We start from the raw sequence: 57,671 nt of genomic DNA on the forward strand, positions 1-57,671 counted from the left end.
TTTTGCAATCATTTTTCTAGAATAGGGTTCACTCATGTTTACAAAACGAGGACCAAAACGTTCGTCATTTTTACCTCGTAAAGGATGCTCTGGTGTCATATTAATGTGATCTGTAATCATCACAATAGATCCCACTTTATAACTCGGGTTCACTCCTCCTGAAGCATTAGATACAATAAGTTTATCCACACCTAAGAACTTCATTACTCGCACCGGGAAAGTAACTTCGGTCATAGAATAACCTTCATAAAAGTGAAAACGACCTTGCATGGCAACTACTTTTTTATTGGCAATAGTCCCAAAAACAAGTGCTCCTTTATGACCTTGAACTGTTGAAACTGGAAAATTTGGAATTTCATGATAAGGTAATGTAAAATGAACCTGCATGTCATTTGTAAAACTTCCTAAGCCTGAACCTAAAATAACTCCATACTCTGGAGTGAAATTAATTTTTTCTTGAATGAAACTAACTGTCTCTTGTACTTGTTCCCACATAATCTAAAATTGTTTTATTGAAATTTTCACCCCCTGTTATAAATGAACTTTGTATAGCTAAATAAAAAAGCTGTTCTCTTGGAAAATATTCTTTTAAACGAACATAATCTTTTTCGGTAGTGATGATTTTATTATTTTGAGCTATTTTTTTAATTCCTAAAACTTCATTATCTGTAAAGTCATGATGATCCGGATAGGAAAGACAAATATCTCCCTCCTCTTTTACGGAGTTAAAAAATGATTCTGGCTTTGCAATACCAGCTATCAAAACTTTTTTCACACCCTTTAACGTATCTCTATCAATCTTACAATTATGACCCAAAAAATAAGAATCATAATTTATATAGGCAAAAAATAATTCTTGATGACCCGCAACTTTAAGCCTAGTTCGTATCCTGTTTTGTTCCTCCACACCTATACTTTCAGGACATTTTGTAACAATAACAATGGAAGCCCTTTGTGCTCCAGCTGATTGTTCCCTCAAATTTCCTGTGGGTAACATACAATCATCTATGTATAAATCTCCGTAGGCAGTAAGCAATATATAAAGTCCTGCTTTTACCTTTCGGTGTTGGTAAGCATCATCTAACAAAATAACATCGGGCTTTTGGGATGATTGCATTAACTGCTCAATTCCGTTTTTTCTATTAGCATCCACAGCCACTTGAATTGCTGGGAATTTACTAAAAAATTGATACGGCTCATCACCCAAAATTTTTGCACTAGTTCCGGCTTGCGCCAAAATGTATCCTGAGGACTGTCTTTTATAACCTCTACTTAGTGTAGCAACCTTATAATTATTATTTAGTAAACGGATTAAATATTCTATTTGGGGGGATTTCCCAGTACCTCCAACACTTAAATTCCCAACAGCAATAACTGGCACATCAAAAAAAGTAGCCTTAAGCAGACCCATATCATATAAAAAATTACGAATACTAGTAACCAAGCCATACAAAACGGCAAACGGAAACAGTATTTTTCGGAGTAATTTCATTTTACGAAAGTAGAATAAATTATCTTTGAAATAAAAATCTAGTACAGATTTCAGCAATTATAAAATATTTTTAAAATTTAAATAAAAAGAAATCTACTTCAATCCGTATCAAAAACATGAAAATCAAAGAAATAATATACGTACTCGAAGAAATGGCTCCCACTGCCTATGCCGAAGATTTCGATAATGTAGGATTACTTGTAGGCGATCAAGAGGTCGAAGCTAGCGGAATTTTAGTTTGTCATGATGCTCTGGTGGCTATTATCGATGAAGCTATTGCAAAAAAATGCAATCTTGTAGTGTGTTTTCATCCCATTTTATTTTCTGGATTAAAAAAGATAACCGGAAAAAACTATGTAGAACGTGCTGTTATCAAAGCTATAAAAAATGAAATTGCTATTTATGCCGTTCATACTGCTCTAGACAATCATCAAGAAGGTGTAAATAAAATATTTAGTGATGCTCTAGGACTAATCAATACAAAAATATTAATTCCTAAAGATCAGTTTATTCGAAAACTAGTCACTTACGCCCCGCTTGACAATGCCGAAACCGTTCGGAATGCTTTATTTGCAGCTGGCGCTGGCAACATAGGCAATTATGAAAACTGTAGTTTTAGCTCTACTGGAACGGGAACTTTCAGAGGCAATCAAAACAGCAATCCTGTAGTAGGAGAACGCTATGAACTTGTTCAAACCACTGAAGTCAAAATAGAAGTGACTTATGAAAAACATTTGGAACGCAAAATCCTTACTGCTCTATTTAACAGCCACATTTATGAAGAAGTTGCACATGAAATCTATAATTTAAACAATAAGCATCAAAACATTGGTTTAGGTATGATTGGTGAACTTACTAATCCCTTGCCAGAAAAAGAATTTTTAGAATTCGTAAAAGACAAAATGCAGTGTAGTGGCATCAGACATTCTAGCTTTACAGGTAATAAAATAAAAAAAGTTGCCGTTCTTGGCGGAGCTGGAAGTTTTGCTATCTCAAATGCAATTCAAGCTAGAGCAGATGCCTATTTAACAGCTGATTTGAAATACCATCAGTTTTACGAAGCGGAAAATAAGCTCCTTTTAGCAGATATTGGACATTTTGAAAGCGAACGCTATACAAAAAATTATATTGTAGAGTATCTTCGAAAAAAAATCCTTAATTTTGCAGTTATTTTATCAGAAGAAAATTCAAATCCAGTTAAGTACTTATAGAATATGGCGAATACAAAAGAATTAAGTGTTGAGGACAAGTTAAGAGCAATTTACGATTTACAACTTATTGACTCTAGAATTGACGAAATCAGAAACGTAAGAGGTGAATTACCTTTAGAGGTAGAAGATCTTGAAGATGAAGTGGCTGGTTTAAGCACACGTTCAGAAAAATTAAAAGGAGAGCTTGAAGTTATTGAAGACCTTATCAAAGCTAAAAAAATAGCTATTGATGAGCACAAAGAGTCTATCAAAAAATATACAAAACAACAGGAAACGGTTCGTAACAATAGAGAATTTAACTCTTTGACAAAGGAAGTAGAGTTTCAAGAACTTGAAATTCAATTGGCTGAAAAGCAAATCAAAGAAATGAAAGCTTCAATTGAGCACAAGAAAGAAGTAATTGCAGGCTCAAAAGAAAGATTAGAATCTAAATCGAATCATTTAAAACATAAAAAATCAGAATTAGATGCAATCTTAGCTGAAACAGCAAAAGAAGAAGCGTTCCTGTCTGAAAAATCTATCGAATTCCAAAACTTAATCGAGGAGCGTTTGTTAAATGCTTACAAAAGAATAAGAGGAAGTGTTCGTAATGGATTAGCTGTAGTTTCAATAGAAAGAGGTGCATCAGCAGGTTCATTTTTTACTATTCCACCACAAACGCAAGTTGAAATTGCTTCTAGAAAAAAAATCATTACTGATGAGCACTCTGGAAGAATACTAGTAGATAGCGTTCTTGCAGAAGAAGAAAAAGAGAAAATGGAACAATTGTTCTCAAAAATATAATACCTTTAAAGTCCCGATAACATCGGGACTTTTTTATGATGCGTAAATTATTTTATTTCATATTCACTAAGTCAATAGGATTATACATTAACATCCTTAGCTACCTATGGCCATCAAAAGCAACTCGTCTTGCCTATTCCCTTTTTAGTTCACCACGTGACGGAAAATTAAATAAAACTGCATTACCTGCTGTTTTGCAAAACGCAACTTCGGAAACATTTACTTTCCAAAATGAAACCGTACATACCTACACCTGGAAAGGCAATGAAACCGTGCTTCTACTTGTTCATGGATGGGAAAGTAACGCCTCACGCTGGGAGAAACTGTTACCATATTTAAAAAAATCTGGCAGTACAATAATAGCATTAGATGGACCCGCACATGGACTTTCTAGCGGCACTGAGTTCAACATACCACAATATGCAGCTTTCATAGATTTTATTGCAACAAAGTTTAAGCCACAATACTTAATAGGACACTCAATAGGTGGTAAAGCCTGCTTATACTATCAATCAGTTTACCAAAACAAGATGCTCCAAAAAATGGTGGTTTTAGGTTCACCTAGCGATTTTAATATCATACTTCACAATTATATTAATTTGTTAAGTCTCAATTCTAAAATTTTAAAATCATTACAAAGTCATTACCTCAATACGTTTCAAATCCATTTAGAACAATTTTCAGCTAAAATATTTGCATCCAAAATAACGCTTACAGGACTAATAGCGCATGATCAAGATGACAAAATTGTACTTTTTGAAGAAGGAAAAAAAATTGCTGCAGCCTGGAAAAATGCAACTTTCATACCCACTAAAGGATTAGGACACAGTATGCATGATGACGCATTATACAAAAAAGTGAGTCAGTTTCTTTTTGAATAAAACAGATATTATTTGGCGTGACCAAAAGAATCAAATTTTCCGCTATACTCAAGTAAAAACGATCTTAAAAAGTGATCTTTTTCGAAAAAAACATAAACAAAAAGGATTTTCACTACTAACCTTCTAACAAAGCTAACTAATTTGAATACTAGAACTCTTGGAGAACAATCCAAAATCGGTAGCATTTTCAAGATTTAGATTTTTTTACATTTCAAATTCATTACTTTTGCAAGATGGAAGATCAATTAAAACGCCTCAATAAATTCATTGGCGAAACAGGTTTTTGCAGCCGCCGCGAAGCTGATAAAATCATCGAAGAAGGACGAGTAACAATCAATGGTGTTGTACCTGAATTAGGGACCAAAGTAGCACCTAATGACGAAGTACGCATTGACGGCAAATTAATTCGTGAAAAAACAGAAAAATCAGTATATCTTGCCTTTTATAAACCAGTAGGCATAGAGTGTACCACAAACCTAGATGTACACAACAATATTGTAGATTATATTAATTATCCAAAGCGAATATTCCCAATTGGGCGTTTAGACAAAGCCAGTGAAGGTTTGATTTTCATGACAAATGATGGCGATATCGTCAATAAAATTTTGCGTGCGCGCAACAATCACGAAAAAGAATATACCGTTACTGTAAACAAACCCATTACCGATCGTTTTATAGAAAGAATGGGAAATGGTGTTCCTATTTTAGATACCGTTACTAGAAAATGTAAAGTAGAACAAATTAGTAAATTCACGTTTAAGATCATCCTAACACAAGGCTTAAACCGCCAAATCCGTAGAATGACAGAATATTTAGGCTATGACGTAACCGCCTTAAAACGCATTCGGATAATCAATATTTCGCTAGATGTTCCTGTGGGACGCTACCGTGATTTGACTGATGCCGAAATCAAAGAACTCAACGCCCTTATCGAGCCATCCAGCAAAACAGAAGAAGCTAGTTTACCAAAAGTAGAAACGCCAAGAAAGCGCACCGAATTTATAAAAAGAGATGATCCTAGGTTTAAGAAACGTGGGGATTATTAAAAAGAAAAGAGGATGTCTCAAAAAATATATTTGAGACATCCTCTATTTTTACTCCAAGAACAATATTACAATCTGCTTGTTTCATTTACCAATCGAATCGGCTGGTTATAGATCAACTTCATAAACATTACTTCAAGAAATGAGGTGTATTTTTTCCCTCCACATTCATACCACCATAAGGATTGGTATTTAATATCATTTTTTTCCATTTTATGGAACCATATTTTTTCATTTTTTACTAAAATTTCTTTGGATTCTGTAATGGTATAGCCATTCCCTGTCCAGCAAATTAATGGCTTATGGGATGCCGTTTTGATATAAATGAGTTTGTTTGACGTAGCTATTTTAAATACTTCATCATTTACCCAAATTCCTCTTTTAATATTGTATTCTGGATGCAGGTTTGTCAATAAATTATCATTTTTGGGGCTTTTTACTTCCAGACTAGTTATAAATAGTATTACAAAAGTCAAGATAATTGGAATCCTTTTCGATTGGAAATTGGCTACTTCGATTTCAGTCATTTTAGGTTTAAAATAGTTGATAATAACCACCATTGGAATCACTTGATATAACCCAAAACACAGTAAACCAACCAAATGATGTAAGGTATTTTCTTGAGTACAGCCTAAAATAACCAATGTCACAATCCTAAAATAATTTGAAATAATATTCAATGCGACCACAACAAAACAAAAAGTAACAATCGGAATAATTCCAAAATATTTATTTTGCTTTTTTTCTTCTAACGTTAATAAAATTGCTCCAGTTAACAAACCCGTCTTAAACATTGACAATCTCATACAAGCAGTATCAATTGTAATTTTGGCATTGTTGATATAAAAATTAACTCCTTCTATCCTATCCAGTGTCATAAATTTTTTTAAAGTTAAAAAAACCACATAACACAATCCTTGTTTGATTTCAGAAGTTAGATGCTCGAAAAACTTATTAAAAATTGTTGAAAACAACAAAATACAAATAAAAGCAACGAAGGAAAATTTTCCAGTAAAGCTGTAAAAAATCAAACATAAAAATAGAATTAAAGATAAGAAATGTAAAGATTGTGTATGGAGTCTATAGCTTACAAACTCCAAAACAAAAATCAATGCAATCAACAAATAATTAATTTTGAAATTCGTTTTTCTGTTTCCAAAAACAAATAAGAAAGCAGAAAAAACGATTCCGAAAAAATCATTGTCCAAACCAAAAAAGAGTACATTATAATTTATTGCAAAGAGCAAGCAAATTGCAAAAATCCCTAGTCCGATTTTATATTCAGTTAACAAATTGTACATTAGTTCAGCCTTTTTTGTTTTCTGTAATAAAAGAAAAGTGTCGTTAGCCCAATGATAATCAACAACCATTCGTGTGGTTCTGGAACAGCTCCATCATTATTAATTGAAGCATTTCCAAGCGTATTTACATTTTTTTCGATACCATTTTTCTTGTAATCTTCATCTGTTTCTAGAACAATAAGGGATGAAATTGGAGTAACTATATTGGCATCTTTAGCTAAATCTACAAATTTATTTTCCTTCAAAGAGTCATTTTGTATAGTTACTTGTTCTTGTAAAACTTTACCAAATGCATACATTCTATAAATATGATTAGATCCATTATTTTGAATTTTTGAATCGAATTCCGTTTCCTGAATGGAAATATTTGCAGGTTCAACATTAATAGTGTTTTCTACTGTCTTAAATTCCAAAAATTGATTTTGTTGAATTAATTTCAGACATTTATACAAATCAGTTTTCAAATAAGAAACCATTTTTTGCTCTTTTACAGTTTGCCAAAATGGATTCAAATTTTCTGAAATATTAATCACCTTTATATTTTTTTGGTGCGTATTTGCTTTTAATTTTTTTAGGTAATCCGATGTCTCTAATTCTTCAAAATTGGCAGAAATAGTACCGGATTTTGTGATGACCAAACTATTTTCTTTCAGACTATAAAGAGGCAATAACGAATAAGTCAAATCTTGGAATTTAGCAAAAACTGTTTCATAATTGGATCTGTTTATCGATTGTTTTTGATTGTTGTTCCAAACAAAACAGTTCCCAATTGATAGATTTACTATCTTTTCAATTTCACTTTTTGACCAACTACTATTCAAATCCAAAATAATTTCACTTGGTTTGAAAGCTATCTTTTGTTTTTGAATTTCGCTGATTTTATACGCTTTGTTTTTCCAGATAAAAGCAGTCGAAAATACTTTGTTGGTTATTGGTACTTCGGCTTCCCATGCATCTATCCCTTTTGATTCGTTGATATAAAAACCATTTTCTAATTCAAAATCTTTACTAGCTTCAAATTTTTCGTTTCCTACCATTTGAATTCTTGAAATGGTTTTGGCACCATTTGTATTAGGTCCTTTGATGTCCAAACTCACATATTTCATAGTATTATTTTCGACTTTTAATGGTGTTGTAAAACCGCATTTAAAAGTTCTTGGCAAATCATATCGTATTGGAAAAACACGAACCACTACTTTATTTCCCTCTCTCCATTGCATCAATGAAGGGTCTCGATATTCTACTCCTACAATTTGATTATAAGCTTTTTTTGCTTTTTCCTTAGTAGTCAAAACTCCCTTTCTCTCGATTCCATTTACCCATAATGACAAGGAAGTTGCTACTGCTCCTTCGGGAAGTTGAAACGAATAAATAGCCTCTTTGTCACCCCAACTTTTTTCTGAACAAGCAATATCCATAGTGATTTCGGTATATGCCAGACGATCATTTGCATAAATTTTTACGTCTTCTTTGATATTTTTTGTAAACAAATCTTTGCCATCCCACAATTGTTCCTCGGTTTCCAATCGTTTATCAAAATTAGATTTTAGAATATTGATCCTATCATCTGCACTTAAATCAAGTCTTGACGTAAATAAATAGGCAAGATTTATAATCGGATCATGTGTTTTTCTTTCATTAAATTGTTTGTTATTTCCAAATGAATTAAAACCTCTAAACTGAAAGAAATTATCAGAAGCAATGTAAACTACATCCTTTTTGAGCAGAATTTCATTAAAAAAATTAGGTTTTAGGTTCTGTGATATGGTAATGTATTGAGGTAAATCTGTATTTACTTTCTCAAAAGAATTGGTAATGGTATTTTGTGAAATCTTTTGACTTTCCCTATTTAAAACTGCTGTGAAAATTACAAAACCAATACAAACTATTCCGATTCCAAATCCAAAAGCAATGCTTTTTTTTCTGTTTTCCTGAAACTTATAAATCAAAATTACGGTGTGACATATAAGTACAATCATAGGTACAAGTCCATAAAAACCTAGTCCCAAAGCCAAAATTCCCATGATAGAAATTGGCGCAAAAGGAATGAGATAAATGGCATAATATAAAATAAGTAAATATGAAATTCCGTTTGAAAAATATAGCGCTATATTTAAATACTTATGTTTGAAGTTGCTGTAAATTGCAAAATTGGATAAGCAAAACAAGAAAGTAACCACATAAACCCAAATTGGTAAGTTTTCAAAAATATTAATAAAAACATTGGTGGAGAAGCAACCGATAAACCAATTAAGAAATAAAAAAGGAATAAGATGTTTGTGTTTTGCTTTGTCTTTTAATACTTTAAAAATAACAATCACACTATAAAGTAATTCAATTATAATATTACAAAAACAAAAGGCTTCAAAATTTTCAAAATCAAATTCGCTTCCTACTAGTGAACTTATGAGCAGTATAAAACTCAACAAAGTGACAACGATACTCGCTTTCACACCATTTTTATTGGTAAAATCATTAATTTTAGTTTCAATTTTCATTATTTTAGGTTTTTAAGTTTATAAAGTACTTTGTTTTTCAAAGTAAAAAGTTAAAAAAAAAGGGTTATTTAGATTTGAATAATTTCTCAAGACTATTTAAGTGCGAAACAAAAGCAGCTCTGCCCATATTGGTCACTCGGTACGAGGTTTTTGGTTTTTTACCCACAAATTCTTTTTTGATTTCGATATAGCCTGATTTCTCTAAAGAAGAAGAGTGGCTTGCTAAATTCCCGTCAGTAGTATTTAATAATGCCTTCATCTCTGTAAAATCGATCCAATCGTTTACCATCAATACAGACATTAATCCTAATCGGATTCGACTTTCGAAATCTTTATTTAATTTATCGATAATACCCATGATTATCTGTATTTTTTAAACATAATTGTTCCGTAAACGATGTGTAGAATTCCAAAACCAAGGGTCCAAAAAATCAATCCATATCCTAGAAAAAATAAAGATACACACCCAAGAAATAATTGAAAATATCCTAAATATTGAATATCTGAATACGTATACTTACCCGCGTTTACCAACGCTAATCCGTAAAAAAGTAAAGTAGCTGGCGCTAAAAAAGCGAAAAGACCATGATATATTAAAGCTAGACAAAAGACGCCTCCGACTGCTAAAGGAATTGCTAATTGCAAAAGCATCACTTTTGTGGTAGAAGTCCAGATTGGTACATTATTTTTTTTACTCTTTTTAAAAGTGAATAGAAATCCAGAAAGAAGAGCAAGAACTAAAATTACAATCCCCGCTACAATTAGTTTGTAAATCAAATCAACACTGTACACTTTGTCCAATCCATCAAAATAAGACATCTCGTTAGACTCAAACAAAAAAGCAGCATAACCCGCACCAAGTAACGCAAAGATTCCTGCAAAAACACCTGACAATCCGCTAAGGGAAATAAACCTTGAAGAACGTTCCATCATGGAACGAATGTGAACTAAATCTTCTTGAATATTTTGACTCATAATAAAAGTACTTTGAATTACAAAGTTAAAAATAAAAACGAGTAATTAAACATTTTATAAAAATAATTTAGACATTACTTTTTTAAACCTTAAAAGTGAAAACAAATCTCTTATTTACCAATGAGGCACTGAAAGAGAGTTATTACCAAAATCCACTTTTACAAATTCATTTCTATCTCAACTTTAAACCAAAAAAAAGCCCCAAAAATAAATTTGAGGCTTTCTATATAAAAATTTTATTTATTTCTCTTCATTTCCCTTGCCAAGAGTGTGTTTTTTAATAACATAGCAATGGTCATTGGTCCTACTCCACCAGGAACTGGGGTAATAAAAGATGCTTTTTTGCTTACTTGATCAAAATCGACATCACCGGTGATTACGTATCCTTTCTCGTGGTTTTCGTCAGGAACGCGGGTAATACCCACATCAATAACAACTGCTCCATCCTTCACCATATCCGCTTTTAAATAATTGGGAACACCCAAAGCTGTGATTATAATATCAGCCTGAATAGTAATTTCTTCTATATTTTTGGTGTAACTATGCGTAAGTGTCACTGTTGAGTTCCCTGGAAAACCTTTGCGTCCCATCAAAATACTCATTGGTCTACCCACAATATGGCTGCGGCCAATAACAACAGTATGCTTTCCTTTTGTTTCTACTCCATAGCGATCTAGCAATTCTAGAATACCAAATGGTGTTGCAGGAATAAAAGTAGTCATATCCAATGCCATTTTCCCAAAGTTCTCCGGATGGAAACCATCTACATCTTTACTTGGATCTACTGCCATTAAAACTTTTTGCTCGTCAATTTGTTTAGGAAGTGGCAATTGCACAATGAAACCGTCAATTTGCTCGTCTTCATTTAATTCTTTGATCTTTTTAAGCAATTCAATTTCTGTAGTGGTGTTGGGCATTTTAATCAAAGTAGACTCAAATCCTACTCTTTCGCAGGCTTTTACCTTACTTCCTACATAGGTTAAGCTTGCGCCATCATTCCCTACGATTAGGGCTGCCAAATGAGGAACTTTCTCACCATTAGCTTTCATTTTTTGTACTTCAACAGCAATTTCGCTTTTGATGTCTTCTGCTGTTTTTTTTCCGTCTAGTAGTTGCATTGTTGTTTTGTTTAATATAGTAAAGACAAAAGTCTTAAAATCATTGCGACTTTAAGACTCTCTTTTTAAATTCTTTATTTCATTCCTGGCATTCCCGGCATTCCGCCTTTCATTCCGCCCATCATTTTCATTAGGTTTTTTCCGCCAGGACCTTGCATCATTTTCATCATTTTGCTCATTTGGTCAAACTGTTTCATTAGCTGATTTACTTGTTCAATTTTGGTTCCTGAACCTTTTGCAATTCTTGCCTTTCTTTTCACGTCAATCACAGCTGGTTTACTTCTTTCCATTGGGGTCATCGAGTAAATAATAGCTTCAATGTGTTTGAAAGCGTCGTCTTCAATTTCAACATCTTTCATGGCTTTTGACGCACCTGGTATCATTCCTACCAAGTCTTTCATGTTACCCATTTTCTTTACTTGCTGAATTTGAGAAAGAAAATCATCAAAACCAAATTCATTTTTAGCAATTTTCTTTTGGATTTTTCTTGCTTCTTCTTCATCAAATTGCTCCTGAGCTCTCTCCACAAGGGAAACAACGTCACCCATTCCTAAGATTCGCTCCGCCATACGTACAGGATAGAAAACATCAATAGCTTCCATTTTCTCTCCAGTACCTACAAACTTAATAGGCTTATTTACAACTGTTTTAATAGATAAAGCAGCTCCACCACGGGTATCACCATCTAATTTTGTTAAGATAACACCATCAAAATTCAATCTGTCGTTGAATGCTTTTGCTGTATTTACGGCATCTTGACCTGTCATAGCATCTACTACAAACAAGGTTTCTTGTGGTTGAATCGCTTTATGCACGCGTTCAATCTCGTTCATCATTTCTTCATCCACAGCCAAACGACCAGCGGTATCCACAATGACAACATTAAACCCATTTGCTTTAGCATGTTTGATTGCGTTTTGAGCAATTTCAACTGGATTTTTATTTTCTGGTTCTGAATATACCTCAACACCAATAGAATCTCCAACTACATATAATTGCTGGATCGCTGCAGGACGGTAAATATCACAGGCAACCAAAAGAGGTTTTTTGTTCTTTTTAGTTAAAAGATAATTGGCTAATTTTCCAGAGAAAGTAGTTTTTCCAGAACCCTGTAATCCAGACATTAAAATAACAGATGGATTACCCGATAAATTAATTCCTGCTACATCGCCACCCATTAATTCAGTCAATTCATCTTTGACTAACTTAACTAATAATTGCCCTGGCTGAAGCGTTGTTAATACGTCCTGACCTATCGCTTTTTCTTTTACTTTGGTAGTAAAATCTTTGGCAATTTTAAAGTTAACATCGGCGTCAAGTAAAGCACGTCGAACTTCTTTTAAAGTATCTGCTACGTTTACTTCGGTTATTTTTCCGTGACCTTTTAGTATATGGAAGGCTTTATCTAGTTTTTCGCTTAAATTATCGAACATAATTCTTTTTCTCTTTAATTAAGGTGTAAAATTAATGATTTGGTATTGAAGTTGAAAAGGTATTAGTAATAAAAAAAGGAATGTTTTTAAAATTAACTGAATAAAACAAAAAGAGGCTGAAATAATCAGCCTCTTTAATTCAAAAAAAAAAAATAAAAAAATCAACTAAAATGAATTCAAGGTAAACAGTTTTACCTCTAGAAAGAGATTGAACTGTTGTTTTGATAAACGAATTTAAAAGAATAAAATCGAGATATTGAAGTCGCATCAGGAGATGTGGGTGCATCTTTATAATAACTTAAAATTTCGAATTTAGCATATTTACCATCGTGTGTTTTTACTACGTATACTTTACCTGCTTTGGCAGAAATAATATGCGATGTAGCATTATAATCATACCATGAATTAATACCCGAGGTAGGAAAGGAATAGGTTTTATCACCATCTTGAACAAATGTATTTGCAGCTGGAATAGCTGTAATACTGCTTAATGACCCTGTTACAATACTTACAGCTGCAACACCTTTTCTAGATGGCTCTTCGTTAAGACCAATCAATGAGCCTCCGTTAACAATTATTTTTGTCCCTCTAAAAGCGATATCCCAAACATCATTTGTAACAACTGCATTTTGAGAAAAACTAAATTTGGTGAACGGCCCTCCTTCTGGTTGTCCTTGACCACCTGTTTGTGGAGCTGGTAAATTTGAAACTGTTTTTGTCTCAAGTACTACTACTTTTTGTGGAGCATCATCCTTATCACATGAAATAAAGGTTGTCAAAATTGCCACAACTGCGATCGTAAAAAAAGAGGTTGAAAATGTGTTTTTCATAATAAAAATATTTAAAAGTGTTAAAAATTAAATTGTAATCTTGTAAAAAATAAACGCCCCGAAAGTGTGCTAATTTCTTGTGGATTTGTAAAATCAAAAAGATTGTTGACACCTGCTTGTAGCGTAAACTTTTGTAGCATTTTTTTTGAAGCGGAAATATTGATCGTTGTAAAAGCATTTACAAAGTCATCGTATTTATCTAAAACTTGATTGTTATTAGAATCCCATAAACCATACTTACTTTTATAAAAAACATGTAAATTGAAATCGGTTTTTAACTTTGGCACAGCATAATAAAACTTTAAATTTGCCGTATTTTTCGAACGATTGAATAACCCAAAATAATCAGCTTTTTTAATTTGGAAAGATTCTAATGTTACAGGATCTCGGGCGTAAACCGTGCCTTTTTCAACAGCTTTGACTACCGACTCGTCTTTAGCAATTAAGTATTGATAACCAAAAGAAACATTAAATTGCTTAGAATACGTATAAGTAGAATTGAATTCTAGACCATAAGTAAAAATTTTGTCAACATTAAAGTAACTAAATACGTTTTGTCCATTGTTTTTTTGTGCGGCAACTCTTGTATCGATGAGATTTGATATCGAATTGTAAAAAAAATTGGTCTCGACTTTTAATTTTTCCTTTTGATAAAAGCTCCCCAAATTTAGATTTACGGAACTTTCTGGCTCTAATGGATTTTCAAAACTAATTCCAGGTATTCTGTTCAGCAGCTGTCCTTGCTTTTCTAAAACATTTAATTGTGATTCTGCTACATTATATCCCAGCACAGTATATCCTACTGAGGAATTTGTAAAATCGAAATATAATTGTCGAAAATCAGGCGCTTTAAAACCATAACCTATAGATGTTTTGAAAGATAAACTAGGATTGACTTTGTAATTTACAGCAAATTTAGGGCTCCATTGAGAGGCAAACTGGCTATTATTGTCATACCGAATTCCTACCAAAAAATTGACTTTCTCCGTAGGATTAAAATCCAATTGTGAAAAAACATATTGAGATTGAACAGCCACTTTTGTAGCAAAATAAGTTCTATCTAAGGATTCATGATTGAAACCTGCACCTGCTATTATTTTATTTTTTTTCCAATTAAACAAGGCTCTAATTTCTGGACGATACAACCATTGATTGTAATAATTTTGTTCAAAAAGTATATTTTCAGGACTATTCAAGAAAGAATTATTTTTGTAATTTGTGGCATACAATTCATAATCTACTTGTACATTAGAACCCCATTTTTGTTCTAATTTTGAATGTAAATCCCATTCTAAAATTGTTGCATTACCAGCATAATTAATGGCATTTATGATCGTTTTATATTCTTGCAATTGATTGTAAAAACGTGTCCCAAAGGTAAATTTTACATTTTTTGAAAAATCCCAAAACACTCTGGGTTGTATAGTGGTGTTTTGATAAGGCTCTACTGTTTTTAATTCCGTTTTTGGGTCTAAATCATAGCCATTTGAGGAGAAGTAATTGGTGAAAAGTGTTGCCGAAATTTTTTCCTTTTTCCAATTCAAATTCAGATTTACATCATTTGTATTCCAACTAGCGTATCTAAAGGATCCATTTCCCGAAGCATTATTACGTGTTGGCTTTTTAGTAATAATGTTAATTACACCCGCTAAAGCTTCAGATCCATATAAAGACGAAGAAGCTCCTTTTACAATTTCTATTCGATCAATATTTCCCACACTTATTCGGGACAAATCAAATGTTCCTGCGCTCCTTCCTACAAGAGGAACCCCATCCATTAAAATTAAAATATATGCTGCATCAAGACCTTGCATTTGTAATCCTTCCACTCCTCCAAAATCTGATGTTAGATGAAGTCCTGTTTGTTGTGCTAAAATTTCATCCAATCGTGTTACGCCAGCCTTTTCTATAGTAGCCGCAGATATAATATGTGTAGGAAGTGGCAAAGTAGCAATCAATCTTTTTGTTCGTGTTGCTGTTACAACAACTTCATCTAAATGTTCCTGTTTTAAAGAATCAATTGACTGTTGACCTTGAGAGTAACACGCTAATGAGAGTAAAGGAAAGCCTATTTTTAATATTCTATTTAGAAGCATTCTTAATAATTTTTAGCAAATGTAAATATTATTTTTATTTATTCTAAATAAATATAGTATTTTTGGCAAAATTATTTAATCCTTAAAAAGTATTTATATGAGATCAAAAGTTTTCATTACCTCCATTGCATTAACTACAAGCTTATTAAGCAACAGTCAAACAGATGCTAGACAAAATGACATCGCAGCCATCAAGTCTATGTGCGGTTGCTATGAAGTTCAATTCAACTTTGCTGAAACTTTTAGTTATCCCAAAGATTCATCAGCTTATAAACCATCTGAAACAAAACATGAAAAAGCTTTAGAATGGGTTCAGCTTATTGAAGACTCATCTAATAAAATAAGCATGCAACATCTATTAATAGTGGGGCCTAATGAAAATGATATTGTAAAACACTGGAGACAAGACTGGCTATTTGAAAACACCGATTTTCTTAACTTTCAAAAAGATTTGACTTGGAAACACAGCTCAACACCTGCAAAAAATGTAAAAGGACAATGGACACAAAAAGTATATCAGGTAGACGACAGTCCTAGGTATGAGGGCTCATCCAGTTGGGTTCACGTTGATGGAAGTCACTATTGGAAAAATACCACAGACGCACCTCTACCTAGAAGAGAACATACCAAAAGAGATGACTACAATGTATTAAAAAGAAGAAACATACATGAAATAACTGCAACGGGCTGGGTTCATGAACAAGATAACGACAAATTGATTCGGAATTTAAATCAAAAAGACATTTTATTGGCTCAAGAAAAAGGTTTTGATGTCTATACTAAAGTCCCTGATGCCAATTGTAAAGTAGCCCAAAACTGGTGGAAGAAAAACGAGGACATCTGGCTCAAAATAAGAAATAAATGGAATAGCGTTTATGCCTCAAAAAAAGACATCAACTTGCACAAAAAAGTAGAAAAGAAGTCTCTTTTTTCTCTTCTATTTGACCTAAAACCTACTGCAAGTCAAGCAGAAATTGATGCTATCATAGATTCCTTTGTAATTAAATCTTAAAAAAATTATAATGCATACTTTACATTATATCTAGGTTTGCAATAACTATTTAAAAATTGGCTTTCGCCCAAAAAAAAATCCGAATCTTAACTGATTCGGAATTTTTTTGATCTAAAGTTTTAAATTTACATTCTGTCAGGAACATTAATTCCCAGTAATTTAAACGATGCCGCAATAACCTCGGCTACTTTTTTAGACAGTTGTACTCTGAACTTTTTCTTTTCTAAATCCTCTTCCCCTAAAATAGGAACGGCTTGGTAAAACGAATTGTACTCTCTTACCAAATCATAAGTGAAATTTGCCAAAAGCGCCGGACTATGATGCTGGGCTGCATTTTGAATTACTTCAGGAAAAAGCTCCAATTGTTTGACCAATTCTTTCTCTTTTTCATGTAAAATATCTATTTGTGCATTATTTGAGTAATCAAAATTTGCTTTGCGAATTATAGATTGAATACGTGCATAGGTATATTGAATAAACGGTCCCGTATTTCCAGCAAAATCAACAGACTCTTCTGGATTGAAAAGGATTCGTTTCTTAGGATCTACTTTCAAAATATAATATTTCAATGCTCCTAAACCGATGGTACTATACAAATTCGCTTTTTCTTCCGGTGAATACGTTTCTAACTTTCCTAAATCCTCGGCTATTTTTTGAGCTGTAGCGGTCATTTCCTGCATTAAATCGTCGGCATCTACAACAGTTCCCTCACGAGATTTCATCTTTCCTGATGGTAAATCTACCATTCCGTATGACAAGTGGTATAAGTTTTTTGCCCAATCAAAACCTAATTTTTTCAGAATCAAAAACAACACTTTAAAATGGTAATCTTGCTCATTTCCTACAGTATATACCATTCCGCCAACATCTTGCATGTCTTTCACACGTTGAATTGCCGTACCAATATCCTGAGTCATATAGACAGCCGTACCATCTGAACGCAACACAATTTTACGATCAAGACCTTCGTCAGTTAAGTCAATCCAAACAGAACCGTCAGGATCTTTTTCGAAAATTCCTTTTTCTAACCCAATTTGGACTACATCTTTCCCTAGTAAATACGTATCACTTTCGTAATAATACTTGTCAAAATCAACTCCTAGATTCTTATATGTAATGGCAAAACCATCGTAAACCCATTGGTTCATTTTGGCCCACAATGCTTTCACTTCAGCATCTCCAGCTTCCCATTTTTGGAGCATTTCTTGGGCTTCAAGAATAATCGGAGCTTGTTTTTTAGCTTCTTCTTCTGTTTTCCCTTCTTGCATTAGTTGATTAATTTCCTCTTTGTAGGCCTTATCAAATGCCACATAAAAGTTACCAACTAATTTATCTCCTTTTAAGCCTGAAGTTTCAGGAGTTTGATTGTCACCAAATTTTTGCCAAGCCAACATGGACTTACAAATATGAATACCTCTATCATTAATGATTTGAGTTTTATATACTTTTTTACCCGAAGCTTTGATAATTTCAGCTACTGAATATCCTAACAAATTATTACGAACGTGTCCTAAATGCAAAGGTTTATTGGTATTTGGAGAGGAATACTCAACCATAACGGCTTTATCATTTGCCGAAGGCGTCACAAAACCATAGGTGGCATTATCTTTTATTTCTGCAAATAGGTTTAAGTAATATTGATCGGCAATTACAATATTCAAGAAACCCGAAACTACATTGAAACGGCTTACTTCAGCTAGGTTTTCGACTAAATAATTTCCAATTTTATTTCCTAATTCTACAGGATTACTCTTTACTAGTTTCAACAATGGAAAAATAACCATGGTAATATCTCCCTCAAACTCTTTACGAGTGGTTTGAAACTCCACCTTTTCAATGGTCACGTCAAACAAGGTTTTTATTGCGTTTTCTATTGCGGGTGTAAGAACTTGTGGTAAAGTCATTTTATATTTTTTTTGAGATTGCAAATATAGTCATAATCAAGGAAATTGAAAATGGGATATTGACATAATTTACAACTCACAATCAGACCGATACACTAAAAATACAAAACAAATCAAAATTGCATAGAAATTAATGTAACAATTATACTTCAAAACAGTCTACTATGATGGTTACTGTGTTCTCAACTATTAATTAAATGTTAAATAATACATAAAACAGTATTATGTTTAACATAGTATTATATAAAAGAATACATTTGCCTCATCAATCAAATCAATCAAATCAAATTAATCATGAAATTGAAACTATCAATTATCTGCTTTATGGTAACGCTGTTTACTGTACAAGCACAAACTTCAAGTAAAACCTCGCCACTTGAAAACTCTGGACTAATCACCGGAAAAATAATCGACAAGCAAACTAATGAACCGCTTGGATATGTCAATGTAGTTGTAAAAGAAGACGGTAAAGTGCTAACCGGCGAAATTACCTCAGAGAAAGGACTTTTTAGCATTAAAAATTTACCTTTAAAAAAGTATACCGTTGAAATTCAATTTATGGGATACAAAACTGTTTCTAAACCAGTTGTACTTTCTATAGATCAAAAATCAGCCAATCTCAACACCATAATTCTAGAAGAAGACGCTATACAACTTAAAGGAGTCGAAATTATAGCAGAACGCTCAACCATTGAACAAAAAATCGATCGAAAAGTGATTAATGTGGGCAAAGATTTGACTACCGCAGGAGCCACAGCATCAGAGATTATGAGTAACATCCCCTCTGTAAATGTAGATCAAGATGGCAAAATTTCCTTGAGAGGTAATGAAAATGTACGTGTTTTAGTTGACGGAAGACCCAGTAACATTGAGGCTTCGCAATTATTAAAACAAATCCCATCAGCCTCTATCAAAAAAATTGAACTTATTACAAACCCAAGTGCAAAATACAATCCTGAGGGAATGTCTGGGATTATCAATATTGTTTTACATAAAAATACCAATAACGGCCTGAATGCCAGCATAAATTCTGGATTAACATTTGCCCAAACTCCAAAGATTTCCAACACCCTGAACATGAACTACAGAACAGGAAAAGTGAATTTTTTCTCGACTTATGGAAATAATTTTGGCATCCGATTTAATGAGGGTATGATATCCAGATTAGATGATAATTCCAATCAAATTTTTGATGTAAAAAACGACAACAAGTCACACCTTGTAAAATTTGGAATGGATTATTACATCAATGATAAAAACACCTTGTCTGGCTATACCAACCAAAATATTTTTAAGAGTGATGGTATAATAGATATTAGTGTCGTTAATCCTAACGCTTCTCAAAATATACTTTTAAATTCAAAATACCTCACTGACAACACAGATGGGACGTATAATGTAGCACTAAAACACCTAACAAGTAAAGAGGGAGAAACACTTGATTTAGAAGTGAATCACAGTATTTTCTCTGAAGATCAAATAGCACGTTTTCGCAACACCTATACCAATCCTAGCATACCAAGTAGCGCTTATGATGATTCCCTTGGCGAAAAAAGAAAAAGCACGATTGTAAATCTTGATTACACAAATCCGCTTGACGAAAAAACAAAATTAGAGCTTGGTGCAGAAAGCAGAAATTTACGCACCGATAACGATTATGCTACTAACAACGCCGCTTTGACAAATTCAAAATACACGTATGATTTAGACATTTATTCGGCTTATGCGACCTATGGACAAAAATTCAAAAAAATTGGTTACCAATTGGGCGCACGTTTTGAAAGCTATCATGTAAAAGCAGTGCTAAACGGCACCGTCGCTTATAAAGATGATTATTTTACAGTGTATCCATCTGCGTCTATGACGTACTCACCATCTGAGAAAAACCAACTTCAAATTAGTTTTAGCAGACGTGTAGACAGACCTGGAATAGATCAAACAAAACCCCTGAGAGAATTTAGTTCGCCTAGATTAACCTCTATCGGAAATCCGGAATTGGACCCACAATTTACAAACTCAATAGAATTTAATTACACAAAGACACTTTCAAAGGGATCTTTAACTACCGGATTGTTTGTAAGAAGCATTCAAAACGAAATCAACCGAATCATTTATCCAGATCCTCAAAATCAAGACCAACAAATTTTAAGTTTTGACAACTTTGACAACAACACTGCCTATGGATTTGAAGTTTCTATGAATTATAAAATTAATAGTTGGTGGGATATTCAACCTGCAATAGATTACTCAAACATCAACCAGAAAGGACTTGTATCTCAAATAAACACTGCTACAAACTCATTCGATTTGGTTACCAAAGAAGTTGCCGCAGCAGCATTTAATGCTCGTTTTAATAGTAATTTCAAAGCTAGTAAAAGTCTACGTTTTCTATTATTTGGTTTTTATAGATCTGGAGTTGATGGTGTTCAATTTAACAACAAAGAAATGTACAAAATTGACGCTGGTGGACGCTACTCTTTCTTGAAAGACAAAGCTACATTAAGCATCCGTTTCAATGATATTTTCAACACCATGAAAGCAGGTTTTGAGGGTGAAAATCCGTATCCACAAAGAGGTCAATTTAGATGGGAAAGTCAATCCGTATTTGTAGGTTTCAATTATGCTTTTGGCGGAGGAAAAACTAAAAACCTGCAGCGCAAACAAAGAGAGGACAATACCAAACAAGGCGGAGGTCTGTTCTAGAAAAAAATAGTATTACAAAATTTTCATTTTTGATAGTATATAAAAAACATGATGAGTCAGTTGCCTATTTTATCAACTCAATTGTCTAATTTGTTTTTGAATTCAAAAATGCTTTTCCAATACTAAAAAGTTAGTTTTAATAGTTTGTTACCCAAAAAATTCGGAGTATGCCACTCCGAATTTTTTATTTTCATTAAGATTTATTATTTCAAAAAATAAGAAGCATCAATTAAGCGATTTCCTGTTGCATCATGTACCGCATAATTAAAACCACCTTGAATACAATACGATCCGTACTCCCCTTTTTTGTTCAAGGCTATAAAACCAACTTGAATATCTTTTAGATTTTTATTTCTTTTTTGGGTCAAATTTACAATTCGCATGACTGCCTCTTCACATGCTTTTTGTGGAGACTTCCCTTGTCGCATGAGTTCTACCACCAAGTGACAACCTGTAATTCGTATTACTTCTTCCCCATGACCTGTAGCAGTGGCAGCGCCAATTTCGTTATCTACGTAGAGACCTGCACCTATTATAGGCGAATCTCCTAAACGGCCATGCATTTTAAATGCCATGCCACTTGTGGTACATGCACCAGATAAATCTCCATTGGCGTCAAGCGCAATCATACCAATGGTATCGTGATTTTCAATATTAGCAATAGGTTTGTAATCACTGGTTTTAAGCCATTCTTTCCACTCCCGTTCTGAGTCTTCTACTAGTAAATTTTCTTTAACAAACCCTTGCGAAACAGCAAATTGAAGCGCCCCATCTCCAACGAGCATTACGTGAGGCGTTTTTTCCATTACTGCACGTGCCGCAGAAATGGGATGTTTTATAAACTCTAAACACGCCACAGATCCAATATTAGCATTTTCATCCATGATACAAGCATCCAGAGTAACTCGGCCATCGCGATCTGGTCTACCGCCATAACCTACGCTTCGCTCTTTTGGATCAGCTTCGGGAATTTTCACGCCAGCCTCAACAGCATCCAGCGCTTTCCCATTATTTTTTAAAACCTCCCAAGCAGCCACATTCGCTTGCATACCGAAATTCCAAGTTGAAAGCACAATTGGTTTGTTGATTTTCTTGGGTTCAATACTATTTTCCTTTTCTGCATTGCCTTTGAACGCTTGCAACGCAAAAGCTGCAGAAGCAAGAGCTGTTGTTTTTAAAAAATTTCTGCGGTTTGCCATAATTAAAGAGAGTTAGTATTTGAAATAACTGGAGTATAAAAATAGCTTTTATTTTCCAAAAAAAAAGTCCGTACAAATTTGCACAGACTTTTTTATCTTATTTTTGATTACCCTCATTAATCTAGGGTTTCATTTACCATTTGATAATTGCACTAGCCCAAGTAAAACCACTACCAAAAGCAGCTAAAACTACTGTATCACCTGATTTTATTTTTCCTTTTTCCCAAGCTTCAGTTAAAGCAATTGGAATAGAAGCTGCGGTTGTATTTCCGTATTTTTGAATGTTGTTGTACACTTGATCGTCTGATAGATCAAATTTCTTTTGAATGAACTGAGAAATTCTCAAATTTGCTTGATGAGGAATCAACATATCAATATCTGAAACTTGTAAGTTATTCGCTTGCAATCCTTCATTAATCACTTCGCTAAAACGAACTACAGCATTTTTAAATACAAATTGTCCGTTCATGTAAGGGAAATAACTTTCGTCGTCTGGATCATTATCTGCCAAAATATCAGTCACCCAACGGCCACCCATTCCAGGAGCTTTTACAACTAATTCCTCAGCATGTTGCCCTTCAGAATGTAAGTGTGTAGACAAAATACCTTTGGTTTCATCTTCTTCTCTACTTAATACAGCGGCACCAGCTCCGTCTCCAAAGATTACCGAAACACCTCGACCGCGCGTAGTCATATCTAATCCAGTAGAATGTACCTCTGAACCAATTACCAAAATGTTTTTATACATTCCTGTTTTAATATATTGATCTGCAACAGATAAAGCATATATAAAACCCGAACATTGATTACGAACATCAAGAGCACCAACTGTTTTTAATCCTAAATCACGCTGTACAAGAACACCTGGACCAGGAAAATAATAATCAGGACTTAATGTTGCAAAAACTACAAAGTCAATATCTTCCTTAGCAACACCAGCACGTTCAATTGCTATTTCAGCAGCCTTCACTCCCATTGATGTAGTTGTGTCCTCCCCTTTTATAATGTGGCGTCTCTCTTCAATACCGGTACGCTCTTGAATCCATTCATCGTTGGTATCCATGATTTTGGATAAATCGTCATTTGTAACCACGTTTTCAGGCACATAATAACCCAATCCTGCTATTTTTGAATGATACATATTATTGTTGTTTTATTAAAATCAGATTGCAAATTTAGAACTAACTCTAAAATTCAGGGTGCTAAAATACCACTTTTTTAGCAAATTACAAGTTTTAAGGATTTTGAAGCCTTGTAAACCGTCAACTCAATTATCATAAATGAAATACAAAATGACAGTATTTATGAAAAAAAGAAGATTCTTGTAAAGTTTAACACAACAAATGTAACAACAATGCAGTTAAGCAGACTAAAAATAGATACTATTGAAGCTAATTTAAAATCATTAAAATTATGAAATTAAAAATATCCTTACTTTTTTTCGTTGGCATGAGTTTACAGACTTTTGCACAGGAAAATCTAACCTACCAAAAACCGTCTCCATCTATCTTGACTCTTGCTGATTATGAAAGAGCTCCATCTGTTTCAATGGATACTAAAAAAGAATACCTTTTATTATCTTATCGTAATACTTATAAGTCGCTTGATGATTTAAATCAAGACGAACTTAGACTAGGTGGGTTACGTATTAATCCTACTACAAACATTTCAAGTACGGTTACCTATGTGAACAACTTAAAAATTAGAAAAGTAAAGGATCAAAATGAAGTACAAGTTGCTGGGCTTCCACAAAATCCACGTATCAGTAATATTTCTTGGTCACCTAATGATTCAAAAATTGCATTTACGCATACTGCCGCAACCGGTGTTGAGTTATGGACTATCGATGTGGCATTGGCTACAGCCAAAAAAGTAACCGAGGCAAACTTAAATGCAAATATTGGAAGTCCATTTATATGGATGAAAGATAACAATACACTTCTTGTAAAAATGCTCCCTAAAAACAGAGCAGCCTTGCTAGATTCTAAAAAAGATTTACCGACAGGACCAATTATCTCTAACGCTGACGGATCTAAATCTCAAAACAGAACCTATCCTGACATGTTGAAAAACATGAATGACGAGATCAATTTTGAGAACATTATGACATCCGAATTGTACAAAATAACTCTTGATGGCACAGCAACTCTCTTTAAAAAAGCAGCTATGTACGCAGGTGAAAGTTTCTCACCTGATGGAAATTACTTGATGTTAACAACCATTCAAAAACCATTTTCTTACATAGTTCCGTTGAGCCGTTTCCCATCAAAATCAGTGGTGTTTGACAAGGACGGGAATGAAGTTAAAACAGTTAATGAAGTACCCTTGACCGAAATTATCCCGAAAGGTTTTATGGCCGTGCGAAAAGGAAAACGAAACATGAGCTGGAGAGCAGATAAATCTGCTACACTAGTTTATGTAGAAGCACTTGATAGTGGTGACCCAGCCAACAAAGTTGATTTTAGAGATGAAGTCCTGCTATGGAACGCACCTTTTACCACTCCTGCAAATACGCTTGTAAAAACACCGCAACGTTTTAGCGGCATTATGTGGGGTAATGAAAATGTAGCGGTACTTATGGATGAATGGTATGATACGAGAAACACAAAAACGTACCTCATCAATCCTGCAGCTCCAGAACAAGCACCTAAAGTAATTTTTGACCGAAATTCTCAAGATGTGTATGCAGATCCTGGAAATTTTGAAACGCGCAAAAACGAATTCAACAGATATGTACTGGCTATAGAAAACAACAAAACTTTTTTAATAGGTGCTGGTTTTACAAAAAATGGACAATTCCCTTTTATTAGTGAAATGGATTTAAAAACATTGCAAACTAAGAGATTATACACCTCATCGTACACGGACAAAAAAGAAGATATTCTTGAAATTGAAAACTTAAAAGAAGGTACGGTTTTGGTCCAAATTCAGTCTAAAAATGAATATCCAAACTATTACTTGAGAAACATCAAACAAAAAAATAAACTAACACCTATCACCACTTTTCAAAATCCTTTTGAAAGCATTAAAAACGTGAGTAAAGAAGTTATTAAATACACTCGTAAAGATGGAGTTCAATTATCTGGAACCTTGTATTTACCTGTAGGATATGACAAGGTTAAAAAAGAAAAAATGCCATTATTAATTTGGGCTTACCCAGCAGAGTACAAAGACAAAAATTCTGCGGGACAAAGTACGCAAAACCCAAATGAATTCACTTTCCCAAGTTACGGTTCGTTTGTGTACTGGGTAACCAAAGGTTATGTGGTGTTGGATGATGCTGCTTTCCCAATCATTGGTGAAGGAACTACAGAACCAAATGATAATTTTATCACACAACTTGTTGATAATGCTGAGGCTGCTATTAATGCAGTTGATGCTTTAGGATACATTAACCGTAAAAAAGTAGCTGTGGGCGGACACTCGTACGGCGCCTTTATGACAGCTAATTTACTAACACATTCTAATTTATTTGCTTGCGGAATTGCCCGCAGTGGTGCTTATAATAGAACATTGACTCCTTTTGGTTTTCAAAGTGAGCAACGCAATTACTGGGAAAGTCCAGAAGTGTATACAGCGATGTCTCCGTTTATGAATGCTGGAAAAATGAAAACACCAATGTTGTTGGTACACGGTGAAGCAGATAACAATCCTGGAACGTTTACCTTGCAAACCGAACGTTACTTTCAAGCTCTGAAAGGACTTGGAGCTCCAGCACGAATGGTGATTTTACCAAAAGAAGCGCATGGATATGTAGCTAAAGAAAACATCCTACACCTATTGTGGGAACAAGATCAGTTTTTAGAAAAACATTTGAAAAACTAAACGCAGCTTAATCAAGCCCAGTTTTTAAACACAAAAATCCCCGAAATCAAATCTGGTTTCGGGGATTGTTTTTATATCAAAAAGAAAAGAAAAATCTAGCTTTACGCTAACATCAAGTTGACTTCTTGATTAAAGTCTAACTCCGTGTCATGCTCAAAGAAAATAGCTCTTCTATCAAAAGCAGCTTTAACTAAAAAATGACTCCCTCTAAAATAGCATTGCTTGACAACTGCTGTCATTTTTGCATTGTCTACTACTATTAATTGATGCGGATATAACAATAAATATTCGTCATCAGCCGGGTCAACATCTATAATTTGTGACAGCATAAACTCATTGACTTCACCAAAAAGAGAAGCTACATATTTATTTGCCGGAAGTTCATACAAGGCTCTTGATGGGCCTTTGATCACTACTTGTCCTTGCTGCAAGACAATGGTCTCATCTGCAAATGATAAGGAATCCACACTATCATGTGTGGCTATGATGCAGGTAATTCCTTTCTTCTTTAAATAGGCAAACAAATTGCGTCTTAAAGCATTTTTTCTAAAATTATCAATATGACTGAAGGGCTCGTCTAGCAATAAAATTTCTGGCTCTAGGGCCAAAGCTTTGGCTAAGGCTACCCTTTGTTGCTGTCCACCACTTAAATCTTTGGCTTTTACTTTGGCAAAATCCGTCATTTCTACCATTTCGAGTAGCTCTTGAATTCGGAGTTTTTTTAAAGGTAAAAAAGCGCTCGACAAAAACTTACCCACATTTTCCTCTACAGTAGTGTACGGCATTAAATCAAAATCTTGAGCCAAGTATTTAATATAATCAACGCCCGGAATCAAGTTGTATTTGGGACCTAAAATGGGTTTTTCGTTGTAACTAATTGATCCACTATTGAGATCCAGTAAACCATAAATCAGTTTGAGTAAGGTACTTTTTCCGCAACCACTTTCCCCAATTATAGCAATGTTTTGCCCTTTCTCAATAGTAAAATTAATATCTGTTATTACAGGCTTGTCACTATAAGAAAAGTGTATATTTTTTATTTCTAGCATCATCAAAAATTAAAGTGCAAATTTACAATCTTTAAATCAATTTTAAGCACAAAAAAAGCTGCTTCTAGAAAGAAACAGCTCTTGTTTTTAAAGTACTTTAAGCTTATTTTTTCACTTCAGCTTCAGCATCTTTAATCATTTTTTCGTTAGCTGTAATAGCAAACTCTACACGACGGTTTTGGCTTCTACCTTCATTAGTTTCATTAGAAGCAATAGGATCAGCAATACCCATTCCTGTTACTTTAAATCTAGCTGCAGAAACTCCTTTGCTTGACAAGTAATTACGAACAGATGCTGCTCTATCACCTGAAAGCTTCAAGTTATAATCCGCTGGACCTGTACTATCTGTGTATCCGTAGATAGTAATGTTAGTATCTGGATATTCTCCAAAAACAGGAACTAATTTATCTAGATTTGCTTTTGCAGCAGCAGTCAAAGTAGATTTGTTCGTATCAAAACGCACTGCATTTTCATTCAAAACAAGTTTAATTCCTTCTCCTACACGTACTACTTCAGCACCTGGAAGAACAGCATCAATTTGACGTGCTTGCTTGTCCATTTTGTTACCGATAGCGCCACCTGCAACACCACCAATAACTCCTCCTAGTACAGCACCCATAGCACCATTACCACCTTTTCCTAAATTATTACCTAGAACTCCACCTAGAACAACACCTGCAACAGCACCTATTCCTGCTCCTCTTTGAGTTTTGTTTGTGTTTTTTACAGCCTCACAGCTTGTAAAAATAGAACCTAAAACCATTATTGTTGCTATAGCAACTACTGAAATCTTTTTCATGTTATCTTATTTTTTAGTTAGTTTTTTGAAACTGATATACTACATCGGTCATTTTTCCTGCTACATCTATTTTATCTACTAGTTGAAACGAAGTTTCCGTTTGATTAGCAAGACCTAAAATATAACCATCTCTCACTTTTCTTGCTTTTTCCCCAGCGTCTAAAACTTTTAAAACAAACTGACCTTGATCGTTTACAAACCAAGTAATTGGAGAGCTAAAAGCAACACAATTCGTTTTGGTCAAAGCCATAGTCCCTTTGTTATTGTTTGATACAAATTTCCAAGTACTTCCTACAAAACACTCTGAGTCTGCTAATTGAAAACTATTTACTTTCACATATTGAGATCCTGGATATGTTACTGCACTAATAACCCAGTCTCCTTTAATGGCTACTTGCGATTTTCTATCTGTTTTGGTACTCGTAGCTGATGTTGACTTGCAAGCAAACATCAAAACGGCTATAGCGCACACTAAAATAATTTTTTTCATTTTGATACATTTAATGAATTAATACTTACACAAAGGTACTACGCATTTTTGAAATTATGTTTCACAATTTTAACATTTTGTATCATAATTAACGCTTACGCCATTTTGTCATCCTTTTTACAATTGGTATTCTATTTGAAAGCTTGATTGGTAACCAATTTAATTTTAAAATTTAAAAAATATGACAACAGGTAAAATTAATGTTTCAGTAGAAAACATCTTTCCCTTAATCAAGAAATTTTTATACAGCGACCACGAAATTTTCTTGAGAGAATTAATTTCGAACGGTACCGATGCCACCTTAAAATTAAAGCATCTTATCAGCATTGGCGAAGCCAAAGTAGAATACGGCAACCCAATGATCGAGGTAAAAATTGACAAAGAAGGAAAGAAAATCCACATCATCGATCAAGGTTTAGGAATGACAGCTGATGAGGTTGAAAAATACATCAATCAAGTCGCTTTTTCAGGAGCCGAAGAGTTCTTAGACAAGTACAAAGACTCCGCTAAAGATTCTGGAATTATAGGACATTTTGGTCTTGGTTTTTACTCTGCTTTTATGGTAGCTGAGAAAGTAGAAATCATCACTAAATCATTCAAAGACGAGCCTGCTGCGCACTGGACTTGTGATGGTAGCCCAGAATTCACTTTAGAACCAGCGGATAAAACTACACGTGGTACTGAAATTATTTTGCACGTTGCTGAAGATTCTTTAGAATTTTTAGAAGATGCCAAAATCAAAGATTTGTTGAACAAGTACAACAAATTCATGCCTATTCCAATTAAATTTGGAACCAAAACACAAACATTGCCGAAGGCAGAAGACGCTCCAGAAGATGCCGTTGCCGAAACGATTACCGTTGACAACATCATCAACAACCCAAATCCAGCTTGGACCAAACAACCAACAGAATTGGCTGCTGAGGATTACAAAACCTTCTACCACGAGTTGTACCCAATGCAGTTTGACGAACCGTTATTCCACATTCATTTAAATGTAGATTATCCGTTCAACTTAACTGGTATTTTGTATTTCCCAAAATTAGGTTCTGATTTGCAAATCCAAAAAGACAAAATTCAGTTGTACCAAAACCAAGTGTATGTTACCGATAACGTAGAAGGAATTGTACCTGAATTTTTAATGATGTTAAAAGGTGTGGTAGACTCGCCAGACATTCCGTTGAACGTATCTCGTTCTGGACTTCAAGCTGATGCTGCCGTTAAAAAAATCTCTAACTACATCACGCGTAAAGTTGCTGATAAATTAAAATCATTGTTCACAGAAAACCGTGAAGATTTTGAGCAAAAATGGAACGACATTAAAATTGTCTTGGAATACGGAATGTTATCCGAAGACAAGTTTTATGAGAAAGCAGGTGCTTTTGTACTTTACCCAACCGTAGATGGCAAATTCCATACTCTGGAAGAATTAAAAGAAAAACTAGCTGCCACACAAACCGATAAAGATGGTAAACTAGTTATCTTGTACGCTGGAAACAAAGATGCGCAGCACTCTTACATTGCAACAGCCAAAGATAAAGGATACGAAGTATTGTTACTAGACTCTCCAATTATCTCGCACTTAATCCAGAAAATTGAAGGCGACAACAGCAACCTGACTTTTGTACGTGTAGACTCGGATCATATTGACAACTTGATCAAGAAAGACGAAACTACCATTTCAAAACTTTCAGAGGAAGAACAAACCAGCCTAAAAACCGTTCTAGAAACCATTGTACCAAAACAAACGTACAGCGTACAACTAGAAGCGCTAGACAGCAACTCGGCACCATTTATCATCACACAGCCAGAATTCATGCGCCGTATGAAAGAAATGAGCCAAAGCGGCGGTGGCGGAATGTTCGGGATGGGCAACATGCCAGAAATGTACAATTTAGTGGTGAACACCAACTCTGAATTGGCCAGCAGCATCCTAAACAACAAAGACAAAGACGCTCAAGAAAGCCTAGTAAAACAAGCGCTAGACCTAGCCAAACTATCTCAAAACTTGCTAAAAGGCGAAGCCTTAACCGCATTTGTAAAAAGAAGTTTCGAGCTAATTAAATAAATATTAGATTTTTAGATCGTTAGATCTTAGAGTAAACCTGCAAGCGACCCCGAACTATCGGGACTTGCAGGTTTTTTTTTGGAGCAGATCAGCCGTTTTCAGCAGGCGTATACTCCCGCTATACGCTATAATCTTTGCTTTTGGCTGCCGCCACCGCAAAGGATTTCCGCTGCTATCGGGGCTATTTGAGACGGATAATTTTTACAAAGTCGTTTTTTTAAAACACAATTTGTAAGATTATTTTAATATATTTGAGGGATGAATGAGGTAAGATCGAACATTTTTAATTCAGCTTGATTGGGTGGTGCTGGGAAGGTTTGTTACATCAATGAATAATTTATAAGGTATTTATACCTAAAAAAATCGAAATATGATAAATATAAACTCAGATAAAGATTTCTTTGACAAAATCAATGTCACAGAAGAAAAAACATACCCAATATTTTTAACTGAATTAAAGTTTGAACCATTTAGACATATTTCAGAATTAAAAATTTGCTTTAAAAATCCTATTTCAATAATTTCAGGAACAAATCGTTCAGGTAAGTCAACTATTTTAATGGCTTTAGCATGTTGTCATTATGATTTTTTGAAGAGAAATCCTAAAAATGGTAATTTAGAAAGACATACTTGGGGTTCTTTAATGAAGACAACATCGCACGATATTCAAAATGAAGATTGGACATATTTCATTACTTATAAAACTGGAAAAAAAATTGAAACTAAAAGGGGACAAAGAAAAAAAAACACAAAAAAATGGAATGGAATTGGCAAAAAAGAAAGTCAATTTACTCATAGACAAGTTATTTTTATAGATTTAGATAGAATTGTTCCTGCTAGGTTTTACAGTGACAAAATGTATAGTTTAGCTAAAACAGCCACAACACAAGCAATATCAACTACAAAAGTTTCAGAAATAGAAAAATATATGTCCTTTATTCTAGAAGAAAAATTTGAAATTAAAAAAATTGCTCAACATTTAGATAAAGAAACCTTCGAATATAATAATCAAAATCATTATTCAAGTTATAATGCCGCAACAGGCGAAGAAGTATTAACAAGAATTATTATTGACATCGTTGAAGCTCCAAAAAATGCTTTAATATTAATTGATGAGATTGAAATGGGTCTACACCCTAAAGTTCAAAGAAGATTAATTGATGTAATTAGAAATATTTGTACGATAGAAAACAAACAATTTGTTATTACAACTCATTCAGGTACAATTTTAGATTCGGTAAATGATTCTTCTAGAATTTTTATTGAGAAAAATCCAAAAGGAGAATACAAAGCAATACAAAACATAAGTGTTAGTGCTTCATTGTCTAAAATGGATTCAAAATCTTATCCTCTTATTGACTTATATTGTGAAGATCTTGAGGCAAAAAAAATCATTAAGGAAGCAATAAAAGCAGTTGAAATAAATAAAAATATTAATAATTTTTCAGAATTAATAAACATTATTATATCCGGCAGTGCTGACAAGACTTACACTCACTTTATATCTCACATGGAAACGTATGAATTAAAAAAAATAAAATCTGGATTTGCTTGTATTTTAGATGGAGACATGAAAAATATGAAATCAAATAAAGGTGCTTTAACTTTTCCTCCGACAGAAAATTTACACTTTTTGTTTTCAAATGAATGTCCCGAAAAATTTCTAACTAGAGCTTATTTAAGTGATAATCCTAATGTAAATATTGAGTATTATTTAGAAAATGAAAACCCTCATTATTTATTTAAAACAATAATAGAACATTCAACTTTAAAAGATATAAATGAAGTTTTTGACCATTGTTGGAGTTTAATAATAAAATCGGAAAAAGGGAAAATATATTTTGAAACTTTACAATTATTTTTAATAAATATGGTAAAAAAATACTCGCCTGAATTATAAAACAAATCGTATCCCAGCAGCTCGAAGTATTTTAAAAAAAACGTTCTTAAAATGTTGAGCTCCGGTGCTAATGCATTTAGCTATACGCTAAAAATTGGGATGCGAGGTCAAAGACATTCGCGTAGCAGCTAGATGTAGGAGAGTTTCACAGCCAATTCGTGACGAATTGACGCTTTCGTTTTCAATCAAAAAATAAAAGCAGAAACTTAAAAAACATATCGCCCGAACGCAGGTTATCTCTAAAAGACTTTTTCGCATATCCGAGTGATTGAATAAAACTTGAAACGCTTCTCTTGAAATTGAATCAAATTTTTTTAAAATGAAAATAGTAATTAAATTATATTACCTGATTTTAATCACAAATATTGCTGTATTACCAATTATTTTTTTATTTACTGCATATAAGCAATATTGCTACATAACGGGCAATTATACAGAAAAAATGATGAGGGTAGAAAAATGTATTAGTGGATCTAATTCAAAAAGAATTTCGACTTCTATAGAAGGCAAAATAAAACATCAAAAAGTATCATTTGGATTATACGACAATCATTCTTATGATTTTATGTCTTATTTGAATAAGGACAAAGAAGAAATAGCGTTGAATTACGATGATTTAAAACCATTAGAATTAGATGTAAGAGTTGTTCAATTTGGCACTTCAGATAATGTGTTATTTATAAAAAAAGAAGAAACAAGAGAAGAGGCTACAAAAAGGAATTTAACCCCTTGGATTGTGATTGAGATATTTTCGTTTGGAGCATTATTAATATTATATATTCTAAAAAAAATAAGCTATTGCGAAATATCGGAACTAAAAATTGGAAGTAAAAATGCTAAAAAAAACAAATCGAATTAACTAAAAAACCCTCCCACAACAGCTAGTCAACGGATTTGGGCAATTGACTTAATGGAAAAATGGTTTTGTATTTGAATGATTTGGCAAATCCGAAGAATGAGTTTAATTTAGTCCCAAACCCGCTGTAGTACCAAGACGTTAGCAGTAACTTTTGCGCAAAAATCGAAAAAATTTGAATTCAATACCAATTATTGGTATCTTTGATAAAATAAAAATTATGGCACGAAATACATCAATATTATTAGGAGACTATTTTGAAAACTTTATCAATGAACAAATTTCTACAGGAAAATATAGTTCAGTAAGTGAAGTTGTTAGAACTGCTTTAAGAGTTTTTGAGCAAGAAGAAATTAAAACAAAATCTCTAATCAATGAACTAAAAATTGGTGAAAAGAGTAGTAAAATCAGAAATTTTGACCGCAATAAAAATCTTGAAATACTAAAAGCTAATTTTCAAAAATAATGCCCGAGTATATAATTAGTGAAAAGGCATTAGAAGACATTAATAACATTTGGATTTATACGGCAGAAAATTGGTCTGTTGAACAAGCAGATCGATATTATAACTTAATCATTGACGAAATTGAATATATCGTCGATAATTTAGATATGGCTCGTGACTTTGAGAAAATTAGAAAATCATATAGCTACTCAAAAGTAAAATCACATTTAATTTTCTTTAAAAAAGACAAAGCAAATGAAATTGAAGTCGTTAGAATTTTACACGAAAGAATGAATATTGAAAACCGATTAGCGGAATAAATAAAAAAGCCATCTGCTAATCGAGTAGACAGCTCCCCAGCTGCTCGAAGTGTTTAAAAAAAACGTTCTTTAAATGTTGAACTGCTATGCGCGTATATTAGAACTATACGATAAACCTTGCGATGCGAGGTCAGAGACATTTGCGTAGCAGCTAGTTCTAATAACATTCTGTTCTAAAAAGGAAGACTTCAGGAAGCGGGCAAGTTTTGATAACATTCTGTTCTAAAAAGCAATACATCTGGGAGCAAATACTTTTTATGTATCACTATTTCAAGACTACACGAAATAATTTTAATAAAGCTTTCAGGTAATATTCTTGAAAGCTTTTTTATTTAGAGACAATAAATTATTATTTTTACTTACAAAATGCAACATACTAAAAAAGCAAAATAGTAACCCATGGAGAACAAACAATGCCTAAACTGTGAACAAGATGTTTCTGGTAATTATTGTCAGAATTGCGGTCAAAAAAGCAATACACATGCCATAACCTTAAAGCATTTTTTTGCCCACGATATCATACACGGAGTATTCCATTTAGAAAAAGGAATCTTCTTTACTTTAAAAGAAACATTTATAAGACCTGGGCAAGCAGCTTTGGATTACATTAATGGCAAAAGAGTAAACTACTACAATGTTTTTGCACTCACTTTAATGCTAATCGCTTTGAATATTCTAACGGTTCATTATTATCATGACCTGAATCCGCCATCAGTTTCTAAAAATACAAATGAAGGAATACAATTAATGAACTTCTTATCGAATAATGTAAAATTGATTCTATTTGGATTCGTCCCATTACTTGCGATAAATGCTTTTCTGATTTTCAAAAGACTGAAAATCAACCTAGCGGAGCATTTCATCATTGCAGGAATAAATTTGTTGGGAATATTAGTTTTGTGTTTATTTGTCAACTTATTGTCACTTTTGAGAGTATTTGAGGAAATAAAATATTTTTTAGATATTTTAAAAATCATTTATTTTTTCTTGATTGTTTTGTTTCCTTTTTGGGTCTATTTTAATGCGGCCTATAAAAAGTATTCCATGGCAGGGTTTATATGGAGAATAATTGTGTTTTATACACTTCTGTTTTTTGAAATTGTAGTTATAATGTCACTTATTGCAAAAATCGTTACTAATACTACATCCATTAAATTACACTTCAATGCATAAAATTATTTCTGCTACTACAAAGTTTATTGAATTAGTAAGCATTATCCAAAAGACAAAAACTACGAAGTAACGCCTTGGTATGAAGCTTTAATGAATGTTAGAAAATACATGGATACAAAGTATTTTTTTGATTTACTATCTAGAAATCGTTCTTGATAAGAAACATATTTAACGCCAAAAAAATTAAAAACCATTTTGGCTATTTGTAATAAAAATATTATTTATACATTTGATACAATACGCAACTTAATAGTAACAATCTACACAACTATAGGTGTAAAGTCCAAAATTTGTAGTGCATATATACAAATTGGCAGTTACTTAAAAAAATGAAAGAGTAATGATAGCAAAAAAGATGAAATTACTAGTTTTAATAGTCCTATTTTCCTTAAAAATTAATGCACAAGAAAATCAATTTACAAGAAGCTCAATTAAAACTGGAATTGGCGCAGGAGTAAATGAAGGAATCGAAGAAAGTGGATTAGGTTTTATTTATTCAGTAGGTTATCAAAAAAGTTTTGGAAAAAAAGAAAAATTCAGAATTAATCCGAATTTACTATATGGAGGTTTTAATTCAAACGGAATAACTGATACTCGAGAACAATATTTCAGAATTACTTCACTTGGGATGAATGTGAATTATGATTTGATTAAATACAAATCAGTTTCTTTATTAATAACAACAGGAGGATTTTTAAACTATTCAAGAGGTTTATTTGGTACTGGTGGCGAAAATAACATAAGAAATTCAAGATATTTCAACCAGCTCTATTTTGGTGGAACTGCTGGAATTGGAATTAGAATAAACTCACCCGAAAGTAGGTTTTCGTATGAAATAAAGCCGTTAAATTTACAAATTGGTAATAAAGGTTTTGTTCTTGGATACTTAATGTTTGGATTGGACATCAAAATAAAAAAATAGCTAACTTACTTAGCTTATAAAAAAAGTCGTAGCGTTTGAAATGTGGCAAATTTTATAGATCGAAGCAATCAAAAAATAGCTTAATGTAGTTCTAAATTCCGTAGTAAAAATGTAATTAATTAATTTTAACAAAAATGAAAACACGTAACACCATAATATTAATGCTGTTTTTTAATTCGATAGCATTCGCTCAAGTTTCAAATGAAACCCACAAAAAACAGATTCAAAATTTAGTACTCGAATCGTTTGATGAAATCTGGTCCAAATTAGAAGCTAAAAATATTGAGAAATACTATACCAAGGATTTCCTGCTTTTGGAACACGGCGAAGTGTGGAATAACGATACCATTGCAAAGTATTTGAATACAGCCAAACTCAATTTACCCATGCCTAAAAGAGTAAATACTATTGAAATTATAGACATCAAAGTTTCCAACAAAACGGCTTGGGTGGCCTATCACAACTATGCAACCATTTCTGTTGATGATAAAATTATTAGAAAAGCACATTGGCTTGAAAGCGCTACGGCCATTTTAACTGATAAAGGCTGGAAATTTGATATGCTACATTCTACTAGAGTGAAAAATGAGTAACAAAACGCTAATAAATATCGTATCTATAATTAAAGTAAAAAAACTAACAGTGTATAGTTTTATTAAAGATTCAAAGGATTAAAAATATAGCCTATAGAAATTATAGGAATACGCAACAAACAATTTTAGAAATATATTTAAAATTGATTTAGAATTTAAAGAAGCTCGCCGCATCTAGTTAGCTATACCCTTAAACCAGTTGATGAACTATGTCTTAGAGTCATGTTTATTTTAAATACTATGTTCTGGTTTAAAGAAAACTGAAATATCACAAAACCTTTATTGCCAAAAAAATAAAAACTCCAATACAATAATGGAGTTTTTTTATTTTAACGTGGATGGGAATAAAAATAGTTAATAACAATAAATTATTCAGGCTTCTAATGCTCCTTTATTGAGGTATAAAAGTATTGTTTCTAACCACTCTAAAACTTCATCTTGATTTTTAAAATACCTATTTGCCAAAAAACCAATTTCATCAAAAAAAGCATTTTCTTCGATAATTTTCTCCAATTCATTTTTAGTAACCATTACAATTTCCTGTGGATTACTACTAACAAATTCATGAACAACTTGTTCGTCTGTTAATTCATCCAAATCTGCATCAGGAAAATATCCGGTAAGAAACTGTGATAAATTAGTATATTCTTGGCTAAGTGACATAATTTTTAAGATTTAAAGTAAAAAAATAACGAATCCAAATATATAAAATTTTGATTCGTTATTTATTGAAGAGATACGCTTGAAATTTAGTTAGGATAAGAAGTCAAAACATAATAACCGTTTGGCGCAGTAGATTTTTTTTCTAATACTACGATAATTCTTTTTGAAGCTACTGGTGATGATGCCCCACGTTTTAAAACAACCCCAACATTAACTGAATTAGTATAATTTATCGTATATCTGCTTGTGCTATTCGAAGACCAATTTGTTAAAGCTGTTTTATTTGCATTGATGCCATTAAGTATTGCTTGCTCAGCGCTTGTAACTGTACTGTATGTACTTGCAGCACTTATAGAACTAGTATTCAATCGGTTTTGAAGATAAGCTGTTGTTTTTCCAACATGTCGTTCAAGTGTATGACCCCCTAAATTTTCTTGTTGTGTTAAAAAATCACCTACTCTTTGAGTACTTGAAGCCTTAGATTTCTCTTTTACGTCAACAGATTGTGTTGCATTTTGATTAAAGTCAACGTCATCATTTTGACAAGAATAAAAAGAGATAGCAGTTAAAAAAACAGCTATAAAAAGTTTAATAGAACGGTTTGATTTAAAAATTTTCATGAATTAGATTTTAAATTATTGTAAATTAATTAGTTAATACATTTCAAAAATAATTTTTTCAATCAATCTGTCTTCTTTTTATGGTTTAACTTTATATTAATTAAAAGTTAGGATATTGTATTGTGTTTTTGAAGTATTATAATTTTTAAACTTTTTTTTATTAAAAATATAGAGGATTTCTTTATTATAGCTTTAAAAAAATTTCCATGATTTCAACGAATAAGATAATATTACTTGCAATATTTTACTAATTATTATAAACCTCAAACGGCAAGAAATGCGGTAAGTACATGTTAGGCTCATTTACAATTAGCGCCCACAAATTTTATAGAAAACACAATAAAAATGCAACTTTCTTTCATTTGGATTAAACATGAACAATAAAACTCCGTTTAAGTCCACAAAGTCAGACAGTCAGTACTTTTAATAAATAGTAGGCACTTTTCGTAATTTACAAGACCGAAATTAAGAGGATGTAACGTCCTTTTTTTATGGAGTTTTTCAAATTGCTTTCCTCCTACCATCCATCTCTTTTATAAAACTGGTCAATGAACGAGACCCGAACTAAAAAAGTCTTCTCTCTTTCTGTTTTTTAAAATCTCAAAAAAATAAATCTAACCTGTAACGAAATAGGTTTTTAAACTACTAAATAAAGAACTAAACTCTAATAAACTATGAACTTAAAATCTTCATTATACTGTGGCTTGTTGTTGGTAGCAAGCACGGTATCATTCGCACAAGATGCTCTCTGGTTGCGCCATCCCGCGCTCTCTCCTGATGGTAAGAACATTGCTTTTGGCTACAAAGGCGATATTTATGTAGTTAATGCCCAAGGTGGCACTGCAGTTCCTATTACCATTCATGAAGGACATGACATGATGCCTGTTTGGAGCAAAGACGGAAAGCAAATTGCTTTTGCTAGTGACCGTTATGGTAATTTTGATGTGTTTACGCTACCCGTAACTGGAGGAACTCCTACCCGACTAACCTTTAACTCAGCGGCTGATTATCCGTATGATTTTTCACCTGATAGTAAAAATGTGTTATTTGGTTCTAGCCGTCAAACAAGCAGTAATAACATCCATTTTTACTCGCCGCGTTTGTTCCAAAACTTATACACAGTTGCAGCAACTGGCGGAAAACCGGTGTTGGTTACTGAAGGCGGAATAGAATATGCGCGCTACAATGCAGCAGGAAATCAAATTGTTTTTCAAGACCGCAAAGGCTACGAAGATGCCTTACGTAAACACCACACCAGCAGTGTAACGCGTGATATTTGGGTATTTGATATCAACAAAAAAACTTACACGCAGCTAAGCACTTACGAAGGTGAGGACCGCGAGCCAGTGTACAGCAATGACAATCAACAGATATTCTTTTTGAGCGAAGCCGATGGCAGCAATCAAAATATTTTCAAGCAAAACCTTGGCGCTAAAACAGCAACGGCCATAACTACTTTCAAAAACAATCCGGTACGTCATTTAAGTGTGGCACAAGACAATACTTTGTGCTTTTCGCAAGACGGTGAAATTTATACTTTGAAGGAAGGTCAAAGTCCACAAAAAGTAAAAATTACGATTCAAAATGATGGTAAAGGCAATGTGGAGAAAAACGTGCCGATTGCAGGTTCTATTTCAGAGTTTGTGCCAAGTCCAAACGGAAAAGAAATTGCAATTGTTTCTAGAGGCGAAATTTTTGTGACCAATGCTGATGGTGGAAGTACCAAAAGAATTACCAACACACCAGAACAAGAGCGCCATGTGCAATGGTCTCCTGACAGTAAAACCCTTATTTACGCCTCAGAGCGTGGTGACAGTTGGGATTTATTTACGGCAAAAGTAGAACGAAAAGAAGAAGCTTATTTTTACGCTGCTACTTTAATCAAGGAAGAAAAATTAATTGCTTCTGATAAAGAAGAGTTCTTACCTAAATTTAGTCCTGACGGAAAAGAAATCGCTTTTATTGAAGAGCGCAATATTGTTCGTGTGTATAATTTAGCCAGCAAAACTTCAAGAACCATTTTGCCGGAAGGTAGAAACCACAGTTATTCTGATGGCGATTTTGGTTTCAACTGGAGCGATGATAGCAAATGGCTTTTTGTAGATGATAGCATGGGCAATTTTAATGCCACACATACCGCAATGATCAAAGCCGACGGCTCTGAAACTAAATACCCAATTATGAGTGGTTTTGGCGAAGATGCGGCCAAACAACAAATGAAAGGCAAAGCGCTTGCGTGGTTGAGCAGCAAAGAAGGTCGCAAATCATTGGCAAACCAAGGCAGCAGAGAACTTGATGTATACGCCGTATTTTTCGATAAAAAAGACTTTGAAAATTTCAAATTGTCCAAAGAAGAAGCGGCTCTTGCAAAAGAAATAAAAGACAAAGAGAAAGAAGCCGAAGACAAAAAAACAGCTGCTAGCACTGATAAAAACAAAAAAGACACTCCTAAAAAAGAGGAAGTTGTGGTTTGGAATCCGGATTTGACTGATCTTGAAACTAGAAAAGTTCGTGTAACCATCAACAGCTCATCTATCGCTGATTTTGTGTTTAATGACGAAGGAAGTAAATTATTCTATTTGGCTTCTTTTGAAAAAGGATTCGACCTTTGGGTAACCGATACCAAAACCAAAGAAACTAAGATTTTAGCTAAACTAGGATCATCTCCAAGTACTTTATTTTTAAGCAAGGACAACAAAACATTATTTGTACGAAACGAAGGAGGCTTATCGAAAATTGATACGGAAGGCGGGAAAATTACGGGAATACCTGTATCTGCAGAGATGGTTTTAAATACAGAGCAAGAACGCAACTACATTTTCAACCACATGTGGAGACAAACCGCCAAGAAATTTTACGACCCAAAATTACATGGGGTAGATTGGAAAATGTACAAAGATACCTATGCTAAATTTTTACCACACATCAATAACAACTATGATTTCCAAGAATTATTGAGTGAAATTTTAGGAGAACTTAACGCCTCACATACAGGAGGACGCTACAGCGCTAATTTCCCTAATATGGATGTAACGGCTTGTTTGGGTTTACTTTACGATGATAAAAATGCAGCTGATGGTCTAAAGGTAACTGAGGTTATCGTAGGTGGACCTTTTGACAAAACGGTATCAAAGCTAAAAGCAGGTGCCACTATCAACAAAATTGACAACGAACCAATTACTGCAACAACAGATTGGGCTAAGTTTTTGAACAGAAGAACAGGTAAACTAATCCTAATTTCAGGTGTAGATGCTAATGGTGTTGCGTTTCAAGAAAGTGTAAAACCAATTTCATTTGGCGAAGAATCAGGTTTAATGTACAACCGTTGGATTCGCAAAATGAATCAAATTACTGAAAAATTGAGTAATGGAAAAGTGGGTTACGTACACGTACAAGGTATGAATGACGGCAGTTTTAGAGAAGTATTTGACCAAGTGATGGGTAAAAATTTCGAAAAAGAAGCTTTGATTGTTGACACTCGTTTTAATGGTGGTGGCTGGTTACACGATGATTTGAATACGTTATTGAGTGGCAAACGCTACCTTGAATTTGCACCACAAGGCAACCGCTTGAAAGATGCGGAACCATTAGGAAGATGGACCAAACCAAGCTGCGTATTAATGGGCGAAGGCAATTATTCAGATGCTTTTATTTTCCCATACGTGTACAAACAAAATGGAATCGGGAAATTAATTGGAATGGGAGTACCAGGAACAGGAACGGCTGTGTGGTGGGAAACCCAAATTGATCCTTCTTTAGTTTTTGGAATTCCAATGGTAGCTACTATCGGAAAAGAAAACAGACCTACTGAAAACTTACAAGTCAATCCAGATATTCCAGTTGCATTGAAATACGAAGATTATTTGAACGGACAAGACAAGCAATTAGAAAGAGCTGTAGAAGAAATGCTGAAAACTATTAAATAATTATTCTATTCTTAAAAGATTAATTTTCATCAAAAAAAGAGGTAGCCCAAAAAACTACCTCTTTTTTTATCAATAATTATTACTGAAATTAACATTGAATGATAGCAAAATATATTGGCATCCCAAAGGTAATATTAAAAGGAAATGTTACCGCTAGCGCCATAGGCAAAAAGATTCCAGGATTTGCTTTTGGCACTGCTATTTTCATTGCGGCAGGTACGGCAATATAGGATGCACTTGCAGCTAGTACAGCAAATATAAAGCGGTCACCAATATCTGGAGTTACAAACTGACTCACATAAGCTACTACAGTCCCATTGATCAATGGAAACACAACTGCAAATTGAATACTAAACCAGCCACTCTTAAAAAAGTCCCCTAGTTTGCGACCACTTACAATTCCCATATCAAGCAGAAACAAGGCTAAAAATCCTTTGAAAATATCGGTGGTGAAGGGTTTAATACCTAAAGCTTGTTGCTCACTCGCCAAAAAACCGATGAACAAACTCCCTAAAATTAACAACACACTTCCGTTTGTGAAAGAATGGGTAATAATTGTTGACATCTTAGTTTTTAAAACTTTCTCGGTACTAAACAATCTAATTAAGATGACACCAACAATAATAGCCGGAGCTTCCATCAATGCCATCACAGCAACCATATGACCACTAAAGGTGTAATTTTGTAATTCTAAAAAGGAAACCGCGGTTACAAATGTTACTGCACTTACAGATCCATAAGTAGCAGCAATAGCTCCCGCATTCTCAATGCTGTATTTTTTCTTTAAAATAAAAAAAGAATACAAGGGTATGATTAAAGCAATTGAGACCCCAAAAAATATGGACCATATAATATCAATAGTAAAATGACTGTGAGCTAGCTCTTGACCGCCTTTAAAACCAATTGCAAATAATAGGTATAAAGAAATAAACTTGGAACTTCCCTCAGGTATTTGCAAATCACTTTTGACTATAACAGCAATAATTCCTAAAACAAAAAAGAGTAATGCCGGATTTGTTAAATTATCAATTAATAAATTTAAATTCATGAGTTAGTTTTTTGACAATTGCATGAATGTCATACAATTCAATTGATATAATTGTTTGTTAGTGTTATAAAAATTACTTTTTGGTAGCACGTTGTAATCTGTCATTAATGGATTTCCCAAGTCCGCTATCTGGGAAACGCTCTGCTAGAATAACATCTAGATTTTTTTCATCCAATCTATGCAGTGCAGCATATAATCCTGAAGCGGCCTCTAACATTGAACCCGAAATTGACAAAACTTCTTGGGCACAAATTGATGGATCTTGTATCTCTTGCTTAAAAGTCAAGACTCCCACTCTTTGATTTGCAAATTTGGCTACATCTGCACTTATCGTATCTGTAAGGTACGTGGTAGTATTAGGTGCGTAATGACGTGACAACATTCCTGGCGCAGGTGGTGCTTTTTCGTCATGCGCTATTGTTTTAAGTGGACCAATGATAGCTTCTAAGTCCTCTATTACTAGTGATCCCAAACGATACAGAATGGGTTCACCATCTTCAAACCCTATAATTGTAGATTCAATTCCTCTTTCACAACTACCACCGTCTAAAATCATAGGTAATTTATTTTCAAAATAATGCGCAACATGAACCGCTTGAGTAGGACTTATAGATCCAAAAGGATTCGCGCTGGGTGCAGCCAATGGAAAATCCAGTTGCTCTAAAAGTGATAAAGTAATCTTATGATTAGGAACCCTTACCGCTACTGTATCTTTGCCGGCAGTAACCGAATCTGGAACATTAAGTTGCTTTTTTAAAACCATAGTTAGTGGTCCAGGCCAAAAAGCATTTGCAAGTAGCATTGCTTTTTCGGGAATTTCTCTAGCTATAGATGGTAAACTTTCAATAGATTTTATATGAACAATAAGCGGATTGAAAGAAGGTCTTTCTTTTATACTGAAAATAGATGCTATTGCTTTTGTACTAAAAATATTTCCTGCTAATCCGTACACCGTTTCAGTAGGAATGGCTATTACTTCATCTTGATTTAATAAAGAAACAGCTCTTTGAATGGAATTGTTTATTATACTCATTATTTAGGGGTTACAGTAATCACAAAAAGTAGGTTCTTCGGTCATTTTTTGATACGGAAAATTGATTTCGTGCGTGTATTGGCATTTTTTGCAACAATATGTATGGCTCAAAGTAGACTGAGTAGGATTTGCACACCAAGAACATGGCAAACCGGGATTAGCACTAGTCACTACAAAACCTGGAGTCATGCAATCAGGACATATAGATTGTATGGATTGCAACAGTTTTTGGGTGGCAACCTCAATAACTTTCATCCGTGTGGTATTATAATGGGCACGCATATCTGTTTCGGCGTATACCGTACCATACACCTCCATGATATAGTTGTAATATTTTTTTAAATCGTCTTCACTTGATATACCTTTAATGACTGCTTTATCATTAGTGGCACTACTTCGCAAAATAATTCCATGCGACGGGAAATGAACTTTATGAGCAAATGCAGTCAATGCCTCATAACTTGTAACGGTCTCACCATAAAAATTAGTATCTAAACTAAGTTCTCTAACAATGATTTCTAGGTCATTTTTTTTATCGATAAAAACGAGGAATTCTTCATCTGCTTGCGCAAAAAACAACGAAGGATGAGGACCAAAAGAGCCTTCGCTAGCAAGCCCTAAATCACAATCAAAAGCTTCCATCGCGGCAAGACATTTTTTTCTAATAGTTGCCAAGGCCGATTCCTTACGCTGAATTTCTCCTGAAAAAGTACCAAAAACATCCGTATCAAAATTAGAAGGCACAAAACAAGAAACGGCTAATCCATTTTCAAGAATGGGTGCAATGACCCTTTCCTTGTGGTGTTTTGTTGCAATTAGTAACGTTCTGCCATTAAACATCCGCCTCTTGTTTGAGTCTAGGTTGCATTTCAATTTGAATTACACCGTTTACACATAATTCCATATTTTTTGCATCGGCTTCTTTAATCAGTTCTTTGATATAATCAGAAGCTTCTTCTAATGTTTCTTTCCTTCTTTTAGAATGCAAATGATCTTGGTTAAACCTAATTTCATTACTAAATTGTTCCAAATTGTGGTAATTGATTTTACTATTAATCAACGAGAACAATACTTTTCCGGCTTCTGTTGGCTCAAATTGACCTTCCACTAATTTAAATTGATACTCTTTTTTCATGATTATTTTAAATTATTTTGTTTTGATAAAATGTACACGCTGTACACGATTCCTAAACCTAAAATCAATGTAAAAAGTAAATTTTGAGGTGCTACTAGGTTCAACCCAAAACCAGTCAATAACCAGAGCGCTGCAACAAGTAGACTTCCGTTAATTTTAAATTTAGATCTCATTCTGTCCAATACTTTTATTGATGCAAATGTATTAGGGTTATATTATAAATTTTTATTTATATTTATAATGATACCTATAAGATATTTTAATGTGTTTTATAAAAAACATTCTTAAAAAACATAAAGAATTGATAATCTGACAATAAAAATAAAAATAAGGCAGAAACAAAAGGATAGAAATTCAGAATAGGAATTTTAAAACCTATAAATTTTGAAGAAAAAAGGTGCGGAAATTTAGTAAAAAGACAAAAAAAGCTACGTAAATTGAAAATTTTATCTTTACAATTTATTTTGGAAGGTCAATTTCTTACTAAATAAAGAACAACATCAGCTATTAAAAGCGTTTAAATATGCAATTGCATCAAACTGAATAGAGCAAATTTCCTCGTTATCAGTAACCCGATTGGTCTCATAAAAGGACAAAATCCCTTTTTGTTTTAAAATCAAAATTTGCTGTTTTGCTTTTTTTCTAAATTGGAATAATTCATTTTCTATGGTAATCAGTTTTTCTTTCGAAATTTTTAAAGTACCATTTGCATGATTGGTCAAATTATAAATATTTGACAGTTCCATTTCCTCCACTTGATGGATTAAAACTTTTAAATGGAAGGGATTTTCAACTAGTGGAAGTATGATTTTAATGGATCGAATCATTCGTTTAATAACAGTGGGATCCTCTTTACCCCATTGGAAAATTTGATCGTAACAAAAATCAATAAACTCCTCAAAGTTAAATTCATTTACTTGTATGTGCTCGGATTTTAGTGATTTAGCATCAGTTGATGGAAATTCTTTAATAGCTAATTCTTTGGCAATTTCACCTATCTGGTCGATGCAATTGAGGCAGGTTGTGGGATCATTTACGGCTGGCGAAATGGCTTTTATAGCAATATCAACGAGTTTACGAACACCAAAATTAATATCCTGAGTATGGCTTCTAAATTGTTCTACCTGAAAAGCATCTTTTACAATGGCGCCAACTTGTTTTTGTAATTCTTGAACTTGTACAGAAGTCAGATCTTGGTCAAAAACCAATGTCAACAAGGTAGTGGTTCCCTTCATAATAAACTCTCCAACAATGGGTTTTTGGTACGCATTTTCAAAACAAAAACCTACTTCCGAATGCAATAGATACGCTGTAACTTTTTTGAGTTTAACATAATTAACGCTATCTAAATACCCCGAATCAAATGGACTCACAACAGATACTTTGAATTTGTCTGGATGAATTTCTGACCTTTTATAGGATATATTTTTACCCAATTTCCAGTTTTCTTGATATAGAACATTGATTTCCTCAATCATGTCTACTTTGATTCTATTGGTAATACTTGAGACATTCATATTGATACTCAAATAGGTAATCATGTTAGGGTAAGACCAAGACAAACCATAAAAAGCCAATAAAGTCCCTACAGAAAGTGTTCCTAAAAATGGAGTATTCGGGCAAAAAACAGAAGCAAATTGCGGTAAAATACACAGTGAAATGGTTCCCACAAAAAGACCAATGAATTTTTGCATTTTAAAATCATTAATTAAAAAATGTCTTAAAATACGTGGCGAAAACTGCGATGAAGCCAGTTGCATGACTACAAAAATGACCGAAAATGTAGTGAGCGATATACCTATTAGAATCGAAATCAACACATTCGTCACAGAGATTAGCCTAGTGTAAGTATCTAAAATATCAATATTAAAAATAGTCCCAAAATCTACTGAATATTCTAAAATCATTACAGCCGAACCTATAACTACTGCATATAAAACTGCTAGAAAAGTCCCAAGATCTTTTAGTTGATGAATCAATATGTTTTTTAACTTATATTTCAATGTTTGTGGCATATCTTTTTATTAAGAAAGTAAATTTAATATAAATGATGATATAAATCCTGATGGCTGGTAATTTTAGTAATTTTGTCAAAAGAATAAATGCTAAAATAAAAGCATGAGTTTTTTTTAAGAATCCATATTTGCATTTTTAAACCACTTTCAAACAGTAAGCTCAAATGATTTTACAAATAGAAACTCCTGCACTCCTTTTTGGTGCAACATCATTAATATTACTAGCGTACACAAATCGGTTCTTGACCATTGCAACTATTGTTCGCGGACTAAAGAAAACATATAAAGAAAAAGAAAACAACTTGATTTTACTGGAAATAAAAAATCTCAACTTGCGCCTTACCTTAATTAGAAACATGCAAATGGCTGGTGTTTTAAGTCTTTTTTTGAGTGTATTTGCTATGTTGCTTTTGTTTTTACAACAACAAACAGCTGGAATCTACCTTTTTGGACTTAGCTTGCTAGGGTTACTGGTATCCTTAGCATTATCATTTTGGGAAATCAGTATTTCTGTGAATGCTTTGCGCCTGCATTTAAGTGATTTGGTTCAAAAAGAAACTCCATAAAAAAAGCTGTAAAACTAGATTAAACGCCAAAATTTTGGATAAATTTATAATTAATTTTATCTATTGATAGCACAGTTTGCAAAACTGTGCTATCAGCTACATGTTTTACTTATCCGAGCGATCGGGGGGTATTCTACAATCACAAGTGATTCAGAGTTGAAAATTTATTATAACTAAAATAGATGAAGGAAAAAGTAAAATGCAAGTAAGAAACAAACTCGTGCATCTTCTTTGCGCATATATTAAGGAAAACAGAGCTTTTGAAAAAAGACAAATAGCTTAAAATTAATCAAATAAATTTTTCTTTTGAAAGGAAAAAAGTAATGTAAACTTTTCCCCTTTCGTAAGACTTATTGTTTGTTTCAAACACAAAGTTATTGAATTATTTAAAAAAAATAAATCAAAATTTTATGAATTATTATTTTCTAAAGATATAGTAATCTGGGGGATTGTTTTTATCATCAAAACACTTTGCAGAGCTGGGCGGGAGTTTAAAGATTTCTTTGCTAAAAATGTAGCAATGTTAAAAACATAAAAAAACCGAGCAATTGCTCGGTTTTTTCATTGACTTGTTTTGTCTGATCTCGTTCATTGCCTATTGGAAAGGGTGCTAAGTCGGAGACATTCGCACAGCACGCACAACTTTTAATAACCTTTTCGTTTTAGAGAAGACTGCGAACAGCTGGAATGCAATTCCGCGCTATCTAACCGAAGAAATTTATGCCATATCCGAGCGATCGGGTTTAATATCTTACATATTTTATTTTAACTTTTGATAATGATTTTTCATTCTTCTCTTGTTCGGCTTCAATTGGATACCTTATTTTGCATACGTTAGGAATATTATAATTAGTACCATCACTAAATATTCTTTTGTATTTAAACATTACAGTATCAATATCTTTAGTTTGAAAATAACCGTCACCAGAAAGTATTAAAACTTTTCCTTGATCAAATTTTAAATACCCAGCGAAACCATCGTTTATACCTGAATATTCTGACCATATTTTACCTGTTTCTTTTCCGTTTTTCATGTAATAAAACTCACTTTTCCCATTAGTGTCAATTCTTTTAATAGTTACATTATCATAAGTATAGTAAACTTCATCATTTATAATACTACAAGAATTTAAAAATAATAAAACAAAAAATATTATATATATACGCATAACTTAAATTATTTGTTTTTTATGTGTTTTTTTCCGATATCTATTGAACGTTGCGAGAGTTTATCCTCTCCATATTTACCGATCAAATAACCAACTACAAGACCAATAGGATGGGAAAAAGTTGCACGGGTGATAGCAGCTGTTAGAACTACAGTTAATGGCTTACTATTCCCTGTCATATTATAAGCTCCATACCCGAATTGCACTATTGGATCTATACCTGACATTTGAGCAATTGCACCAGCAGCAAAATTACCAGCGTCTCTAGGTGATGCGTATTTACCAAACAATAGCGATCCATTATCTACTTTGCTTTTAAGATCCCAAACTCCGTTGGTTCCTGCTTTAGAAATATATTCACTTAAACTTGGATCTGAGTTAATTATTCCTTCAACTTTGTCTGTTAATGTTCTTGAACCAAAATCTATTTTAATATTAGCAGCTTCAACTTTGCCAGTATCATTATAAAGATTTTGATCTGCAAAACTTAAGGAGTGAAGGGATTCTCCCATTTTTTTTCCGCCTGCATCTGTATTCTCAGTAGTATACTTTTTTTCTAATTCTACTTGAGTTTGGCTTGTATTTCCTTCATGTTTATAAACCCCGTTATCTCCATCATCATAAACAGCAACTACATTACCATCTTCATCTGTATGAGTTGAATTAACACTTCTACCATCTGGGTCAACAAAAAGTACAGGATTATTTAAAGTATAATTATATAGTGACCAACTACTATATTGTTCCGCTAACGGGTCAATATTCATCCAGCGACCAAGTGCAGGGTCATAATTACGTGCTCCATAGTCATACATATTAAGCCCCAGCTCATCTTGACGCTCTTGTCCTTGGAACTTATACTTTAACGCATCATTCGTAGAAACAATTACAGGCACACTGTAACTACTGTGTTTCAATCCAAAAGGATAATAATTATTTTCCTCTTGTATGGTTAAGGTTTTGTCATAGCTTACACGCACATTACCAAGGTGATCTTTGTACTGATACACATATTTATAAGAACTTCCAACGGGTTCTACATAGCCTTCGGCAGTCGGGAAAAACTTAAATGCGGCGTTACTGTATTGGTATCCTCCTAAATAGTCCGTAGTTATGGTGGTTTTTCCAGGCTCCACTACTACTTTCTGTACTTTTTGTCCCGTTGCATTGTAAATGTAACTAATATTTCCAGCTCTGCCAAATGTAATTTGGGTAGGCAAATTCAAGTGGTTGTAGGTTATGGCTGTGATGTTTTTGTTGTTGTCCTTGGTCATATTACCATTGGCATCATAATCATAATCATCTACAGTATTAGTAGCACTGTCTTTGAACTCGTCCCTAAAATTAGCATTGTTCGCTTTGGTATCCGTAACTTTCATTAATTGATTTCTTGCTGTAGTCTTGTAAGCATAGATAAGATCATTAATCAAAACAGTGAACAAAATCCCCAGTAATTGGAAGATACGAGCGTGATGAGATGAAGCCCTCTATTGATACCGCTAATAAATTGGCGGAGTTTCTCGAAGTTTCTTTGGATTATTTAACAGGCAATACAGATGTATTATTAGATACCAACACCCTAAACCGTATTTTAGAAGTGCAACAGTTTCCCGAGGATGTAAAAGAAAAACTTTTCTACTTTATCGATATGAGGGTGAGAGATTATAAAGCTAAAAAAGCGTATTCATAAAAAAACCGAGCAATTTGCTCGGTTTTTTTATTGACTTGTTTTGTCTGCCCAACTTTGTGGGCACGAGCCAGAGGCATCGCGCTAGCCATTGAACTTATTTCTGCTCGCGCCAGCTGGGGGGTTATTATCATATTAATCCTTTATTTTCAAAGAAAGCTAACATATCTTTTTTAAATGTTTCCTTATCAAAATTTTTAAATTTTTTCGGAATGGCATCTAAATTTGATAAAGATTTAATTATCATAATTGCTAGTATTTTTCTGCTTACTTCATCGGATTCGTTTATAAAATTGTCGTATTCTTCATTGTCTAATTTTACAGAATAATGAAAGTGCTTATTTAATTCTATTGACTCTCCTGTGTATTTATTTTTTATAATCTTAAAATCCACATATTTTGGCGGATACATCTTAAATAAATGTTCAAAACCTTCAGAAACATATGTAAAGGTTAATCCAATTAATAGTTCTTCAATATCTGATCCATAATTTTTAGAAGAAAAATAAACTTCTAATGAATCAATTAACGAATTAATTAAATCCATTTTGTGTTCTGCTCCACTATCAATTCTTAAAGAAATTCTAACTTTCATAATTTATATTTTTATCTAAATATTTTATTCCCCGGAGGTAGCTCACCATGTTTTAGAAAATAATTATATAGTTTTGATTTTTCCGCTATCTTTATTTGCATTTGTGTACCAGTAAATTGTATTATTTCTTGGACTCCTGGCGTTCCAATGCTAGCTTTATATTCATCTGTATACCTACTTGCCGATGTAGTTTCCCCATATTTCCAAACATCACCTGTATTTAAATGCATGGTACTAGTTGGTTTGCTTGAACCTAAAGTCATTACAGGATAATCTCCAGCACCTCTTGCTACCAAGGCATATTGATAACCAGGTTTTGACATATCTTTTTCCATTATTTTGCCAATCTCGTATGCAGCTTTCAAAGTTACAGCCATTGCAAATGCGGATGTTACTTCTATTCCAGCAGCTGCATCACTTGCGGGATTCCCTCCACCGGAAACAACAGTTACAGCCGCCAAAGATAAACCAGCTTCCATTGTTTCTCCTGATTTATCACGATTAGCAGCAATCGCTGCATCTGCAACATCTGGTGAAATATTGATATTTCCATTACTCTTGAAAAAACCATGATCTCCCAATTCAACATTGGTTCCTATTGAAGATGTGTAAGTAGTTCCTACTGCCTTATAAGTTGCCCCATTGCCATATAATGCAGTGGCAGATTTTTGATCCGTAACTCGACTGTCATAAAGCATTTGACCACTTTGTGTTCTAACCCAATCATCTGCCTGCATTCCATCAGGGTCAACAAAATAAATTGGATTATTATAAGCATAATTGTAAGGTGTCCATCTTCTTGAATTTTCCGCCAACGGGTCAATATTCATCCAACGTCCTAATGCGGGGTCGTAATTACGTGCTCCATAGTCGTACATATTAAGCCCCAGCTCGTCCTGCAACTCCTTACCGTTGTACTTATACTTTAACGCATCATTCGTAGAAACAATTACAGGCACACTGTAACTACTGTGCTTAAATCCAAAAGGATAATAATTATTTTCCTCTTTTATGGTTAAGGTTTTGTCATAGCTTACACGCACATTACCAAGGTGGTCTTTGTACTGATACACATATTTGTAAGAACTTCCAACGGGTTCTACATAGCCTTCGGCAGTTGGGAAAAACTTGAATGCGGCGTTACTGTATTGGTATCCTCCTAAATAGTCTGTAGTTATGGTTGTTTTGCCAGGTTCCACTACTACTTTCTGTACTTTTTGTCCCGTTGCATTGTAAATGTAACTAATATTTCCAGCTCTGCCAAATGTAATTTGGGTAGGCAAATTCAAGTGGTTGTAGGTTATGGCTGTGATGTTTTTGTTGTTATCTTTGGTCATATTACCATTGGCATCATAGGCATAATCATCTACAGTATTAGTAGCGCTGTCTTTGAACTCGTCTCTAAAACTAGCATTGTTCGCTTTGGTATCCGTAACTTTCATCAATTAATTTCTTGCTGTAGTCTTGTAAGCATAGATAAGATCATTAATCAAAACAGTGAACAAAATCCCCAGTAATTGGAAGATACGAGCGTGATGAGATGAAGCCCTCTATTGATACCGCTAATAAATTGGCGGAGTTTCTCGAAGTTTCTTTGGATTATTTAACAGGCAATACAGATGTATTATTAGATACCAACACCCTAAACCGTATTTTAGAAGTGCAACAGTTTCCCGAGGATGTAAAAGAAAAACTTTTCTACTTTATCGATATGAGGGTGAGAGATTATAAAGCTAAAAAAGCGTATTCATAAAAAAACCGAGCAATTGCTCGGTTTTTTTATCTGCTCAACTTTATGGGCACGAGCCAAAGGCATCGCGCTAGCCGTTGAACTTATTTCTGCACGCGCCAGCAGGGGAGTTCATTTCCGCTCGCGCCAGCGGGGGGAGACAACCCGAAGGTTGCCTTTGTTCAACTACTATACCACTTTAAAATTCTGACAATTAACTATTTTATTTAAAAAATATTCATCAATAGATTTGATACATCACCCTAATTTCTACTATTTAAGTCTATTTCCTTAAAGTCTAATTCAGAATCATTTTTATGCCATTTAACCTTAAGTTTAGATTTATCTATATAAATTGTATCAATAGATAAACTTGGAGGTATCTTAGTTTTATCAAATTTATCATAGACTTTTCTAATTTTTGAGGAGTTATTCAAATCTATAATTAATAATAAGACTCCATCTTCATCTCCTTTGGCAATCAAATATCCCGTTTTTTCATCTTTAATTAACGGATACATTGCCATAAATTCATGTTTGTTTTTTTCAATGGGCATTATCAAGGAAAAGTTACATGCAGATCCACAACCATCGGAAAATACAAAGTTATTTTTCGACTTAATTAAATCTTTATCGATTAAATCTAAATGTAAAGTATCCTTGCTCACATTTTCGAATTGGTTGACAACACCCCATCTAAAAATCCCATATCCATCTGAATTACCATCAAATTTTAAAATTGTGTCATTTTTAAAAAAAAGAGTATCACTCAATGCTTTATTTGTCACATAATCACTGTGTTCGAGTCCCTGCTTTTTAGAATTAACATCTTTCTTGCATTGACAAGCTGAGAACAGAATAATGAACAAAGTAATTGCTATAAAATTTCTCATAATTAGAATTTATAAAATTTAAAATCTTTTGTACTATTACCCGGTACAGTTACTTCATTAAGAACCTTAGTCCAACTTGGAGCCTTAATAATAGGAGAAAAAAAGTATAATGCACCATCAGCAGTATTAGTGTTTTGAAGTGTTGCTTTTATAGCTGCTCCCATACTATCTGAAAAAGATTTCGTTTCAATTTTATTCCTACCTGCCCCTCCAGAACCATCACCTCCTGTAACAGATAAAGGATCTGTATATCTCGGTTTATTCAATGATTCAAATTGTCCTTTTTGTTCCATTACTTCTTTTGGAGTATCAACCTTAGAAAACTGAGCTGCATAGCTGTTACTTTTAGAAGGTTTAGTATTATCCTCAGCTCTATTAAGAATCACTTCGGCTACAGCTACTTTTGATGCATTACTCTGTCCACCTGCTTCAGCATAAACACCTCTAGCTGTGTGCCCAATATCACTATCCAAAGAAATCTCGTCATATACCGGAGTCGTAAAAGGATTGGATTTAGTTGCTTTTGTCGATGCTGTAGTTTCTACAAAAAACTTATCAGGCCGATCATTCACAACTCTTTTTTGCAATTCACCTTGCTGATTATAATAAAAATTATCAAGTGGTGCCATCCCATCTGGATCTATAAATCGTATTGGATTGTTAAAAGCATAATTATAAGGACTAAATCTTCTCATTTTCTCCGCCAGCGGGTCAATGTTCATCCAACGTCCTAGTGCTGGGTCGTAATTTCTAGCTCCATAGTCATACATATTAAGCCCGTACTCATCTTGCAACTCCTTGCCGTTATACTTATACTTTAACGCACTATTAGTAGAAGATATTGTATTAGCATAGCCTGCGTGCTTCAATCCAAAAGGATAATAATTATTTTCCTCTTGTATGGCTAAGGTTTTGTCATAGCTTACACGCACATTACCAAGGTGATCTTTGTACTGATACACATATTTATAAGAACTTCCAACGGGTTCTACATAGCCTTCAGCAGTTGGAAGAAACTCTAAATTAGTCACAGCGATAGTTTTGCTAGTCGGTGAAGTTGAAAATGTTCTTTTGTATTGAAAACCATTTAGGTAATAAGTATCTATAGTTGTTCTAGTTTGAGATTTTGAATCATACGTGCGTACTATTTTTTGCAATTTTTTCCCAATTGCATCGTATATGTAACTAATACTTGGGGCATCTTTTGTACTAAATGTAATTTTAGTAGGTAAATTCAGGTGGTTGTAAGTTATATCTGTAATGTTTTTATTATTATCCATTATCATATTCCCGTTGGAATCATAGGCATAGTCATCTACAGTATTAGTAGCACTGTCTTTGAACTCGTCTCTAAAACTACCATCATTCGGTCTGGCATCTACAACTTTCATCAATTGATTACTTGCTGCGTTCTTATACGCATAGGTAAGTTCATCAATTATAACAGGAGTTGTGTCATTTAAACTTCCAAAACGAATTAATGTCTTTATGTTACCATTGGCATCATACGTCAGCTTTTCGTCATAAGCATTCGACACCACAGTTCCTTTTTTGTACAAGGCGTCGTTCAAACGGTTTAAGGCGTCGTACTTATAACCGTAGGTTCTCACCACATTATCAGTACTTGAAGTCCATTGGGTTTCGGCTATGTTTCCGTTGTAGAGCGCTCTTACTCCTGCAATACCACTTGACACGGTGTTGTAATTAATCTTAAAGGCAAATAAATCTTTGGGATCATTCACTTGTTGCAAAGCCGCCACCTTGTTGATCTCCGTTAACCAGCCACGAATGTTGTAACTATAGTCTATTTTTTGGGTATTAGCCCCTACTTTCTTTGCTTTGAGTTGTCCTAATTCATCATAATCATTTTCTACCAGCAATTCAGGAGTAGCGGTCCCAATTTGGTGGGTTTGGCTCAACAACCTGCCTTGTGGCGAGTAGGTAAAAACTTCTTTGGTCTTTAACTCACCGTCACCAGAGAGGCGCTTGTGGTATGTTATGGTATATTCTGGTTTACCCGTAAAATCAAGCTTGCTATCAGTATACGTATAGCCTCCCAAAAAGTTTTTAGTGTAGGTTCTTATCGGTCTGCCCTTTACATCATATAAAGAGTAAGCCAGCTCATTAGCATAGTCTGTACTAGCTTGCAGTACACGTGTATAAGACCCCGTTGACAAGCCTTTTGGTTGTACTGTACTATTATAAAAAACGGGTTCTGTCTCAATAGTAGTAGGTATCGTTGGGGGATTAGGATAATTGTAATCATCAAAATAAGCAACCGTCAAAACGTGATAGTCTGATGTTGGCCAAGCCACATTGCTATATCTAAAAGCTACACCATTAATTGTGGTATCTGTGGCCGCACTTTTGGCTTCACTAAAATTAATCGTGTTGGCATTTTGAGTGTTTTGCAAGGCTGCTCTAGCCTCTGAAGTAACAGTTGCTGGCATCCAAGCCGTAAGCACAGGACGATTAAACGCATCGTACTTGGTAATCATCCAACCATTTGCTTGTCCTAGATTATTGAAGGGTGCTAATGCAGGACCCGTAGCCACTACTCTATCTAATTTGTCATAAACAATATACTCCCATTGTTTACCTGGTAGTTTCTTTTCTACCAGACGGTTGCGGTAATCGTATTTGTATTGGTAACATAAATCATTCAAGATAGACCCCATATCACTTCCTGAGGCTATAATTGCCGAAAAGACACTTCCAGCTTGTGCATGAAAACCATTACTCAATATTATGTACTGTGAGGCGGTCAACTGCAAATTCGTTCCTGAGGATACAATGGCGGTAGAAGTCATTGTTGCTTGTGAGGTCCCAGAGTTCAATACCTCCATTGCCATTGGAGGAAGGACATACGTCAAGTTACCATAATCATCATACACATAATACGTATCATGAGCTGTATTGTTGTTGTAGGTTCTTTTTAAAACTACTCGCCCTTCTTTGTCTTTGAACTCTTCGGTGGTTTTATTGTTACCATCTGCTACGCTCCAGTTTTCGTCTTTGGTAATGGTTTTATACAATTGACCTAATCCATAGGTAGCCGATTGGCTTATTGTTGGATTGTACAAGCCCGAAACTAAGTTTGTTGTCACCTGAAACAATTTTACCTCAGTTGCAGTGTTGGTTTGATACTCCATCTTGATGGTGCGATTGTTTGACAAGGACCAATCATTCCCAGGAGCTGCTTGCTGCATTACTCGATTCAAAGGGGATGCTTCAAATTGTTTTTGGCTATAGGGGTTTAACGTATTTTCATATTTTACGGTATTGTAAAAATTAGCAACACCTGTCAATGCATCCGTGCGATATGCTCCAGTACTCGCTGCTGTATAAGGCAAATAGTCTTTATCTTGTCTGCCAAATCCGTCATAGGTAACTGGTGTAATGATATCTTCTCCATTTCCGCCTTGCCCAATAGCAATAGTCTGCATAGGACGACCTAAGCCATCAAAATACGTTACGGTCTTTTGCTTCTGTGATGCCGGCAAACTGCTATAATTAGCACTAGTGAACGGCTTTTGCGGTGCCTCGGTATAGATGAAATTCTCATTACTTAAGGTTTGAGAGTGCATCTGTACCTGAGAAAGAAATAGTATTAGTATAAGATAAATATGTTTTTTCATGGGCTGTGTTTCTATATTTTTAAGAATCTTAAAAT

Annotated in this window: 49 protein-coding genes; 19 read left to right on the forward strand and 30 right to left on the reverse strand. The window is 33.8% G+C overall.

The window, feature by feature from the left end; all coding sequences use genetic code 11:
* Positions 1-495: purine-nucleoside phosphorylase (locus AC061E_RS04905; protein WP_478285271.1), on the reverse strand; the 495-nt coding region annotated here is incomplete at its 3' end.
* The gene (gene lpxK, locus AC061E_RS04910) at positions 467-1,492 is read right to left on the reverse strand and encodes a tetraacyldisaccharide 4'-kinase (RefSeq protein WP_478285272.1); all 1,026 of its coding nucleotides are present in this window, start codon (positions 1,490-1,492) and stop codon (positions 467-469) included. The genes AC061E_RS04905 and lpxK, both read right to left, overlap by 29 nt.
* A 116-nt stretch (positions 1,493-1,608) precedes the next feature.
* Here lpxK and AC061E_RS04915 point away from each other — a divergent pair, with 116 nt between their 5' ends.
* From AC061E_RS04915 to rluF, 4 genes are all read left to right on the forward strand, one after another.
* Entirely contained in the window at positions 1,609-2,703 is a 1,095-nt protein-coding gene (locus tag AC061E_RS04915; RefSeq protein ID WP_478285273.1) for a Nif3-like dinuclear metal center hexameric protein, read from the forward strand.
* Positions 2,704-2,706: 3 nt separating this feature from the next.
* On the forward strand, positions 2,707-3,486 hold the full coding sequence (locus AC061E_RS04920) for a zinc ribbon domain-containing protein (RefSeq protein ID WP_144893198.1): 780 nt from the start codon (positions 2,707-2,709) through the stop codon (positions 3,484-3,486).
* Between the two features lie 35 nt (positions 3,487-3,521).
* Entirely contained in the window at positions 3,522-4,367 is an 846-nt protein-coding gene (locus AC061E_RS04925; RefSeq protein ID WP_478285274.1) for an alpha/beta fold hydrolase, read from the forward strand.
* Between the two features lie 233 nt (positions 4,368-4,600).
* Positions 4,601-5,413 (forward strand): 23S rRNA pseudouridine(2604) synthase RluF, encoded by an 813-nt coding sequence (rluF, locus tag AC061E_RS04930; RefSeq protein ID WP_478285275.1) that lies wholly within the window; start codon positions 4,601-4,603, stop codon positions 5,411-5,413.
* 65 nt (positions 5,414-5,478) lie between these two features.
* On the opposite strand, the gene xrtN is transcribed toward rluF, so the two are convergent.
* From xrtN to AC061E_RS04970, 8 genes are all read right to left on the reverse strand, one after another.
* Complete coding sequence (gene xrtN / locus AC061E_RS04935; RefSeq protein ID WP_478285276.1) at positions 5,479-6,780, reverse strand: exosortase N; 1,302 nt, start codon at positions 6,778-6,780, stop codon at positions 5,479-5,481.
* A complete protein-coding gene (locus AC061E_RS04940; RefSeq protein WP_478285277.1) occupies positions 6,711-9,209 on the reverse strand; it encodes an XrtN-dependent VIT domain-containing protein in 2,499 nt (832 codons plus the stop codon). Before AC061E_RS04940 ends, xrtN begins: the two co-directional genes overlap by 70 nt.
* A 64-nt stretch (positions 9,210-9,273) precedes the next feature.
* Entirely contained in the window at positions 9,274-9,567 is a 294-nt protein-coding gene (locus tag AC061E_RS04945; RefSeq protein ID WP_086453423.1) for a winged helix-turn-helix domain-containing protein, read from the reverse strand.
* Between the two features lie 2 nt (positions 9,568-9,569).
* On the reverse strand, positions 9,570-10,184 hold the full coding sequence (locus AC061E_RS04950) for a hypothetical protein (RefSeq protein ID WP_478285278.1): 615 nt from the start codon (positions 10,182-10,184) through the stop codon (positions 9,570-9,572).
* 236 nt (positions 10,185-10,420) lie between these two features.
* Entirely contained in the window at positions 10,421-11,302 is an 882-nt protein-coding gene (locus tag AC061E_RS04955) for a bifunctional 5,10-methylenetetrahydrofolate dehydrogenase/5,10-methenyltetrahydrofolate cyclohydrolase (RefSeq protein WP_144893186.1), read from the reverse strand.
* Between the two features lie 74 nt (positions 11,303-11,376).
* On the reverse strand, positions 11,377-12,735 hold the full coding sequence (ffh, locus tag AC061E_RS04960; RefSeq protein ID WP_478285279.1) for a signal recognition particle protein: 1,359 nt from the start codon (positions 12,733-12,735) through the stop codon (positions 11,377-11,379).
* A gap of 197 nt (positions 12,736-12,932) precedes the next feature.
* The gene (locus AC061E_RS04965; RefSeq protein ID WP_478285280.1) at positions 12,933-13,565 is read right to left on the reverse strand and encodes an HmuY family protein; all 633 of its coding nucleotides are present in this window, start codon (positions 13,563-13,565) and stop codon (positions 12,933-12,935) included.
* A gap of 20 nt (positions 13,566-13,585) precedes the next feature.
* Complete coding sequence (locus tag AC061E_RS04970) at positions 13,586-15,661, reverse strand: TonB-dependent receptor plug domain-containing protein (protein WP_478285281.1); 2,076 nt, start codon at positions 15,659-15,661, stop codon at positions 13,586-13,588.
* A gap of 97 nt (positions 15,662-15,758) precedes the next feature.
* Between AC061E_RS04970 and AC061E_RS04975 the strand changes: the two genes are divergently transcribed.
* Complete coding sequence (locus tag AC061E_RS04975; RefSeq protein WP_478285282.1) at positions 15,759-16,673, forward strand: DUF6607 family protein; 915 nt, start codon at positions 15,759-15,761, stop codon at positions 16,671-16,673.
* A gap of 125 nt (positions 16,674-16,798) precedes the next feature.
* On the opposite strand, the gene argS is transcribed toward AC061E_RS04975, so the two are convergent.
* On the reverse strand, positions 16,799-18,577 hold the full coding sequence (argS, locus tag AC061E_RS04980) for an arginine--tRNA ligase (protein WP_478285283.1): 1,779 nt from the start codon (positions 18,575-18,577) through the stop codon (positions 16,799-16,801).
* A 294-nt stretch (positions 18,578-18,871) separates the two neighbouring features.
* Between argS and AC061E_RS04985 the strand changes: the two genes are divergently transcribed.
* Entirely contained in the window at positions 18,872-21,280 is a 2,409-nt protein-coding gene (locus AC061E_RS04985; protein WP_478285284.1) for a TonB-dependent receptor, read from the forward strand.
* Positions 21,281-21,483: 203 nt separating this feature from the next.
* Here the strand turns inward: AC061E_RS04985 and AC061E_RS04990 are convergent, their stop codons facing one another.
* Positions 21,484-22,479: an isoaspartyl peptidase/L-asparaginase family protein gene (locus AC061E_RS04990; RefSeq protein ID WP_478285285.1), complete on the reverse strand. Its 996-nt coding sequence runs from the start codon at positions 22,477-22,479 to the stop codon at positions 21,484-21,486.
* A gap of 133 nt (positions 22,480-22,612) precedes the next feature.
* Positions 22,613-23,620 (reverse strand): 3-oxoacyl-ACP synthase III family protein, encoded by a 1,008-nt coding sequence (locus AC061E_RS04995; protein ID WP_086454068.1) that lies wholly within the window; start codon positions 23,618-23,620, stop codon positions 22,613-22,615.
* Between the two features lie 272 nt (positions 23,621-23,892).
* Between AC061E_RS04995 and AC061E_RS05000 the strand changes: the two genes are divergently transcribed.
* Complete coding sequence (locus AC061E_RS05000) at positions 23,893-26,304, forward strand: alpha/beta hydrolase family protein (RefSeq protein ID WP_478285286.1); 2,412 nt, start codon at positions 23,893-23,895, stop codon at positions 26,302-26,304.
* Positions 26,305-26,405: 101 nt separating this feature from the next.
* Here AC061E_RS05000 and AC061E_RS05005 read toward each other — a convergent pair whose 3' ends face one another.
* The 3 genes from AC061E_RS05005 to AC061E_RS05015 all read right to left on the reverse strand — a co-directional run bounded on the left by AC061E_RS05005 (position 26,406) and on the right by AC061E_RS05015 (position 28,642).
* Positions 26,406-27,353 carry an ABC transporter ATP-binding protein gene (locus AC061E_RS05005; RefSeq protein ID WP_478285451.1) on the reverse strand — a complete coding sequence of 316 codons (948 nt, stop codon included), beginning with the start codon at positions 27,351-27,353 and terminating at the stop codon, positions 26,406-26,408.
* A gap of 103 nt (positions 27,354-27,456) precedes the next feature.
* Positions 27,457-28,152 carry a YiaD family glycine zipper/OmpA-like lipoprotein gene (locus AC061E_RS05010; RefSeq protein WP_478285287.1) on the reverse strand — a complete coding sequence of 232 codons (696 nt, stop codon included), beginning with the start codon at positions 28,150-28,152 and terminating at the stop codon, positions 27,457-27,459.
* Between the two features lie 13 nt (positions 28,153-28,165).
* Positions 28,166-28,642, reverse strand: coding sequence for a hypothetical protein (locus AC061E_RS05015; protein WP_478285288.1), 477 nt, complete (start codon positions 28,640-28,642; stop codon positions 28,166-28,168).
* 181 nt (positions 28,643-28,823) lie between these two features.
* Here AC061E_RS05015 and htpG point away from each other — a divergent pair, with 181 nt between their 5' ends.
* The 8 genes from htpG to AC061E_RS05055 all read left to right on the forward strand — a co-directional run bounded on the left by htpG (position 28,824) and on the right by AC061E_RS05055 (position 36,919).
* Complete coding sequence (gene htpG / locus AC061E_RS05020) at positions 28,824-30,710, forward strand: molecular chaperone HtpG (RefSeq protein ID WP_478285289.1); 1,887 nt, start codon at positions 28,824-28,826, stop codon at positions 30,708-30,710.
* A 370-nt stretch (positions 30,711-31,080) separates the two neighbouring features.
* Positions 31,081-32,610 (forward strand): ATP-dependent nuclease, encoded by a 1,530-nt coding sequence (locus tag AC061E_RS05025; protein WP_478285290.1) that lies wholly within the window; start codon positions 31,081-31,083, stop codon positions 32,608-32,610.
* 319 nt (positions 32,611-32,929) lie between these two features.
* A complete protein-coding gene (locus AC061E_RS05030) occupies positions 32,930-33,469 on the forward strand; it encodes a hypothetical protein (protein ID WP_478285291.1) in 540 nt (179 codons plus the stop codon).
* Between the two features lie 217 nt (positions 33,470-33,686).
* Positions 33,687-33,932 (forward strand): type II toxin-antitoxin system ParD family antitoxin, encoded by a 246-nt coding sequence (locus tag AC061E_RS05035; protein ID WP_210788973.1) that lies wholly within the window; start codon positions 33,687-33,689, stop codon positions 33,930-33,932.
* Positions 33,932-34,231 carry a type II toxin-antitoxin system RelE/ParE family toxin gene (locus AC061E_RS05040; RefSeq protein WP_478285292.1) on the forward strand — a complete coding sequence of 100 codons (300 nt, stop codon included), beginning with the start codon at positions 33,932-33,934 and terminating at the stop codon, positions 34,229-34,231. The genes AC061E_RS05035 and AC061E_RS05040 overlap by 1 nt, the downstream gene beginning before the upstream one ends.
* Before the next feature lie 399 nt (positions 34,232-34,630).
* The gene (locus tag AC061E_RS05045; protein ID WP_478285293.1) at positions 34,631-35,404 is read left to right on the forward strand and encodes a DUF3667 domain-containing protein; all 774 of its coding nucleotides are present in this window, start codon (positions 34,631-34,633) and stop codon (positions 35,402-35,404) included.
* Positions 35,405-35,759: 355 nt separating this feature from the next.
* Positions 35,760-36,326 carry a hypothetical protein gene (locus AC061E_RS05050; RefSeq protein ID WP_478285294.1) on the forward strand — a complete coding sequence of 189 codons (567 nt, stop codon included), beginning with the start codon at positions 35,760-35,762 and terminating at the stop codon, positions 36,324-36,326.
* Positions 36,327-36,460: 134 nt separating this feature from the next.
* Entirely contained in the window at positions 36,461-36,919 is a 459-nt protein-coding gene (locus tag AC061E_RS05055; RefSeq protein ID WP_478285295.1) for a DUF4440 domain-containing protein, read from the forward strand.
* 372 nt (positions 36,920-37,291) lie between these two features.
* Here AC061E_RS05055 and AC061E_RS05060 read toward each other — a convergent pair whose 3' ends face one another.
* Together AC061E_RS05060 and AC061E_RS05065 are read right to left on the reverse strand one after the other, a co-directional pair.
* Complete coding sequence (locus AC061E_RS05060) at positions 37,292-37,582, reverse strand: contact-dependent growth inhibition system immunity protein (protein WP_478285296.1); 291 nt, start codon at positions 37,580-37,582, stop codon at positions 37,292-37,294.
* 86 nt (positions 37,583-37,668) lie between these two features.
* Positions 37,669-38,202, reverse strand: a complete 534-nt coding sequence (locus tag AC061E_RS05065) for an RNase A-like domain-containing protein (RefSeq protein WP_478285297.1) — start codon at positions 38,200-38,202, stop codon at positions 37,669-37,671.
* A 674-nt stretch (positions 38,203-38,876) separates the two neighbouring features.
* Between AC061E_RS05065 and AC061E_RS05070 the strand changes: the two genes are divergently transcribed.
* A complete protein-coding gene (locus AC061E_RS05070) occupies positions 38,877-42,128 on the forward strand; it encodes a S41 family peptidase (RefSeq protein ID WP_478285298.1) in 3,252 nt (1,083 codons plus the stop codon).
* A gap of 88 nt (positions 42,129-42,216) precedes the next feature.
* Here AC061E_RS05070 and AC061E_RS05075 read toward each other — a convergent pair whose 3' ends face one another.
* The 6 genes from AC061E_RS05075 to AC061E_RS05100 form a co-directional block, all read right to left on the reverse strand.
* The gene (locus AC061E_RS05075) at positions 42,217-43,176 is read right to left on the reverse strand and encodes a sodium-dependent bicarbonate transport family permease (protein WP_478285299.1); all 960 of its coding nucleotides are present in this window, start codon (positions 43,174-43,176) and stop codon (positions 42,217-42,219) included.
* A gap of 73 nt (positions 43,177-43,249) precedes the next feature.
* Positions 43,250-44,209, reverse strand: coding sequence for an L-threonylcarbamoyladenylate synthase (locus AC061E_RS05080; RefSeq protein WP_478285300.1), 960 nt, complete (start codon positions 44,207-44,209; stop codon positions 43,250-43,252).
* Positions 44,210-44,212: 3 nt separating this feature from the next.
* The gene (locus tag AC061E_RS05085; protein WP_478285301.1) at positions 44,213-45,049 is read right to left on the reverse strand and encodes a DUF6671 family protein; all 837 of its coding nucleotides are present in this window, start codon (positions 45,047-45,049) and stop codon (positions 44,213-44,215) included.
* Positions 45,042-45,344, reverse strand: coding sequence for a hypothetical protein (locus AC061E_RS05090; protein WP_478285302.1), 303 nt, complete (start codon positions 45,342-45,344; stop codon positions 45,042-45,044). Before AC061E_RS05090 ends, AC061E_RS05085 begins: the two co-directional genes overlap by 8 nt.
* A gap of 2 nt (positions 45,345-45,346) precedes the next feature.
* Positions 45,347-45,517 carry a hypothetical protein gene (locus AC061E_RS05095; RefSeq protein ID WP_478285303.1) on the reverse strand — a complete coding sequence of 57 codons (171 nt, stop codon included), beginning with the start codon at positions 45,515-45,517 and terminating at the stop codon, positions 45,347-45,349.
* Positions 45,518-45,844: 327 nt separating this feature from the next.
* A complete protein-coding gene (locus tag AC061E_RS05100; protein ID WP_478285304.1) occupies positions 45,845-47,359 on the reverse strand; it encodes a DUF2254 family protein in 1,515 nt (504 codons plus the stop codon).
* A gap of 164 nt (positions 47,360-47,523) precedes the next feature.
* Here AC061E_RS05100 and AC061E_RS05105 point away from each other — a divergent pair, with 164 nt between their 5' ends.
* The gene (locus tag AC061E_RS05105) at positions 47,524-47,925 is read left to right on the forward strand and encodes a DUF2721 domain-containing protein (protein WP_144893133.1); all 402 of its coding nucleotides are present in this window, start codon (positions 47,524-47,526) and stop codon (positions 47,923-47,925) included.
* Positions 47,926-48,668: 743 nt separating this feature from the next.
* Here the strand turns inward: AC061E_RS05105 and AC061E_RS05110 are convergent.
* Together AC061E_RS05110 and AC061E_RS05115 are read right to left on the reverse strand one after the other, a co-directional pair.
* Entirely contained in the window at positions 48,669-49,094 is a 426-nt protein-coding gene (locus AC061E_RS05110; protein ID WP_478285305.1) for a hypothetical protein, read from the reverse strand.
* 8 nt (positions 49,095-49,102) lie between these two features.
* Entirely contained in the window at positions 49,103-50,473 is a 1,371-nt protein-coding gene (locus AC061E_RS05115) for an RHS repeat domain-containing protein (protein ID WP_478285306.1), read from the reverse strand.
* A 98-nt stretch (positions 50,474-50,571) separates the two neighbouring features.
* On the opposite strand from AC061E_RS05115, the gene AC061E_RS05120 reads away from it, so the two are divergent.
* On the forward strand, positions 50,572-50,784 hold the full coding sequence (locus tag AC061E_RS05120; protein WP_478285307.1) for a hypothetical protein: 213 nt from the start codon (positions 50,572-50,574) through the stop codon (positions 50,782-50,784).
* Between the two features lie 127 nt (positions 50,785-50,911).
* Here the strand turns inward: AC061E_RS05120 and AC061E_RS05125 are convergent, their stop codons facing one another.
* Positions 50,912-51,376 (reverse strand): Imm44 family immunity protein, encoded by a 465-nt coding sequence (locus AC061E_RS05125; RefSeq protein WP_478285308.1) that lies wholly within the window; start codon positions 51,374-51,376, stop codon positions 50,912-50,914.
* A gap of 11 nt (positions 51,377-51,387) precedes the next feature.
* Positions 51,388-52,818 carry an RHS repeat domain-containing protein gene (locus AC061E_RS05130; RefSeq protein WP_478285309.1) on the reverse strand — a complete coding sequence of 477 codons (1,431 nt, stop codon included), beginning with the start codon at positions 52,816-52,818 and terminating at the stop codon, positions 51,388-51,390.
* A gap of 98 nt (positions 52,819-52,916) precedes the next feature.
* On the opposite strand from AC061E_RS05130, the gene AC061E_RS05135 reads away from it, so the two are divergent.
* A complete protein-coding gene (locus AC061E_RS05135) occupies positions 52,917-53,129 on the forward strand; it encodes a hypothetical protein (protein ID WP_478285307.1) in 213 nt (70 codons plus the stop codon).
* Between the two features lie 239 nt (positions 53,130-53,368).
* On the opposite strand, the gene AC061E_RS05140 is transcribed toward AC061E_RS05135, so the two are convergent.
* Entirely contained in the window at positions 53,369-53,998 is a 630-nt protein-coding gene (locus AC061E_RS05140) for a hypothetical protein (protein WP_478285310.1), read from the reverse strand.
* Between the two features lie 2 nt (positions 53,999-54,000).
* Complete coding sequence (locus AC061E_RS05145; protein ID WP_478285311.1) at positions 54,001-57,636, reverse strand: DUF6443 domain-containing protein; 3,636 nt, start codon at positions 57,634-57,636, stop codon at positions 54,001-54,003.
* Positions 57,637-57,671: the final 35 nt, after the last annotated feature.

Source organism: Flavobacterium sp. GNP011 (assembly GCF_056428925.1).

Bases quoted from the DNA above. Each gene is read 5' to 3' on its own strand.
- AC061E_RS05125 (WP_478285308.1), bottom strand. From the start codon at position 51,376: ATGAAAGTTAGAATTTCTTTAAGAATTGATAGTGGAGCAGAACACAAA.
- AC061E_RS05095 (WP_478285303.1), bottom strand. From the start codon at position 45,517: ATGAGATCTAAATTTAAAATTAACGGAAGTCTACTTGTTGCAGCGCTC.
- AC061E_RS05120 (WP_478285307.1), top strand. From the start codon at position 50,572: ATGAAGCCCTCTATTGATACCGCTAATAAATTGGCGGAGTTTCTCGAA.
- AC061E_RS04950 (WP_478285278.1), bottom strand. From the start codon at position 10,184: ATGAGTCAAAATATTCAAGAAGATTTAGTTCACATTCGTTCCATGATG.
- ffh (WP_478285279.1), bottom strand. From the start codon at position 12,735: ATGTTCGATAATTTAAGCGAAAAACTAGATAAAGCCTTCCATATACTA.
- AC061E_RS04925 (WP_478285274.1), top strand. From the start codon at position 3,522: ATGATGCGTAAATTATTTTATTTCATATTCACTAAGTCAATAGGATTA.
- AC061E_RS05025 (WP_478285290.1), top strand. From the start codon at position 31,081: ATGATAAATATAAACTCAGATAAAGATTTCTTTGACAAAATCAATGTC.
- AC061E_RS05030 (WP_478285291.1), top strand. From the start codon at position 32,930: ATGAAAATAGTAATTAAATTATATTACCTGATTTTAATCACAAATATT.
- AC061E_RS04975 (WP_478285282.1), top strand. From the start codon at position 15,759: ATGAGATCAAAAGTTTTCATTACCTCCATTGCATTAACTACAAGCTTA.
- AC061E_RS05090 (WP_478285302.1), bottom strand. From the start codon at position 45,344: ATGAAAAAAGAGTATCAATTTAAATTAGTGGAAGGTCAATTTGAGCCA.
- lpxK (WP_478285272.1), bottom strand. From the start codon at position 1,492: ATGAAATTACTCCGAAAAATACTGTTTCCGTTTGCCGTTTTGTATGGC.
- AC061E_RS05135 (WP_478285307.1), top strand. From the start codon at position 52,917: ATGAAGCCCTCTATTGATACCGCTAATAAATTGGCGGAGTTTCTCGAA.
- AC061E_RS05110 (WP_478285305.1), bottom strand. From the start codon at position 49,094: ATGCGTATATATATAATATTTTTTGTTTTATTATTTTTAAATTCTTGT.
- AC061E_RS05000 (WP_478285286.1), top strand. From the start codon at position 23,893: ATGAAATTAAAAATATCCTTACTTTTTTTCGTTGGCATGAGTTTACAG.
- AC061E_RS05085 (WP_478285301.1), bottom strand. From the start codon at position 45,049: ATGTTTAATGGCAGAACGTTACTAATTGCAACAAAACACCACAAGGAA.
- AC061E_RS05040 (WP_478285292.1), top strand. From the start codon at position 33,932: ATGCCCGAGTATATAATTAGTGAAAAGGCATTAGAAGACATTAATAAC.
- AC061E_RS04985 (WP_478285284.1), top strand. From the start codon at position 18,872: ATGAAATTGAAACTATCAATTATCTGCTTTATGGTAACGCTGTTTACT.
- xrtN (WP_478285276.1), bottom strand. From the start codon at position 6,780: ATGGTTGTTGATTATCATTGGGCTAACGACACTTTTCTTTTATTACAG.
- AC061E_RS05115 (WP_478285306.1), bottom strand. From the start codon at position 50,473: ATGAAAGTTACGGATACCAAAGCGAACAATGCTAATTTTAGGGACGAG.
- AC061E_RS05140 (WP_478285310.1), bottom strand. From the start codon at position 53,998: ATGAGAAATTTTATAGCAATTACTTTGTTCATTATTCTGTTCTCAGCT.
- argS (WP_478285283.1), bottom strand. From the start codon at position 18,577: ATGACTTTACCACAAGTTCTTACACCCGCAATAGAAAACGCAATAAAA.
- rluF (WP_478285275.1), top strand. From the start codon at position 4,601: ATGGAAGATCAATTAAAACGCCTCAATAAATTCATTGGCGAAACAGGT.
- AC061E_RS05065 (WP_478285297.1), bottom strand. From the start codon at position 38,202: ATGAAAATTTTTAAATCAAACCGTTCTATTAAACTTTTTATAGCTGTT.
- AC061E_RS04990 (WP_478285285.1), bottom strand. From the start codon at position 22,479: ATGGCAAACCGCAGAAATTTTTTAAAAACAACAGCTCTTGCTTCTGCA.
- AC061E_RS05080 (WP_478285300.1), bottom strand. From the start codon at position 44,209: ATGAGTATAATAAACAATTCCATTCAAAGAGCTGTTTCTTTATTAAAT.
- AC061E_RS04915 (WP_478285273.1), top strand. From the start codon at position 1,609: ATGAAAATCAAAGAAATAATATACGTACTCGAAGAAATGGCTCCCACT.
- AC061E_RS04995 (WP_086454068.1), bottom strand. From the start codon at position 23,620: ATGTATCATTCAAAAATAGCAGGATTGGGTTATTATGTGCCTGAAAAC.
- AC061E_RS04965 (WP_478285280.1), bottom strand. From the start codon at position 13,565: ATGAAAAACACATTTTCAACCTCTTTTTTTACGATCGCAGTTGTGGCA.
- AC061E_RS05010 (WP_478285287.1), bottom strand. From the start codon at position 28,152: ATGAAAAAGATTTCAGTAGTTGCTATAGCAACAATAATGGTTTTAGGT.
- AC061E_RS05145 (WP_478285311.1), bottom strand. From the start codon at position 57,636: ATGAAAAAACATATTTATCTTATACTAATACTATTTCTTTCTCAGGTA.
- AC061E_RS05050 (WP_478285294.1), top strand. From the start codon at position 35,760: ATGAAATTACTAGTTTTAATAGTCCTATTTTCCTTAAAAATTAATGCA.
- AC061E_RS05075 (WP_478285299.1), bottom strand. From the start codon at position 43,176: ATGAATTTAAATTTATTAATTGATAATTTAACAAATCCGGCATTACTC.
- AC061E_RS05035 (WP_210788973.1), top strand. From the start codon at position 33,687: ATGGCACGAAATACATCAATATTATTAGGAGACTATTTTGAAAACTTT.
- AC061E_RS05105 (WP_144893133.1), top strand. From the start codon at position 47,524: ATGATTTTACAAATAGAAACTCCTGCACTCCTTTTTGGTGCAACATCA.
- AC061E_RS05015 (WP_478285288.1), bottom strand. From the start codon at position 28,642: ATGAAAAAAATTATTTTAGTGTGCGCTATAGCCGTTTTGATGTTTGCT.
- AC061E_RS05060 (WP_478285296.1), bottom strand. From the start codon at position 37,582: ATGTCACTTAGCCAAGAATATACTAATTTATCACAGTTTCTTACCGGA.
- AC061E_RS04970 (WP_478285281.1), bottom strand. From the start codon at position 15,661: ATGCTTCTAAATAGAATATTAAAAATAGGCTTTCCTTTACTCTCATTA.
- AC061E_RS05070 (WP_478285298.1), top strand. From the start codon at position 38,877: ATGAACTTAAAATCTTCATTATACTGTGGCTTGTTGTTGGTAGCAAGC.
- htpG (WP_478285289.1), top strand. From the start codon at position 28,824: ATGACAACAGGTAAAATTAATGTTTCAGTAGAAAACATCTTTCCCTTA.
- AC061E_RS04955 (WP_144893186.1), bottom strand. From the start codon at position 11,302: ATGCAACTACTAGACGGAAAAAAAACAGCAGAAGACATCAAAAGCGAA.
- AC061E_RS04945 (WP_086453423.1), bottom strand. From the start codon at position 9,567: ATGGGTATTATCGATAAATTAAATAAAGATTTCGAAAGTCGAATCCGA.
- AC061E_RS05100 (WP_478285304.1), bottom strand. From the start codon at position 47,359: ATGCCACAAACATTGAAATATAAGTTAAAAAACATATTGATTCATCAA.
- AC061E_RS05055 (WP_478285295.1), top strand. From the start codon at position 36,461: ATGAAAACACGTAACACCATAATATTAATGCTGTTTTTTAATTCGATA.
- AC061E_RS04940 (WP_478285277.1), bottom strand. From the start codon at position 9,209: ATGAAAATTGAAACTAAAATTAATGATTTTACCAATAAAAATGGTGTG.
- AC061E_RS04920 (WP_144893198.1), top strand. From the start codon at position 2,707: ATGGCGAATACAAAAGAATTAAGTGTTGAGGACAAGTTAAGAGCAATT.
- AC061E_RS05005 (WP_478285451.1), bottom strand. From the start codon at position 27,353: ATGCTAGAAATAAAAAATATACACTTTTCTTATAGTGACAAGCCTGTA.
- AC061E_RS05045 (WP_478285293.1), top strand. From the start codon at position 34,631: ATGGAGAACAAACAATGCCTAAACTGTGAACAAGATGTTTCTGGTAAT.
- AC061E_RS05130 (WP_478285309.1), bottom strand. From the start codon at position 52,818: ATGAAAGTTACGGATACCAAAGCGAACAATGCTAGTTTTAGAGACGAG.